Annotated in this window: 55 protein-coding genes and 3 pseudogenes (1 of these 58 cut by a window edge); 34 read left to right on the forward strand and 24 right to left on the reverse strand. The window is 65.7% G+C overall.

Annotation, left to right across the window (positions count from 1 at the left end):
• On the reverse strand, positions 1–448 hold a 448-nt coding region (locus ASG62_RS04595), incomplete at its 3' end, for a transposase (protein WP_244488593.1).
• Positions 449–869: 421 nt separating this feature from the next.
• On the opposite strand from ASG62_RS04595, the pseudogene ASG62_RS04600 reads away from it, so the two are divergent.
• From ASG62_RS04600 to ASG62_RS04655, 12 genes and pseudogenes are all read left to right on the forward strand, one after another.
• Positions 870–1,696, forward strand: a pseudogene (locus tag ASG62_RS04600) (IS5 family transposase).
• 378 nt (positions 1,697–2,074) lie between these two features.
• Entirely contained in the window at positions 2,075–3,031 is a 957-nt protein-coding gene (trbB, locus tag ASG62_RS04605; RefSeq protein WP_056699525.1) for a P-type conjugative transfer ATPase TrbB, read from the forward strand.
• Positions 3,028–3,360 carry a TrbC/VirB2 family protein gene (locus ASG62_RS04610; RefSeq protein WP_056699530.1) on the forward strand — a complete coding sequence of 111 codons (333 nt, stop codon included), beginning with the start codon at positions 3,028–3,030 and terminating at the stop codon, positions 3,358–3,360. The genes trbB and ASG62_RS04610 overlap by 4 nt, the downstream gene beginning before the upstream one ends.
• A complete protein-coding gene (locus tag ASG62_RS04615) occupies positions 3,360–3,641 on the forward strand; it encodes a VirB3 family type IV secretion system protein (protein WP_056699532.1) in 282 nt (93 codons plus the stop codon). Before ASG62_RS04610 ends, ASG62_RS04615 begins: the two co-directional genes overlap by 1 nt.
• A gap of 12 nt (positions 3,642–3,653) precedes the next feature.
• On the forward strand, positions 3,654–6,161 hold the full coding sequence (gene trbE, locus ASG62_RS04620) for a conjugal transfer protein TrbE (RefSeq protein WP_056699535.1): 2,508 nt from the start codon (positions 3,654–3,656) through the stop codon (positions 6,159–6,161).
• On the forward strand, positions 6,158–6,913 hold the full coding sequence (trbJ, locus tag ASG62_RS04625; protein WP_056699537.1) for a P-type conjugative transfer protein TrbJ: 756 nt from the start codon (positions 6,158–6,160) through the stop codon (positions 6,911–6,913). The genes trbE and trbJ overlap by 4 nt, the downstream gene beginning before the upstream one ends.
• 6 nt (positions 6,914–6,919) lie before the next feature.
• Positions 6,920–7,300: a putative entry exclusion protein TrbK-alt gene (trbK-alt, locus tag ASG62_RS04630; RefSeq protein ID WP_056699540.1), complete on the forward strand. Its 381-nt coding sequence runs from the start codon at positions 6,920–6,922 to the stop codon at positions 7,298–7,300.
• Positions 7,297–8,655 (forward strand): P-type conjugative transfer protein TrbL, encoded by a 1,359-nt coding sequence (gene trbL, locus ASG62_RS04635; RefSeq protein ID WP_056699542.1) that lies wholly within the window; start codon positions 7,297–7,299, stop codon positions 8,653–8,655. Before trbK-alt ends, trbL begins: the two co-directional genes overlap by 4 nt.
• Positions 8,655–9,344: a conjugal transfer protein TrbF gene (gene trbF / locus ASG62_RS04640; RefSeq protein ID WP_056699545.1), complete on the forward strand. Its 690-nt coding sequence runs from the start codon at positions 8,655–8,657 to the stop codon at positions 9,342–9,344. The genes trbL and trbF overlap by 1 nt, the downstream gene beginning before the upstream one ends.
• The gene (trbG, locus tag ASG62_RS04645) at positions 9,341–10,435 is read left to right on the forward strand and encodes a P-type conjugative transfer protein TrbG (RefSeq protein WP_082537501.1); all 1,095 of its coding nucleotides are present in this window, start codon (positions 9,341–9,343) and stop codon (positions 10,433–10,435) included. The genes trbF and trbG overlap by 4 nt, the downstream gene beginning before the upstream one ends.
• A 35-nt stretch (positions 10,436–10,470) precedes the next feature.
• Positions 10,471–11,712 carry a TrbI/VirB10 family protein gene (locus ASG62_RS04650; RefSeq protein ID WP_056699546.1) on the forward strand — a complete coding sequence of 414 codons (1,242 nt, stop codon included), beginning with the start codon at positions 10,471–10,473 and terminating at the stop codon, positions 11,710–11,712.
• A gap of 5 nt (positions 11,713–11,717) precedes the next feature.
• A complete protein-coding gene (locus tag ASG62_RS04655; RefSeq protein WP_056699787.1) occupies positions 11,718–11,945 on the forward strand; it encodes a DUF2274 domain-containing protein in 228 nt (75 codons plus the stop codon).
• On the opposite strand, the gene ASG62_RS04660 is transcribed toward ASG62_RS04655, so the two are convergent.
• From ASG62_RS04660 to ASG62_RS04675, 4 genes are all read right to left on the reverse strand, one after another.
• Positions 11,938–12,867: a LysR family transcriptional regulator gene (locus ASG62_RS04660; RefSeq protein WP_056699549.1), complete on the reverse strand. Its 930-nt coding sequence runs from the start codon at positions 12,865–12,867 to the stop codon at positions 11,938–11,940. The two genes, ASG62_RS04655 and ASG62_RS04660, sit on opposite strands and share 8 nt — an antisense overlap.
• 98 nt (positions 12,868–12,965) lie before the next feature.
• Positions 12,966–14,156: an MFS transporter gene (locus tag ASG62_RS04665; protein ID WP_056699552.1), complete on the reverse strand. Its 1,191-nt coding sequence runs from the start codon at positions 14,154–14,156 to the stop codon at positions 12,966–12,968.
• Positions 14,157–14,191: 35 nt separating this feature from the next.
• Positions 14,192–14,578, reverse strand: a complete 387-nt coding sequence (locus ASG62_RS04670) for a carboxymuconolactone decarboxylase family protein (RefSeq protein WP_056699555.1) — start codon at positions 14,576–14,578, stop codon at positions 14,192–14,194.
• Positions 14,575–15,558: an aldo/keto reductase gene (locus tag ASG62_RS04675; RefSeq protein WP_056699789.1), complete on the reverse strand. Its 984-nt coding sequence runs from the start codon at positions 15,556–15,558 to the stop codon at positions 14,575–14,577. Before ASG62_RS04675 ends, ASG62_RS04670 begins: the two co-directional genes overlap by 4 nt.
• 50 nt (positions 15,559–15,608) lie before the next feature.
• On the opposite strand from ASG62_RS04675, the gene ASG62_RS04680 reads away from it, so the two are divergent.
• From ASG62_RS04680 to ASG62_RS27495, 8 genes and pseudogenes are all read left to right on the forward strand, one after another.
• A complete protein-coding gene (locus tag ASG62_RS04680) occupies positions 15,609–16,556 on the forward strand; it encodes a LysR family transcriptional regulator (RefSeq protein WP_082537502.1) in 948 nt (315 codons plus the stop codon).
• A 139-nt stretch (positions 16,557–16,695) separates the two neighbouring features.
• A complete protein-coding gene (locus ASG62_RS04685) occupies positions 16,696–17,307 on the forward strand; it encodes a hypothetical protein (protein ID WP_056699557.1) in 612 nt (203 codons plus the stop codon).
• Between the two features lie 29 nt (positions 17,308–17,336).
• A complete protein-coding gene (locus ASG62_RS04690) occupies positions 17,337–18,101 on the forward strand; it encodes an AfsA-related hotdog domain-containing protein (protein ID WP_056699560.1) in 765 nt (254 codons plus the stop codon).
• 62 nt (positions 18,102–18,163) lie between these two features.
• Positions 18,164–19,003 (forward strand): hypothetical protein, encoded by an 840-nt coding sequence (locus ASG62_RS25275; protein WP_082537503.1) that lies wholly within the window; start codon positions 18,164–18,166, stop codon positions 19,001–19,003.
• A 9-nt stretch (positions 19,004–19,012) separates the two neighbouring features.
• Positions 19,013–19,246: a tautomerase family protein gene (locus tag ASG62_RS25280; protein ID WP_082537504.1), complete on the forward strand. Its 234-nt coding sequence runs from the start codon at positions 19,013–19,015 to the stop codon at positions 19,244–19,246.
• Positions 19,246–19,914 carry an HAD family hydrolase gene (locus tag ASG62_RS25285; protein WP_082537505.1) on the forward strand — a complete coding sequence of 223 codons (669 nt, stop codon included), beginning with the start codon at positions 19,246–19,248 and terminating at the stop codon, positions 19,912–19,914. Before ASG62_RS25280 ends, ASG62_RS25285 begins: the two co-directional genes overlap by 1 nt.
• 211 nt (positions 19,915–20,125) lie before the next feature.
• The gene (locus tag ASG62_RS27795; RefSeq protein ID WP_274532604.1) at positions 20,126–20,278 is read left to right on the forward strand and encodes a transposase; all 153 of its coding nucleotides are present in this window, start codon (positions 20,126–20,128) and stop codon (positions 20,276–20,278) included.
• A gap of 88 nt (positions 20,279–20,366) precedes the next feature.
• Positions 20,367–20,850, forward strand: a pseudogene (locus tag ASG62_RS27495) (transposase).
• A 171-nt stretch (positions 20,851–21,021) separates the two neighbouring features.
• On the opposite strand, the gene ASG62_RS04700 reads toward ASG62_RS27495, so the two are convergent.
• The 5 genes from ASG62_RS04700 to ASG62_RS04720 form a co-directional block, all read right to left on the reverse strand.
• Complete coding sequence (locus ASG62_RS04700; protein ID WP_200944778.1) at positions 21,022–22,332, reverse strand: tyrosine-type recombinase/integrase; 1,311 nt, start codon at positions 22,330–22,332, stop codon at positions 21,022–21,024.
• 462 nt (positions 22,333–22,794) lie between these two features.
• Positions 22,795–23,739 carry a carbohydrate kinase family protein gene (locus tag ASG62_RS04705; RefSeq protein ID WP_056699567.1) on the reverse strand — a complete coding sequence of 315 codons (945 nt, stop codon included), beginning with the start codon at positions 23,737–23,739 and terminating at the stop codon, positions 22,795–22,797.
• Positions 23,736–24,548, reverse strand: coding sequence for an ATP-binding cassette domain-containing protein (locus tag ASG62_RS04710; RefSeq protein ID WP_056699570.1), 813 nt, complete (start codon positions 24,546–24,548; stop codon positions 23,736–23,738). The genes ASG62_RS04705 and ASG62_RS04710 overlap by 4 nt, the downstream gene beginning before the upstream one ends.
• Complete coding sequence (locus tag ASG62_RS04715; RefSeq protein WP_056699572.1) at positions 24,548–25,543, reverse strand: ABC transporter permease; 996 nt, start codon at positions 25,541–25,543, stop codon at positions 24,548–24,550. Before ASG62_RS04715 ends, ASG62_RS04710 begins: the two co-directional genes overlap by 1 nt.
• A gap of 110 nt (positions 25,544–25,653) precedes the next feature.
• Positions 25,654–26,649, reverse strand: coding sequence for a substrate-binding domain-containing protein (locus ASG62_RS04720; protein WP_056699573.1), 996 nt, complete (start codon positions 26,647–26,649; stop codon positions 25,654–25,656).
• Between the two features lie 257 nt (positions 26,650–26,906).
• Here ASG62_RS04720 and ASG62_RS04725 point away from each other — a divergent pair, with 257 nt between their 5' ends.
• From ASG62_RS04725 to xylB, 5 genes are read left to right on the forward strand one after another with little or no spacing between them, the layout of a single operon-like run.
• Entirely contained in the window at positions 26,907–29,372 is a 2,466-nt protein-coding gene (locus ASG62_RS04725) for a thiamine pyrophosphate-dependent enzyme (RefSeq protein ID WP_056699574.1), read from the forward strand.
• Positions 29,373–29,395: 23 nt separating this feature from the next.
• The gene (locus ASG62_RS04730) at positions 29,396–29,632 is read left to right on the forward strand and encodes a biotin/lipoyl-containing protein (RefSeq protein WP_056699575.1); all 237 of its coding nucleotides are present in this window, start codon (positions 29,396–29,398) and stop codon (positions 29,630–29,632) included.
• On the forward strand, positions 29,629–30,411 hold the full coding sequence (locus ASG62_RS04735; RefSeq protein ID WP_056699579.1) for an alpha/beta fold hydrolase: 783 nt from the start codon (positions 29,629–29,631) through the stop codon (positions 30,409–30,411). The genes ASG62_RS04730 and ASG62_RS04735 overlap by 4 nt, the downstream gene beginning before the upstream one ends.
• Before the next feature lie 25 nt (positions 30,412–30,436).
• Positions 30,437–31,402 carry a sugar-binding transcriptional regulator gene (locus ASG62_RS04740; RefSeq protein ID WP_056699581.1) on the forward strand — a complete coding sequence of 322 codons (966 nt, stop codon included), beginning with the start codon at positions 30,437–30,439 and terminating at the stop codon, positions 31,400–31,402.
• Between the two features lie 11 nt (positions 31,403–31,413).
• Complete coding sequence (gene xylB, locus ASG62_RS04745; protein ID WP_056699583.1) at positions 31,414–32,883, forward strand: xylulokinase; 1,470 nt, start codon at positions 31,414–31,416, stop codon at positions 32,881–32,883.
• Between the two features lie 11 nt (positions 32,884–32,894).
• Here xylB and ASG62_RS04750 read toward each other — a convergent pair whose 3' ends face one another.
• The 8 genes and pseudogenes from ASG62_RS04750 to ASG62_RS04780 all read right to left on the reverse strand — a co-directional run bounded on the left by ASG62_RS04750 (position 32,895) and on the right by ASG62_RS04780 (position 40,149).
• Positions 32,895–34,133 carry a hypothetical protein gene (locus ASG62_RS04750; protein ID WP_200944783.1) on the reverse strand — a complete coding sequence of 413 codons (1,239 nt, stop codon included), beginning with the start codon at positions 34,131–34,133 and terminating at the stop codon, positions 32,895–32,897.
• A gap of 78 nt (positions 34,134–34,211) precedes the next feature.
• Positions 34,212–34,370 (reverse strand): annotated as a pseudogene (locus tag ASG62_RS27980) (TadE/TadG family type IV pilus assembly protein); the annotation flags it as partial.
• Between the two features lie 53 nt (positions 34,371–34,423).
• The gene (locus ASG62_RS04755; protein ID WP_056699588.1) at positions 34,424–34,975 is read right to left on the reverse strand and encodes a TadE/TadG family type IV pilus assembly protein; all 552 of its coding nucleotides are present in this window, start codon (positions 34,973–34,975) and stop codon (positions 34,424–34,426) included.
• Positions 34,976–35,503 (reverse strand): TadE/TadG family type IV pilus assembly protein, encoded by a 528-nt coding sequence (locus tag ASG62_RS04760; protein WP_162247004.1) that lies wholly within the window; start codon positions 35,501–35,503, stop codon positions 34,976–34,978.
• Positions 35,504–36,224: 721 nt separating this feature from the next.
• Positions 36,225–37,085: a shikimate dehydrogenase gene (locus ASG62_RS04765; protein ID WP_056699597.1), complete on the reverse strand. Its 861-nt coding sequence runs from the start codon at positions 37,083–37,085 to the stop codon at positions 36,225–36,227.
• Positions 37,086–37,154: 69 nt separating this feature from the next.
• Positions 37,155–38,165 (reverse strand): TRAP transporter substrate-binding protein, encoded by a 1,011-nt coding sequence (locus tag ASG62_RS04770; protein WP_056699791.1) that lies wholly within the window; start codon positions 38,163–38,165, stop codon positions 37,155–37,157.
• Positions 38,166–38,284: 119 nt separating this feature from the next.
• Entirely contained in the window at positions 38,285–39,568 is a 1,284-nt protein-coding gene (locus tag ASG62_RS04775) for a TRAP transporter large permease (RefSeq protein ID WP_056699601.1), read from the reverse strand.
• Positions 39,569–39,582: 14 nt separating this feature from the next.
• Positions 39,583–40,149, reverse strand: coding sequence for a TRAP transporter small permease (locus ASG62_RS04780; protein WP_056699794.1), 567 nt, complete (start codon positions 40,147–40,149; stop codon positions 39,583–39,585).
• A gap of 364 nt (positions 40,150–40,513) precedes the next feature.
• On the opposite strand from ASG62_RS04780, the gene ASG62_RS04785 reads away from it, so the two are divergent.
• Positions 40,514–41,161: a TetR family transcriptional regulator gene (locus ASG62_RS04785; protein WP_056699604.1), complete on the forward strand. Its 648-nt coding sequence runs from the start codon at positions 40,514–40,516 to the stop codon at positions 41,159–41,161.
• Between the two features lie 47 nt (positions 41,162–41,208).
• Here ASG62_RS04785 and ASG62_RS04790 read toward each other — a convergent pair whose 3' ends face one another.
• The 3 genes from ASG62_RS04790 to pcaQ form a co-directional block, all read right to left on the reverse strand.
• On the reverse strand, positions 41,209–43,101 hold the full coding sequence (locus ASG62_RS04790) for a bifunctional sugar phosphate isomerase/epimerase/4-hydroxyphenylpyruvate dioxygenase family protein (protein WP_056699606.1): 1,893 nt from the start codon (positions 43,099–43,101) through the stop codon (positions 41,209–41,211).
• Positions 43,102–43,228: 127 nt separating this feature from the next.
• Positions 43,229–44,077 carry a cyclase family protein gene (locus ASG62_RS04795; RefSeq protein WP_056699609.1) on the reverse strand — a complete coding sequence of 283 codons (849 nt, stop codon included), beginning with the start codon at positions 44,075–44,077 and terminating at the stop codon, positions 43,229–43,231.
• A gap of 94 nt (positions 44,078–44,171) precedes the next feature.
• Positions 44,172–45,092, reverse strand: coding sequence for a pca operon transcription factor PcaQ (pcaQ, locus tag ASG62_RS04800; RefSeq protein WP_056699612.1), 921 nt, complete (start codon positions 45,090–45,092; stop codon positions 44,172–44,174).
• 105 nt (positions 45,093–45,197) lie between these two features.
• Here pcaQ and pcaD point away from each other — a divergent pair, with 105 nt between their 5' ends.
• From pcaD to ASG62_RS04835, 7 genes are all read left to right on the forward strand, one after another.
• Complete coding sequence (gene pcaD, locus ASG62_RS04805) at positions 45,198–46,403, forward strand: 3-oxoadipate enol-lactonase (protein ID WP_056699613.1); 1,206 nt, start codon at positions 45,198–45,200, stop codon at positions 46,401–46,403.
• Positions 46,400–47,122, forward strand: coding sequence for a protocatechuate 3,4-dioxygenase subunit beta (pcaH, locus tag ASG62_RS04810; protein ID WP_056699617.1), 723 nt, complete (start codon positions 46,400–46,402; stop codon positions 47,120–47,122). Before pcaD ends, pcaH begins: the two co-directional genes overlap by 4 nt.
• Entirely contained in the window at positions 47,122–47,748 is a 627-nt protein-coding gene (pcaG, locus tag ASG62_RS04815) for a protocatechuate 3,4-dioxygenase subunit alpha (protein WP_056699620.1), read from the forward strand. The genes pcaH and pcaG overlap by 1 nt, the downstream gene beginning before the upstream one ends.
• A 62-nt stretch (positions 47,749–47,810) precedes the next feature.
• Positions 47,811–48,545 (forward strand): 3-oxoacid CoA-transferase subunit A, encoded by a 735-nt coding sequence (locus ASG62_RS04820; RefSeq protein WP_056699623.1) that lies wholly within the window; start codon positions 47,811–47,813, stop codon positions 48,543–48,545.
• The gene (locus tag ASG62_RS04825) at positions 48,542–49,213 is read left to right on the forward strand and encodes a 3-oxoacid CoA-transferase subunit B (protein ID WP_056699626.1); all 672 of its coding nucleotides are present in this window, start codon (positions 48,542–48,544) and stop codon (positions 49,211–49,213) included. Before ASG62_RS04820 ends, ASG62_RS04825 begins: the two co-directional genes overlap by 4 nt.
• Position 49,214: 1 nt before the next feature.
• The gene (pcaF, locus tag ASG62_RS04830) at positions 49,215–50,417 is read left to right on the forward strand and encodes a 3-oxoadipyl-CoA thiolase (protein WP_056699629.1); all 1,203 of its coding nucleotides are present in this window, start codon (positions 49,215–49,217) and stop codon (positions 50,415–50,417) included.
• 2 nt (positions 50,418–50,419) lie between these two features.
• Positions 50,420–51,478, forward strand: a complete 1,059-nt coding sequence (locus ASG62_RS04835) for a 3-carboxy-cis,cis-muconate cycloisomerase (RefSeq protein ID WP_056699633.1) — start codon at positions 50,420–50,422, stop codon at positions 51,476–51,478.
• Between the two features lie 23 nt (positions 51,479–51,501).
• Here the strand turns inward: ASG62_RS04835 and ASG62_RS04840 are convergent, their stop codons facing one another.
• Positions 51,502–51,798 carry a DUF982 domain-containing protein gene (locus ASG62_RS04840; RefSeq protein ID WP_056699636.1) on the reverse strand — a complete coding sequence of 99 codons (297 nt, stop codon included), beginning with the start codon at positions 51,796–51,798 and terminating at the stop codon, positions 51,502–51,504.
• 560 nt (positions 51,799–52,358) lie between these two features.
• On the opposite strand from ASG62_RS04840, the gene ASG62_RS26200 reads away from it, so the two are divergent.
• Positions 52,359–52,541: a hypothetical protein gene (locus ASG62_RS26200; protein WP_156381969.1), complete on the forward strand. Its 183-nt coding sequence runs from the start codon at positions 52,359–52,361 to the stop codon at positions 52,539–52,541.
• A gap of 110 nt (positions 52,542–52,651) precedes the next feature.
• Here the strand turns inward: ASG62_RS26200 and ASG62_RS04845 are convergent, their stop codons facing one another.
• Both ASG62_RS04845 and ASG62_RS04855 read right to left on the reverse strand, forming a co-directional pair.
• Positions 52,652–53,965, reverse strand: a complete 1,314-nt coding sequence (locus ASG62_RS04845; RefSeq protein ID WP_082537509.1) for an SAM-dependent methyltransferase — start codon at positions 53,963–53,965, stop codon at positions 52,652–52,654.
• Positions 53,966–54,396: 431 nt separating this feature from the next.
• A protein-coding gene (locus ASG62_RS04855; protein WP_200944779.1) for an AMP-binding protein crosses the window boundary here: on the reverse strand, positions 54,397–55,861 show its 3' portion. It continues 203 nt past the right edge of the window; 1,465 of the gene's 1,668 nt are visible here — the last part of the coding sequence; its start codon lies beyond the right edge, outside the window — the gene reads right to left on this strand; it ends in the stop codon at positions 54,397–54,399.

Below are 55,861 nucleotides of genomic sequence, written 5' to 3' on the forward strand. Positions count from 1 at the left end.
TGGCCGGGGACGATTGCAGCCCCGAGACCGGATACGTTGGCGCAGACTGAACAGCCGTCAAAAAGTCGCTTGCAGGCGGGGCGAGCCATACGTTTTTTGGGCGGGCAACGTCGAGCGCCTCTTTGAGGATCTCGTTCTCCATTGTCTTGCGGCCGAGCAGTCGCTCGAGGTCGCGAACCCGCTTCTCCAGATCGCGGACCCTCGACGTGCCGACAACGTCCTCGTCGGCCTGGACGGCGGCATGTCCGCCTTCCAGCATTCGGCGCTTCCAAGCGAAGAGCTGAGACGGCGAGACGCCTGCCTGCCGCGCCACGAAGGACACGCTCATTCCCGGCCGCATCGCCTCCTCGACGAGGCGGACCTTCTCGGCGGTCGACCATCGCCGCCGGCGCTGCACGGAAGTGATCACTTCAACCCGAGAAAACGGGCCATCAGGAGCTTTCGACATAGTCGTACTCATAGGCGGATGCCTATGCCTTATCGGCTATGCCGCCTGTCCGGTCAAAACGGGGTGCGCTCCAGGAAGGGACCTGAGCGTCCGCAACTGGGTCGTGGCAGGCGCGGTGAACAGTAGGCCACGGGCTCTTCGACGCAAGCGTCTATGCGGGCCACGCCTTTGGTTGCCGACATGAACAAACGTCCTACGTTGAATAACGGAATGCCTCCCGCGAATGACCGGATGTGGGTCGAACGTATCAAGCTTAGGTAGACGCGTGACTTGGCCGCGTCTGCCATCCGTTGTTGTCGCCGTTCGATAGCGAGGCTGTGACATACCGAAGCTCCTTGAGTTTCTGAGTGTCGGTCCAAAAAGAAGTTGAGTGATATTAATCATTTGTGATTCCATGCAGTTGAATTGATTCGACGAGGGCATGGCAGCGATGTGGACGAAGGCGAACCGAGGGAAATACAACCGGGATGGTCTGCGCTATCCGAGCGATTTGACGGATGGGGAATGGGCGCTTGTCGCGCCTTTGATTCCGCCTGCCAAGCGTGGCGGTCGCAGGCGCGAGGTCGATGTGCGCGAGGTCGTCAACGGCCTGCTTTATGTTCTCGGCACGGGCTGCCAATGGCGGGCGGTGCCGAAGGACCTGCCGCCGAAGAGCACACTGTTCAGCTATTTCGACCTGTGGAACTGGGACGGCACGCTCGGCCGCATTCATCAAGAACTTTATGTGAAATGCCGCGAGGCGATGGGGCGGGAGGCCAGCCCGACGGCGGCGATCATCGACAGCCAGAGCGTCAAAGGCGCGGAAAAAGGGGGCGTTGCATCGACCCGTGCGGGTATGATGCGGGGAAAAAGGTTAAAGGCAAGAAGCGCCATATCCTTGTCGACACGGTAGGTCTGCTGCTGCACGCACTGGTTCATCCGGCCGACATCCAGGACCGCGACGGCGGCGTCCTGGTCCTGAAGACGCTGTTCGGGCGCTATCCGTTCCTGAAGAAACTGTTCGCCGACGGCGGCTATCAGGGACCCGTCTTCGCCAAGGGTCAGAAGAAAGCCATGCCCGCGCTGGCGACCGAAATCGTCAAGCGATCCGACACCGCCAAGGGCTTTGAGGTTCTGCCGAGACGCTGGGTGGTCGAGCGGACGTTCGCATGGCTGGGGCGATGCCGCAGGCTGGCCAAGGACTTCGAGAACCTGTCTCGCAATGCGCTCGCCTTCCTCAAACTGGCATCAATCCGTCTCATGCTGTGAAGAGTCTGTTCAAATTAAATAAGTTTCCGGACGGACTCTGAGACGCAAAGCGAGCCTTTCTCTACATCGGCTCGCTAAGACGGAGCCCACCATCAGTCGGCGCCAGAGCCACGCAAAGCTTCACACTCGGTGACTTGATTGTGATTCGAGGCGAAAGCATGTGTCATCGCTGCGGTCAGCCAGATGAATAGGTCCAAGCCGCCGTTCCTTTCTTTCTACACGCTATAGTTCTACTACGAAAGAATATTGTTGAACTCCATCAAATCCAAGCATTCCTAATCAACCCCGTTCCGGACGCGCACCCTGCGGCTCCGGCGATGACGGGGCGGCAGCGTGGTTCAGCACGGACGATCGGAAGGGCGGGCACGCGGCGCGCGGATGCTGCGCACGGCGCTCGGCCCCGCCATCGCTCGCTTTCTCGACGATCCAGCCACCGTCGAGGTGATGCTGAACCCGGACGGGCGCATCTGGATCGACCGGCTGTCGGAAGGGCTGGCCGATACTGGTGAGCGCCTTTCGCCGGCTGACGGCGAGCGCATCGTCCGCCTCGTCGCTCATCATGTCGGCGCCGAGGTCCACTCCGGGGCGCCACGCGTGTCGGCAGAACTGCCCGAGACGGGGGAGCGGTTCGAAGGGCTGCTGCCGCCGGTCGTGTCGGCACCGGCCTTCGCCATCCGCAAGCCCGCTGTCGCGGTGTTCACGCTCGACGACTACGTCGCCGCCGGAATCATGTCCGGGGCACAGGCCGACGTACTGCGCGAGGGTGTCGCGTTCCGCGCCAATATCCTCGTCGCGGGCGGCACCTCGACCGGCAAGACCACGCTGACCAACGCGTTGCTCGCCGAGGTCGCAAAGTCGTCGGATCGCGTCGTCATCATCGAGGACACGCGCGAGCTGCAATGCGCCGCGCCCAACCTCGTCGCCATGCGGACCAAGGACGGGGTCGCCTCGCTGTCCGATCTCGTCCGCTCGTCGCTCCGCCTGCGCCCCGACCGCATCCCGATCGGCGAGGTGCGCGGGCCGGAAGCACTCGACCTCCTCAAAGCGTGGGGCACCGGCCATCCCGGCGGCATCGGCACCATCCACGCGGGCAGCGCGATCGGCGCGCTGCGGCGCATGGAGCAGCTGATTCAGGAAGCCGTCGTCACCGTGCCGCGCGCGCTGATCGCCGAGACGATCGATCTCGTCGCGGTCCTTGCCGGACGCGGATCGCTTCGCCGCCTCGCCGAACTCGCCCGTGTCGAGGGGCTCGGCCCTGACGGCGACTACCGCGTCGTACCCGCTGACGTTCCAGCGACCTCGCTCACCCCCACCAGCCCAGGAGACCATCCATGACCTCGCGCCTTCGCGTCTTGCGCCACCGCCTCGCCCTGACGGCCTCCGTCGTCGCGGTCAGCGTCCTGACCGCACCCGCCGCCCACGCCTCCGGCTCGTCCATGCCGTGGGAGGCGCCGCTTCAGTCGGTGCTCCAGTCGATCGAGGGGCCGGTCGCCAAGATCGTCGCCGTGATGATCATCATCGGCACCGGCCTGACGCTCGCCTTCGGCGACACGTCGGGCGGCTTCCGCCGTCTGATCCAGATCGTCTTCGGCCTCTCGATCGCGTTTGCGGCATCGAGCTTCTTCCTGTCGTTCTTCTCGTTCGGTGGCGGGGCGCTGGTCTGATGGCCGGCAAGTTTCTTGTCCCTGACGAGGTGCCGGGCTTCACCGTGCCGGTCCACCGCTCGCTGACCGAGCCGATCCTGCTCGGCGGGGCGCCGCGCGCGGTGGCGATCATGAACGGGACGCTGGCCGGTGCTGTCGGCCTCGGCCTGCGCCTCTGGTTGGTCGGCCTTGCCATTTGGCTGGTCGGCCACCTCGTCGCCGTCTGGGCCGCCAAGCGCGATCCACTCTTCGTCGACGTTGTGCGCCGGCATCTGCGCATTCCCGGCCACCTGTCGGTCTGAGGAAACAAGCCGATGATGAACCTCGCCGAATACCGCAACCGCAGCACCCGTCTCGCCGATTTCCTGCCGTGGGCGGCGCTGGTTGCAGAGGGTGTCGTCCTCAACAAGGACGGCTCGTTCCAGCGCACCGCGCGATTTCGCGGACCCGATCTCGACTCCTCCGTTCCCGCCGAACTGGTCGCGGTCGCGGGGCGGCTCAACAACGCCTTCCGGCGCTTGGGCTCCGGCTGGTCGATCTTCGTCGAGGCGCAGCGCCACGAGGCCGCGGACTATCCGGCGAGCAGCTTTCCGGACGCCGCCTCGGCGCTGGTCGACGCCGAACGGAAGGCCGGCTTTGAAGAGGCGGAGCGACACTACGAGTCCAGCTACTTCCTCACCGTCCTCTTTCTGCCGCCCGCCGAGGACGCCTCGCGCACCGAAGGCTGGCTCTACGAGAACCGCCCTGGCCGCGAGAACCGGCCGCGCGAGATCGTCGCCGCCTTTCTCGATCGCACCGATCGTCTGCTTCAGCTGATCGAAGGCTTCATGCCCTCCTGCCGCTGGCTGAACAGTGCCGAGATGCTGACGTACCTTCACGCCTGCGTGTCGACCAAGCGCCACCGCGTCCGCGTGCCGGAAACGCCGATGTATCTCGACGCGCTCCTCGCTGACCAGCCGCTGACCGGCGGGCTGGAGCCGATGCTGGGCGACCGGCATCTTCGCGTCCTGACCCTGACCGGCTTTCCGACCGTGACGACGCCGGGGCTCCTCGACGAGCTGAACCGGCTGGCCTTCCCGTATCGCTGGTCCACCCGCGCCATCCTCCTCGACAAGGTCGAGGCGGTGAAGCTGCTGACGAAGATCCGCCGCCAGTGGTTTGCCAAGCGCAAGTCGATCGCCGCGATCCTCAAGGAGGTGATGACCAACGAGCCATCCGCGTTGGTCGACAGCGACGCCGACAACAAGGCAGTCGACGCGGACCTCGCCTTGCAGGAACTCGGCGCCGACCATGCCGGCATGGCCTATGTCACCGCGAGCGTGACGGTCTGGGACGCCGATCCTCGCGTCGCCGACGAGAAGCTGCGCCTCGTCGAGAAGGTGGTGCAGGGCCGCGACTTCACCGCCATGCCGGAGACGATCAACGCAGTGGATGCCTGGCTCGGCTCGCTGCCGGGCCATGTCTACGCGAACGTCCGTCAGCCGCCGCTCTCGACGCTGAACCTCGCCCACATGATCCCGCTGTCGGCGGTCTGGGCCGGGCCCGAACGCGACGAGCACTTCAACGCGCCGCCGCTGCTGTTCGGGCAGACCGAAGGCTCGACGCCGTTCCGCCTGTCGCTCCATGTCGGAGATGTCGGCCACACGCTCGTCGTCGGACCGACTGGCGCGGGCAAGTCGGTGCTGCTGGCGCTGATGGCGCTCCAGTTCCGCCGCTACCGTCATTCGCAGGTCTTCGCCTTCGACTTCGGCGGCTCGATCCGCGCCGCGGCGCTCGCCATGGGCGGCGACTGGCATGACCTTGGTGGGAGCGGCGCGGCTTCCGAGGCGATTGACGCATCGCGGATGTGGGATGCGATCGATCGCGCGGAGGCGCCGTCCTCCGCCGCCGATGTCGGCGTCGCGCTTCAGCCGCTGGCAAATGTCGACGATGCCACCGAGCGCAGATGGGCCGCCGACTGGATCGCCTCGATCCTCGCGCGCGAGGGCGTCGCGATCACGCCTGACGTGAAGGAGCACATCTGGACGACGCTGTCGTCCTTGGCCTCGGCACCGGCCGAGGAGCGCACCATCACCGGCCTCGCAGTCCTGCTACAGTCCAACGACCTCAAGCAGGCGCTGCGCCCGTATTGCGTCGGCGGCGCGCATGGCCGTCTGCTCGATGCCGAGGCCGAATATCTCGGCTCCGCCACCGTTCAGGCCTTCGAGACCGAGGGGCTGATCGGCACCGACGTGGCACCCGCCGTGCTCGCCTATCTCTTCCACCGCATCGAGGACCGGCTCGACGGTTCGCCGACGCTCATCATCATCGACGAGGGCTGGCTGGCACTCGACGACGAGGGCTTCGCCGGCCAGCTCCGCGAGTGGCTGAAGACGCTGCGGAAGAAGAACGCCAGCGTCGTCTTCGCCACCCAGTCGCTCAGCGACATCGACGGCTCCGCCATCGCGCCCGCAATCATCGAGAGCTGCCAGACCCGGCTGCTCCTGCCGAACGAGCGCGCGATCGAACCGCAGATCACCGCGATCTACCGGCGGTTCGGCCTCAACGACCGCCAGATCGAGATCCTCGCGCGGGCGACACCCAAGCGCGATTATTACTGCCAGTCGCGGCGCGGCAACCGCCTGTTCGAGCTGGGCCTGTCCGACGTGGCGTTGGCGCTCTGCGCCGCCTCGTCGAAGAGCGACCAGGCCGCCATCGCCGCGACAATCGCCGAGCACGGTCGCTCCGGCTTCCTGTCCGCCTGGCTGCGCAACCGCGGCGTCGGCTGGGCCGCCGATCTCATCCCCGACCTCGCCAACCTCGAACCGGAGAACCGCCCGTGACCCATCCTGTCCATACCCGCGCCCGTCGTCTGGCACTGGCGTTGCTTGCCGCGCCGATCGTCATCGCACCGATGCTGGCGACGCCCGCCGCGGCGCAGTGGACGGTGTTCGACCCGTCCAACTATGCTCAGAACGTCCTCCAGGCGGCGCGCTCGCTCCAGCAAATCACCAACCAGATCACCTCGCTCCAGAATCAGGCGCAGTCCCTGGTCAACCAGGCCCGGAACCTCGCCAGCCTGCCGCACTCCTCGCTCGGCGAACTGCAAGCCTCCGTGCGGCGCACGCAGCAGCTTCTCTCCCAGGCACGCAACGTCGCCTACGAGGTCGGCGAGATCGATCGCGTCTTCGAGCAGCAGTACGGCAACGCCCCCATGACAGCGTCCGACCGGCAACTCGTGACGCAGGCCCGCAATCGCTGGCAGAACACGGTCGGGGGCTTGCAGGATGCCATGCGCGTCCAGGCCGGCGTCGTCGGCAACATCGACACGAACCGCGCCACCATGGGCACGCTGGTCGGCGCCAGTCAGGGTGCCACCGGTGCCCTGCAGGCGACGCAGGCCGGCAATCAGCTTCTGGCGCTCCAGGCCCAGCAGCTCGCCGACCTGACGGCGACCGTCGCGGCCAACGGGCGGGCCGAGGCGCTCGCCAAAGCCGAGGAAGCCGCAACCGTCGAGCAGGGCCGCGAGCACTATCGCCGCTTCTCTACGCGCTCGGGCTACCGGCCCGGCAACGTCACCATGTTCGGCAACTGATCCACCATGCTCCAGTCCCGCCTGCAACGCACCGCCCTGGCCGCGAGTGGCGCGATCCTCGCCATCGCTGCCGCCCTGACGCTCGGACGCACGCCCGAGCGCACCGCCCCGGTGGAAGCGCCGTTGCAGGCAACCGACTTCGACGATCTCTCGCGGAGCCTCCGTCGCTGCGCGGCGCTCGAGGGAAACCGGATCGAGGAAGCCGGCTGCATGGCGGTCTGGGAGGAGAACCGTCGCCGCTTCTTCGGCGGACAGGCGCGGCCGCAAGCCCCCGTGGCCGCGCCTGTCCTCTCGCCCGCGCCGAGCCATCCGGCAGCACCTTCCGAGGCCGCCGCGGGCGCGTCGACGCGGCCACCTGTCGCCCGTACCGAGGAGTCCGCGCGATGAACGACGTCGGCGTCATCGACACCTTCCTCAACACCTTCACCACCTACATCGATTCCGGCTTCGGCCTGATTCGCGGTGAAGTGACCAGCCTCGCCTCGATCCTGATCGCGATCGACGTGACGCTCGCCAGCCTCTTCTGGGCCTGGGGTGCCGACGAGGACGTCATGCGGCGGCTCGTAAAGAAGACGCTGTTCATCGGTTTCTTCGCCTGGATCATCGGCAACTTCAACGCGCTCTCGCGGATCGTCTTCGACAGTTTCGCCGGTCTCGGCCTGAAGGCGGGCGGCGGCTCCGTCGCTCTTGCCGACTTCCTGCGCCCCGGCCGGCTCGCTCAGGTCGGGCTCGATGCCGCCCAGCCGCTGCTCGATGCCGCGAGCCAGCTCGTCGGTCCGGTGGCGATCTTCGTCAACGCCATCCAGATCGCCGTCCTCCTGATCTCCTGGCTCCTGATCCTCATCGCCTTCTTCGTGCTCGCCGTGCAGCTCTTCGTCACGTTGATCGAGTTCAAGCTGACGGTGCTCGCCGGCTTCGTGCTTCTGCCCTTCGCCTTCCTCAGTAAGACCGCCTTCCTCGCCGAGAAAGTGCTCGGCAACGTCGTGGCCTCCGGCGTCAAGGTCATGGTGCTTGCCGTCATCGTCGGGATCGGCACCGGCCTCTTCGCGCAGTTCACGACCGGCTATGGCGATGTCCAGCCGACGATCGGCCAGGCGCTCTCGGTCGTTCTCGCGGCGCTCGCGCTGCTCGGTCTCGGCATCTTCGGGCCCGGCGTCGCCGCCGGCCTGATCTCCGGCGCGCCGCAGCTCGGCGCCGGCGCGGCGGTCGGCACCGGTCTCGCGGTCGGCGGCGCGGCCATGGCCGGTGCCGGCGCGGCGGGGCTTGCCGTGAAGGGCGGAGCGGCTGCCATGTCCGGCACCGCCGCGGCTGCCCGGGGCGGTGCGACCCTCGCGGGCGGTGCCTCGACGGCCTACCAGCTCGGCTCTGCCGGGGAGACGGGTGCCGCCGGCGTCGCCGCAGGCGTCGGGGGTGTCGCGAAGGCCGGCGCATCGGCCGCCGTCTCGCCGCTGAAACGCGCGGCGAGCCAAGCCGCCGATGGGATTCGCCAAAGCTTCCAATCCGGCGCCCGCACGGCCGTCGAGGCGACCGGCGGTGCGATCGGCGAGGCGAAGGGCGGTGACGGCACAGGATCATCGCCGTCTACCCCCTCCGCCGACAAGCAGGGCGAGCCCGCCTGGGCGAAGGGCATGAAGCGCTCGCAGCGCCTCAGTCACGGCGTCACCGCCGCCGCCCATGCCGTCCGTTCCGGCGACGCCCATGGCGGCGGCGCTTCCGTATCCCTCGATCAAGGCGACCGCTGATGAACACGTTCCGACGACCGTCAACGCACTATGGCAAGGCTCCGGTGCCCGATACGCCCTACCAGCGCGCCGCCCAGGTCTGGGACGATCGCATCGGCTCTGCCCGCGTCCAGGCACGCAACTGGCGGCTGATGTCCTTCGGCTCGCTGGCTCTGTCGGCCGGGCTTGCGGCCGCGCTCGTCTGGCAATCCTCCAATGGATCGATCGTGCCGTGGGTCGTGCAGGTCGACAAGATGGGGGAGGTGCAGGCCCTCAGCCCCGCCACGGCCGACTACCAGCCGACCGATCCCCAGATCGCATGGCACCTGTCGCGCTTCATCGAAGAGGTGCGGGGCATCCCGGCCGATCCGATCGTGCTGCGGCAGAACTGGCTGCGCGCCTACGACTTCACCTCCGAGAGCGGCGCGCGGGCGCTCAACGAATATGCCCGCGCCAACGACCCCTTCGCACAGGTCGGCCGCGTTCAGGTCTCGATCGAGATCTCCAGCGTCATCCGCGCCTCGCCGGGCTCCTTCCGCGTCGCCTGGATCCAGCGGCGCTATCAGGACGGCAGCCTCGCCGACACCTCGCGCTGGAGCGCGATCGTCACGGTCACGGTGCGCACGCCTCGCGACACCGACGCGCTTCGCAAGAACCCGCTCGGCATCTTCGTCACCGCCATCGACTGGTCCAGGGAGCTCGGCCAATGATCCAGCCTTCAATCCGGAGGCCGGTGTCCCGCGTCTCCACCGTCACCATGCTGTTCTGCGCGAGCGCGCTCGCCGGCTGCGCCACAGCCCAGCGTCCGCCGGAGATCGCCTACGACAACGCGCCACCCGCGGTCCTTCGACCGGAGCCGCCAGCACCGGTTACGGTGGTGGAGACACCGACGCCACTTCCGCTGCCCGGCCAGTTGAAGCCGATGGAGCGCGTGCGGCCGCAGCCCGAGGCTGCCGATCCCGCCGCGCGCGTGGCGCTCGCCAACGCGGCCGCCCGCATGCAGCCGGTGCGGGACGGCTTCATCAACGCCGTTCAAGTTTATCCCTTCACGGCCGGTGCGCTCTATCAGGTCTACACCGCGCCGGGGCAGATCACCGACATCGCGCTCCAGCCGGGCGAGACGCTGGTCGGCGCCGGCCCGGTGGCGGCCGGCGATACGGTGCGCTGGATCATCGGCGATACCGAGAGCGGCACGGGCGCGACCCGGCAGATCCACATCCTCGTCAAGCCGACGCGGCCCGGCCTCCTGACCAATCTCGTCATCAACACCGACCGGCGCACCTACCATGTCGAACTGCGCGCGCTCGAGCGCACCTACATGGCCTCGGTGTCCTGGCAATATTCGCAGGACCAACTCATCGCGCTGCGTCGTCAGAACCAGGCGGCCGAGGCGGCCCAGCCGGTGGCGACCGGCGTCGATCTCGCCAGCGTCAACTTCCGCTATGCGATCGAGGGTGATCGCGCGCCCTGGCGCCCGCTTCGCGCTTTCGACGACGGGCGCCAGGTGTTCATCGAGTTCCCGACCGGGATCGCGCAAGGCGAGATGCCGCCGCTCTTCGTCGTCGGGCCCGAAGGCGAGGCCTCGGAACTCGTGAACTATCGCGTGCGTGGCCGGCATATGATCGTCGATCGCTTGTTCGCGGCGGCCGAACTCAGGCTCGGCACCGGCCGCGATCAGCGCCGCGTGCGGATCGTTCGCACCGACGGGGTGCGACGGGGGATGTTTTCGCGCGCCGTCGGGGCCGAAACCGAAGCTTCGACGCGACAGGCGGCGGGCTCGACGGGAGGGCGGACGTCGTGAGTGAGGAGGTCCGTGGGGAAAAAGATGACGCGCGGGTGGTGCAGGACCTGCCCCGGAACGAGGACGCGGCGGCCCCGGACGACGACGCCCTGCCGCTGACCGGTGCGGCGGCGGAGCCGATGCGCCTGCGCGCCGAACCGCCGCGCGTGACGCGGCTGTCGCGAAAGGTTCTGACCGGGATCGGCGTCGCCGCCGGCCTCGGTCTCGGCGGCGCCCTCATGTACGGCCTCCAGAGCCGCGATGCCGGCAGGGGACCGGAGGAACTCGTAGCACCCGGCAACCGCAACCCGCCGCCCGGCATGGATGCGCTGCCGGCCGACTATGGTGGCGTGCCGAAGCTCGGCCCGCCGCTGCCGGGCGATCTCGGTCGCCCGATCATCGACGCGCAGAACCGCGGCCAGCCGATGTCCGTGCCGCCCACCCCGCCCGGCGCGCCCGTGCCGGCGCAGACCGGACCCAGTCCCGAGGAACAACGCCGGCGGCAGGAGATCGAGACGGCCCGCACAAGCCAGCTCTTCGCCAGCGCGGAAACGCGAAGCGCCACGTCGGCCGCACCTGCGGGAGGCCCATCGTCGGTTCCGCCACCCGATCTTGCGAGCCTCGGCCTTGCCCCGCCGCCCGCCACGCCATCGGCCGAAGCACGCAAGCAGGCGTTCCTGAACGCCGAGACCGACCGGCGCACCGTCGCCCCCGATCGCGTCGCCGCGCCGCCCTCGCCGAACGTCCTCCAGGCCGGCGCGGTCATCCCGGCCGCGCTGATCACCGGCATCCGCTCCGACTTGCCCGGCCAGATCACGGCCCAGGTGACCGAGAACGTCTACGACAGCCCGACCGGCCGCATCCTGCTCGTCCCGCAGGGAACGCGTGTCGTCGGCCAGTACGACAACGACGTCGGCTTCGGGCAGCGCCGTGTCCTGCTGGTCTGGACACGGCTGATCTTCCCGAACGGTCGGTCGATCGTGCTGGAGCGACAGCCGGGTGCCGATGCGGAAGGCTATGCCGGCGTCGAGGACGGCGTCGACTACCACTGGGGGCAGCTTGCCCGCGCCGCGGCGCTCTCGACGCTGCTGTCGATCGGCACGCAGGCCGGCTCGTCCAGCCAGGAGTCCGACCTCGCGCGTGCGATCCGGCAGGGCGCCTCCGACAGCATCAGCCAGACCGGCCGCCAGATCGTCGGCCGCCAGCTCGACATCGCGCCGACGCTCACCATCCGGCCCGGTGTCCCCGTCCGTGTGTTGGTGACACGCGATCTTGTGCTCGAACCCTATGGAAGTTGACCATCGTGGCGAAACTGAAGCTTGGACCGATCGCCGACGACAAACCCGTGAAGGTGACGTTGGAACTGCCAGCCAGCCTGCATCGCGATCTCGTGGCCTATGCCGGGATACTGGCGCGGGAAAGCGGACAGGCAGTAGCCGATCCCGTGCGCCTGATTGCGCCTATGCTGGAGCGGTTTATGGTAACGGATCGAGGGTTTGCGAAGGCGCGTCGCAACACAGCACCTATGTGATTCTCGAAGTGGTCGCGCGGGCCGTTGCTTCCGTCGAAAGCGTCCGTGCCATGGCAAGAAACCGCCGGAATGCAGGGTTTCCGTTGGCGCGTGACCAAATCCCTAAGAAGGTTACATCGTCGTCTACGATCGGACGGAATACGACACCGGGATAGTGCGTTGCGGTGGTTGCTTCAGTGGTGAATTTTAGTTTGTCGCCGTTGGCAACCAATTGCATCACAGTATCGCGGTGGACGGCTTGCCACTCGATAGCCGAGCGCTCGCCGAATCGGGCGAGCCGCGTATTCAGGATGTGAGCATACTCCGGCCCAGGTGCTTCCCTGCTTACGATAAAGCAGTATTTTCGAAGCTCGTCCCATGCAATCTCGCAGCGGTCTGCCAAGACATGCGCCGAAGACATCGCAATGAAGGGGCGTTCCTTCCAAAGCGGCATGACCTCACAGTCCATCGCCTCGGGAGCGGCAATCGCGAACGAAATATCGACGTAGTGCCGCCGGATGACAGGTAGCAGATCCACTGCGCTGCCATGGATGAACTCCACCCTAACCTGAGGATGCCGCAGTTGGTAAGCCCGAAGCAGATCGGCGAGAAAACCACCGGACAGCGACGAGTACATGGCGATCCGCAGGACGCCTATTTCGCCGCGCCCCGCCGGCATGGCTGCGCGGGCGGCGAGGTCGATTTGCGCTATAGCTTCTCGCGCATGTCGAACAAATTGTTCGCCCGCATCAGTTGGCCTAACCCCAGTATTTTGACGTAGGAAAAGGCTAGATCCGATCATATCTTCAAGGTCGCGTATGGTGCGACTTATCGCGGATTCTCTGATGCCAAGTGCTGAGGCCGCTCTACGAAAACTGCCGTGCTCAATGGCAGCAGCCAGATAGCGAAGATGGCGAAGTTCAATCGAAGTGGACTTCGCCATTCTCCATTCCCACGTCAATTTACGTTTGCGGACGTAAAGCTTATTTGCAGCACCTGGTCTCAAGCGATTTTGTTCCCAGCGGATTGACCCGCTGAAGTTTATTCAGCTGGCGCAGGCAGAGATTGCGGTTCCTGCACGACGGCAATGCCGAGGAGGCTAATAGCCGTCATGACACTTGCGACAATAAATGGGGCAACAATGCCAGACATCGCCAAGATCACCGAACCAAGAACGGCGCCAAGGCCGATCGCTGCATTGAACAAGGCTACATAGATTGCCGAGGCGGGGAGAGCGTCAGAGCCGGCTTCCTTGATGACCCAAGTTTGGAGGCCAACAAGCACGACGGCAATTCCTGCCCCCCATGCGAAAAGGAATACTCCGGCGACCGAGGCAGAGGTGGCGGTGAACGGAAGGGCTAGGCCAGCGAGCGCGAGAGCCGCGACCAATAAGGCTCCGACCACCAGGGTCTTCATATGGGCGTCGATAAGGGCACCGCTGAAGACGTTCGCCAGCAAGCCAGCTACGCCAAAAACGAAGAGCAGAATGGCGATCATTGTCGGCGAGACGTTGAGGACGCCTCGAAGGTATGGCTCGATGAAGGTGAACGCCATGAAGTGGGCGGTGATCGAGACGATCGTCACTGCGAAGATCCGCTGGAACCGTCTATTGGCCATAATGCGTCGCATCGTGCCGGTATCGACGCCAGCTTGGCCAAGCAGTGAAGGAACGCTCACGCGAATAGCGACTGCAATACCTAGCGAAAGCACTGCGATGGCGAAAAACGACATTCTCCACCCCGCAACCGAGCCAAGATAACTCGCGAGCGGAACACCTGCTACGCTGGCTGCGGAAACGCCGCCGAAAATGATCGATGTAGCCAAGCCCAAATGTTTAGCCGGAACGATTTGTGCGCCCAAAGTGCCAATCATCGCCCAGAAGGCACCATGCGCTAGCGCGCCGACAACACGAGCTGCCATCAAGGCACCAAAGCTTGATGCGATACCAGATCCTACGGCAGATGCGGCAAGAACGAGCATCAGCCCAAGGAGAAGCGGCCGTCGAGGCAAGGCACTTAACGTCGTCGCCGAGACGAGCGCCGCTACCGCGCCTATCCAGGCGTAGAGCGTCACGGCAAGGCCGACCGTGGACTCCGGTTGGTTCAAATCCACGCCGATCGGCGTGAGAAGGCCAACGGGAGCTAGTTCAGTGGTGACAATGGCAAAACTGCCGACGCCTAGCGCCGACACAGCAAGCCACTGCCGCCACGTCGAAGCGACGTGTTGGTTCATGTCGATGATCCTTGTTGATGTAGAGTGATGCGGCCTCAGCCGCTTTGAGCGGCGTGGAACGCCGCCTTCGCCGCCGTAATGGCGTTCATGCAAGCCGGCACGCCAGCGTACACCGAGATCTGGAGCACGATCTCGACGATTTCTTCCCGGCTGACGCCTACGTTCATCGCCGCGCGCATGTGAAATTCCAACTGGCCCTGCGCTGTACCCATGGCACCGAGCATGGCAACGGTGAGCATTTCGCGCGTCTTGAGATCGATCCCATCCCTGCCGACAATGTCGGCGAAGGCATATCCGAGAACCAGTCCGGCCGCGTCTGGTGAGAATGCGTCGAGATTGGCAACCACGCGTTCCGGCGCACCCGGTTCCAAACGCTCGAGTATTTCAAGGGCCCGAGGCAAGCGGTCAGGCTGACGGCTCATGCGGCCACCCCCTTCATCCCCTCTTCGGTGTAGCGCTCACCCGCGACCGGGAACGCTTCCATCGCACGTTCCAAATCGAGGACGTCGCTGATCGTCAGTTGGACGTCGGTGGCTCCAGCATTGTCGCGAACGTACTTGATACGTTTGGTGCCAGGAATCGGGACAATATCTTCGCCCTTGGCAAGTAGCCATGCGATCGATAGTTGAGCAGGCGTACAGCCCTTCTCCTGTGCTAGCCGCGCAACGGCGTCAGCGATTCGACGGTTAGCGTCCAAGGCAGCCCCTTGGAACCGCGGCAGGCTCGCACGAAAATCACCATCGGCGAATAGTGTGTCCTGTTGGAATGTCCCGGTCAAAAAGCCCCTACCCAACGGGGAATAAGGAACGAAACCGATCCCCAACTCGCGGCAGGTCGGGAGGATCTGCGCCTCGACATCACGCGTCCAAAGCGAATATTCGGTCTGCACTGCCGTTACCGGATGAATGGCATGAGCGCGCCGCAAGGTAGCGGCGCTCACTTCGCAAAGTCCCACGCGATCGATCTTGCCTTCGACGACGAGGTCGGCCAAGCCAGCCATCGTTTCCTCGATCTCACGTCCGTTTTCGACGCGATGAACGTAGTAGAGATCGATGCGCTCGACGCCAAGCCGCTTGAGGGAGCTCTCGCAGGCCTTGCGGGCGTAGGCCGGACTGTTGTCGATGCTGCGCTTGTATTCGCCTGCCGCTCTGACGATCCCGAATTTAGTTGCGACCTTCACTTGCGCGCCGGTCATCGCGAGAAACCTGCCTAGAAGTTCTTCATTGTGGTGTGGTCCATACGTGTCGGACGTGTCAAAGAAGTCGATGCCGAGATCGACAGCTTCGGCCAACACTCGCAGAGAGATTTCGTCATCCCGAGGACCGTAGAATTCGCTCATCCCCATGCAACCCAACCCTATGGCGGACACGTCGAAATCGGGATTGAGGGTGCGTCGTTTCATCAGCTTTTCCTTGTCAGCGGCTACGCGAATGTGCAGCATCAAGGTGGCATGTGGGGCGGACGACGAAACCCACGAAGTTCGGCAAGGGCTTTTTCAAAATCGGAAACCACCCTGACAAGCGGCTCGTTTGGGATGACACCAAGGCGTTCCTAGCCGTCATGCGGGCTGGGACGCTAAGCGCTGCCGCCGAACAATTAGGCGTAGGATTGGCGACGCTGTCGAGGCGGATCGAGCGTTTGGAAGACGCCCTTGGCTTACCATTGTTCATTCGCCAACAGTCAGGCTATCAACTGACCGAGGATGGAGCCAACTTGGTTCCGCAGGCGGAGGCGATGGAAACCGCAGCTTTCTCCCTCCGCAGTGGCGCGCGCGAACGGTTGGAAATCGCGGGTATCGTCAGGTTGGCAACAGCCGAAAACCTTGCAACTAGCTTGATATTGCCCGAAATCGGAACATTGCGAGAAAGATTTCCGGCTTTAACGCTGGAGGTTATTACCGACATCGCGACCGTTAATCTTCATCGACGCGATGCCGACCTCGCGCTGCGTATGGTCAAGCCTGAACGAGGCAATGTCACGCTACAGCGTGTGGGAACGATGGGTTACGGCCTTTACGGAGCGGCTTCCTACCTCGCTCGCCGGCAGTCCGCTCCTGATTTCGCAACATTTGAAACGGATGCCTTCATAGGGTGGTGCGAGACATACGCCCATCTACCGGCCGCGCAATGGGTCGAGCGTATACTTCAAGGGCGTCCACCCGCCATCGCGACGACCTCTCTAACCACGCAAGTCGCGGCAACAAAGGCGGGAATGGGCCTGGCTGTGTTGCCCCATTTTCTAGCCCGCGATGCGTCCCTCGAATGCCTCAATTCAAATCTTGGGATCGATCAAGCGATCTACCTAGTCACGCAATCGGATCTTGCGCACGCCCCGCGGATTAAAGTCGTTGCCGATTTCCTCCGCGACGTCGTTCGTGCTCATCGCAGCCGCTTGAATTAGCAGCATAAAGCACCGCTTTCCGATAACGGAAAACGCATCCTCGGTTTCGATCATTTACCCACCAAGAGCCTGCGCCAACAATAATGGCGCACGGCAACGCTGCCTCGCATCAAATCATGATAGCAAAAGGAGCTTCATCTTGGCCGCAAAATTCATATTGTCTTCTCGGTATTTTACCAAGCCAACCATGGCAGCGGCTCTGGCTACCGTTCTGAAGGCCGACGACACAGCACGCGTCTTCGTTTCCATGGACTCCGACGAAGTTCTGGAGTTGCGTGCACTCGAAGAAGGTACTGACCTCGATGCGCTCAATGCGGTGCTGATGCCGCAGGCAGTCAAGCATTCCGAATATCTCGCCGCAGACGTACGGCGCGAACTGCTAAGCTTCGTCGAAGCGCCGAAGGATTGCGAAGGAGTTCTGCCCGCCACTCCGTTCGTTCAGCTACGTCATGTCGAGGTGAAGCCGGACAGAACGGCTGACTATCGCAAATGGCGTGAGGAGACGATTTTCGATGTCGTTCGCGCTCACGAACCGGCGGAAGTTTTCCTCGCCTATCATTCTGTGATCAGCGGCCAGCCGGGCGTCATGTTCATCGCTGGGTTCTCTTCATCTCCTGAGGAGTACACGGCGGCATTCACGTCCGATCGATATGCCGAGATCGTGCGACAGGCGGGAGATACGTACATCACCGGCGGCACCGAGGGTCTCTATACGAAGATTTATCAGCAATCTCTCGCGCAAGCGGCTTGATCTGACTAAAAGTTTGGAAGGGTAGCATAATGGAAGCCGATACCTTCATTGTTGTTGCGGATAAATTCGCCGAGTTTTCCGTAAACGACCGAACGGTTACGTCCAGCCAGCTGAAATCGTTGCTGTCGCTGCCACATCACCTCTTGCCAACGAGGGCACGCTTGCTGCTGGGGCAAGGCATCTCGGATATCGAGTGTAAGGCAATCGTCGCCTTGGTCGAGGCGTCGGATAACCATCGTCAGAGATGGGACATCGAAGATCTGCGCGCACGCACCGAACGGGCTGACGCTGGTCTCTCACACAAGAGAAACGCCTGCAATACGCTGATCGGCTCGCCCGTCATGGTGGACGAAAACACGTTCCATTTGAACCTGTGCATTGATCAGGATTGCGAGCTGATGGGCGACCATCAAACCGGCCAACATGTTCAGGGCATGGTGCTCGTTGAGGCAGCCCGTCAGGCATTCCTAGCGGTGACCGAAAAGCACTTCCTGAAAGGGGCAAATCACAAGTCCTATTTCGTCATCAACGACATGAGCACCACCTTCTTAGGTTTTGTCTTTCCTCTTCCAGCACACATGGAATACCGGATCGTCTCCAAGGACATCAACGATCGGCGGCAGCGGTTCACCGTTGAAGTCGATCTGGTTCAAGTCGGCGAGGTACGTGCGCGGACGAACTTCTCCTTCACCGCATATCCGGAAGATCTGATCGCTCAGAAAGAAGCCGGACTGGCCATGGAAGCTGTGACAGCAGTGCGCGCCAGGACACAGCCGATCGCCATCGCCGCTTAATAAAACGCCGCCCGGTCCGCCCCTGATCGGCGAGAACGGGCGGCTACAGGCTGGAGCCTTCCATGCGGATTACCCTTGACCTGGACCTGACAACGCAAGGTCCGCTCTACCCTCCAAGCGAGGTCATGGACGAAGAAGGCAACTTCATCGTCATTGGCACCATCAACCGCGCCGGTGGCGCTGGTGTTGTGACAACGGAATGGGGACACGCGCTCGTGCGGGCGGATAGCGTCGTCCCAGCTTTCGGCGAGCGAGCACCGTACACGATCCTCGAAGAATTTGGGCCGAGTCCTCCGCCGCATATTGGGAACAAGATACTTCATACGCTGCCCCTTCCGCTGCCATGCTCGAACTATCCGATGCTTTTCGCGCCTGAACAGTATCCAGCCGCCAATCAGGAACATCACCCGAGCTACGCGTTCCACGAGACGCCCATCCCGGACGCCTCGCCCGAGCACGGTCGAGCCTTGAGCAGTCCGGTCCGGCTGAGAGACTGGATGGCGGCAACCGGCCAGTTGAGAGTCCATGTTGCCAGCGACTCTAGATCGGCCGCGTTCGAGGCGGAATTCGCGGGCCTCATCCCCAATTCGCTTTACACGGTGATGACGCTTCGGGAGCGTGATCTAAACCCGAGCGCGCCTACCCGGCCGGGGCCGCTCGGCATTCCGAATGTCTTCGTGACTGACCGCAATGGCGCTGGAAGCTTCTACGCGTGCCTGCCAAACCCTTTCCCCCGGCCGGATTCACCTGGCGCGAACCGCGTGGTGAACGTGGTTGTTCTATGGATGAGCTACCAGCTTAGCCATGGGGGCGCCATTGGCAGATATGGCCTCGGAGGAGATATCCATGCGCAGTTAAAACTGCGCGCTCCAGCCTTTCACGAATTGCAGACTCAAGCTTAAGGAAAAGCCATGCCCGTCGTACAGATTGCTACTTTTGAAATGAAAAGCCAAGAAAAGGCAGAGGAACTTCTTCTGGAGGTAACAGCAACCGTGCATCGCGTCACCGGTATCCCTCTAGACAAAATCAGTGTCTACTTAACAGAGATCGTCCCCGCTCGCTGGGCGGATGCTGGCATTGTAGGTAGCTCCCCTGACTTTGCGCTAAAAAGTCGTCGCAAGAGCTATGAAGAAGGGCAGCAGTGATGCAAACCCCTGCGTATGCCTTCTTCGATGTCGACGATACCATCCTAAAAACGAAGAGTATGTTTTCCTTCTTCGAATATTGGTGCAAGTCCTGTAAAAATGATATTGATACTCTTGCTAGCTTCAATAAACACTTCGATGAGGCGAGATCCAATGGTGCGTCACGCGAGTTAATGAATCGAGATTATTATCGCTTCTATGCCGGGACGGCACCTAAAGAAGTAGAAAAAGCAGGAAAATTATGGGCGAATTCAGTCATTGAAAATGATCTTATTTTTATTGAAACAACCAGCCTTATGAAGGAATTGTCTGATCGGGGTATATGTCCAGTCTTCGTATCAGGCTCATTTAGCGCGGTTTTACAGCCAATTGCTAACCATTTGGGTGTCACCTACATCTTATCAACCCAAATGAAAATTAGGTCTGACGGTCGTTACAGCGGAGACATCTCAGATCCTCAGACGATCGGTGTTGGCAAAGCAGTCGCCATTAAGCAGTTTCTGACTCGGTATGGCAGTGCGGCTGCAGCATGTTGGGCCTTGGGTGACGACGTGTCCGATGTCCCTATGCTCGAATGTGTCGGCCATCCGGTAGCAGTAGGATCAAACCCAAAATTGTTGGAACTTGCTCGCGAGCGTTGTTGGGACATACTTTCTTTGAGGGAATAGCGGTATGTCTGGGTTGCCGAACACAGAGACGACATAGCAGGGAACAGTCGAGAATTCTATGCGGGAGGCCATGACGATGGAAAGGAAAGGACCATCGCATGGCTATCCACAAAGAGCTTCTGGACCAACTTATGGCAAGGAGAAACCCGCAAGAGATCTTCGGCCATGACGGGCTTCTCGACGATCTGAAGAGGGCCTGTCGAAGCGCATTCTGAACGCCGAGCTCGACGAGCATCTTGAATGGGCACGGGCTGACGCTAAGCCGAACCGGCGCAACGGCTCGTCGAAGACGACGATGCTGACCGACGCCTCGAAGATCGACCTAACCATTCCCCGGGACCGAACCGAGACCTTCGATCCGTAGCTCATCGCTCGTTAGCAGCGCCGGTTCCCGGACTTCAACGCCAAGTTCGTCTCAATGTAAGTGCGGGGCGTGACGGTCCGTGAGATCCGTGGCCATCTGGAGGGATCTCTACGGCATCGACGTCTCGCCCGACCTCATCTCAACGGTCGCCGACGCGGTGCTGGGCAAGGTGGCCGAATGGCAGAACCGCCGGCGCGATGTCTGCTGTCAGCTCATCTTCTTCAACGCCATTCGCGTAAAGTTTGCGACGAGGGGTTCGTGCGCAGCAAGGCCGTCTACATCGCGCTCGGCATCCTGCCGGACGGGACCAAACGGAAGGCGCCAAGTTCTGGCTGCACGTCATGAACGAGTTGAAGAACCGCAGTGTCGCAGGCATCCCAATTGCCGTGATCGATGGGCTAAAAAGCTTTCTTGAGGCGATCAACGCCACATTCCCCGAGACGGTCGTCCAGACCTGCGTCGTCCATCTCATCCGCCATTTGCTCGAGTTCGTCTCCTGGGAGGACCGCACGGCCGTCGTGCCGGCGCTTCGGGCGATCTACCGGGTTCGGGACGCGGGGAAGCGGGCGTGAAGACGCTGGAAGCGTTCGAAGCGAGCGACTAGGGCCAGCGCTACTTTGCGATCGCGCTGAGTGGAGGCGGCACTGGACCCAGGTCGTGTCGTTCTTAGCCTACCTCAAAGGCGTTCGTCGGATCATCTACACCATGAATGCCATCGAGGCGCTGAGCGCCAGATCTTTGAATCATGCCACCACAAAAGGCGGCGTGAATGTATTTGCCTTCGGGCTCGACGAAGTAGCGTCGAACCTGATCGACGTCAGCTTTGCCGCCCCCTCTGCCAGTAATTTCTCGATCTCGCCCGATGTTCTGTCGCACGCCAGCTTCAATGCCTCGTCGATGTGGATGTAGTCCTGAGTGACCGATTGCGATGCATGACCGAGCATCGCGCGAATGGTCAGCTCCGAGAAGCCAAGCTCGCCGGCCATGCTACCGAACGTATGGCGAAGAGTATGCGGAGTGACTTCGGTGATCCCGGCCAGTTTGCAGACACGCGCCAGACAAACCCTCACGGCGGTGTAGGGACCGTCACCCACCTCTGATGGAAACACGTGGGGATTCCCCTCGACAATCGGCTGTTCGCTGATGACTTGGGACGCGGCTCGCCCGACGACCCGTAGTTGCGCACCGCCCTTGGTATCCGGAAACGCTACGTATCCACCGCTCGCATTCAGCCAACTGCGCCGCATTCCTTGCGCTTCTTCACGCCGATATCCCGTCAGCAGAAGTAAGCGAATGACACCCAGCGCGGTTTGGTTTTCACCATGGCGTTCCGCATGAGCCAGCGCTGTGCCCAACGCTTTGATCTCCACGACGCTGAGGCGGCGGGTCCGCTTCTGAGTTGCCAGCTTCTTGGCACCCTTTGTGGGATGATCTTCGACAAGCCCCTTATGTTTGGCGTGTCCGATGATCGCCTGAAGCGTACCGAGGCACCGTCCCGCCACGCCAGCGCCACCCGATGCTTTGCCGCCGCGTCCACCACTGCGAGGCTTGGCGGTCTTGCCGTTACGGACGTCCGTCTGCATCTGTTCGACGTCGGAGATCGTCAGGTGGCGGACCTGACGCTTCCCCAGCAAGGGCTTGATGTGCGTTTTGATACGGCTCTCATCCATGTCGAGCGAAGACGCCTTGATGGGGCGGTTCTTTCGGCCGAGAATGTTTCCGGCGCGAGCTTCCATCAGATACCAGTCGCACATATCGGCGACGGTGATACCGGACCGAGCTTCCTGGCTTTCTTTCCCGGGATCCTTTCCCGTTGCGACTTGGCCGAGCTTACTTGTTGCCAGCGTGCGGGCCTGTTCAAGTGTCAGGACACCGTACCGGCCAAGATTGATCCGCCGCTTAATGCCTTCAACGTTGCGGTACTGAACGACGAACGTCTTCAAGCCGGAGGGGAGCATCCGAACGCCAAATCCCCGGATCTCGCTATCCCAATATACAACCTGCTTCTCCGCAGGGGGTTGGAAAGCGTCGATCGCTCTCTTGGTCAGCTTCATGGTTGGCATAGCGGCCTCCTCGCTTGGAGACAAAGCGCGCCATCCGCCGATTGTCTCCAGAATGTCTCCACGAGGAAGGATCTCGTGGGTTAGGAGGGGATATTCCTTCGCACGCCGATGGTCAATAACATGCTGTTTCGTAGTGCATTTTCGTGCCCTAGCGAGGCCTAGCGCATCGTGAATGCGAAGTTGCCAAGGTTGGGGTCGAGGGTTCGAATCCCTTCGCCCGCTCCAATTTTCCCTTACAATTTGCGATGTAGCGGACAAGCAATTGTCCGGCTTGGTCCGAAGATGAACTCTTCCGGCGACGCCTTTGCGTCCATCGTATCTCCAGGACAACCGTTGTCTCGGCGTTTGCCGGACACGCTTGGCGATCCTCGGATCTCCGTAAAAAACTCCCTGAATCATAACGTCGCGAACGACGTCGATCTCGACCAGGCTTGGATAGTCCGACCGACCCTCTCACGACATTTCGGAAACCCTGGCTGCGAGCTCTCGTCGATAGGGCGGGTTCGCGCCGGTTTTCGTGCAGGCGAGGCTCGCGGCCCGGGCGGCGAAGCGAAGGGCGATCTCGATATCCGCCGGCGACAGATACTCGACGGCAGCCCGATCGAGCGACCCCAGGTCGGAAAGGGCCGTCAGGAAGGCCGCGAAGAAGCTGTCGCCGGCGCCGATCGTGTCTTCGACCGCGACCGCGACCGCCGGCACATGGGCGGAGGCGGACCGGGTGGCGGCAGCCGCGCCCGCAGCGCCCCGCGTCAGGACGACGAGGCGGGCGCCCTTGTCGAGGATGAGGCTGGCGACGGCGTCGAGCGGCGTGTCGGGATAGAGATAGGCGGCGTCCTCGTCGGAAAGGCGGACGATGTCGCTGAGTTGCGCCATGCGGTCGATCCGTGCCCGATAGGCCGCGGGATCGCGGACGAGGGTCGGCCGGCAGTTCGGATCGAGCGTCACGAGGCAATGGCGCCGGGCCTTTGCCGCATAGGCCTCGCAGCGCGCGCCTGCGGGATCGCCGATCAGCGTCACGGAGCCGAAGTGAACCGCGGAGACGTCAGCGAAATCCAGCGCTTGCTCCGAAGGCGCCCAGTGCCGGCTCGCGCTGGCCTGATCGTAGAAGACGTAGCGCGCCGAGCCGCTTTCGAGCGAAACGAGGCCGAGCGTCGATTCCTCGTCGAGAAAGGTCGCGCGGGAGAGATCCACGCCCTCCGCCGTCAGCGTGTCGCGCAGGATGTCGCCGAGGAAATCGGTCGAGATGCCGCCGACGAAGCCCGCCGGCGTGCCGAGCCGGGCGAGCGCGACGGCGATGTTGAGGCAGGAGCCGCCCGCCATCGGGCGATAGCTCGGCGGCTCGCCCGGCCGGCGCACCGGCACCATGTCGATCAGCGCATCGCCGCAGGTGAGGATCATCGGGCAAGGTCCGCCGGGGCCGGATTCGGCGCGCCCGCGCCCGGCGGCGGCGCGGCGCCGGTCATGATCGCGACGGCGTCCGACATGGAACAGTCCCCCGGCGAGATAAGCGCGATGCGCCGCCCGAGGCGCTGGATGTGGATGCGGTCGGCGATCTCGAAGACATGCGGCATGTTGTGCGAGATCAGAACCACGGGCAGGCCGCGGTCGCGGATGGTGCGGATGAGGTCGAGAACCTGCCCCGACTCGCGCACGCCGAGCGCGGCGGTCGGCTCGTCCATGATCACGAGCTTCTGCCCGAAGGCGCCGGCGCGGGCGACGGCGACGCCCTGGCGCTGCCCGCCCGAAAGCACCTCGACGGGACTGGCGATGGAGGGGATGTTGAAGCGCAGCGTCTCCATATGGCGGATCGCCTCGGCGCGCATGGCCGGCTTGTCCAGCATGCCGAGCCAGCGGCCGGCGAAGCCCTTGCGGCGAATCTCGCGCCCGAGAAAGAGGTTCGCGGTGATGTCGAGCACGGGCGCGACGGCGAGCTCCTGATAGACGGTCTCGATCCCGTGCCGGCGCGCCTCCGACGGCCCCTTGAAGGCGATCGGCCTGCCGTCGAGGAGAAGCTCGCCCTCGTCCGGCCGGATCGCTCCGGAAAGGACCTTGATCAGCGAGGATTTTCCCGCGCCGTTGTCGCCGATGACCGCCATGACTTCCCCGGCCCGCAGCTCGAAATCGGTCCCGTCCAGCGCCGTGACATGGCCGTAGCGCTTGGTGAGGCCGCGACCCTCGAAGACGATGTCGTTCCGGTTCGCCGTCATCACCGCCCCCGCCGATAGAGCTGGTCCACCGCCACCGCGAGGATGACGAGAACGCCGGTCACGAGATCCTGCCAGAGCGGATCGATGCCCTGGAGGGTGAGGCCGTTGCGAAGGACGGCGATGATCAGCGTGCCGATCAGCGTTCCGATCACGCTGCCGCGCCCGCCGAAGAGGCTGGTGCCGCCGATGACGACCGCCGTGATCGAGTCGAGATTAGCGGTCTGGAGCGCGTTCGGATCGGCGCTTGGAATGCGCCCGAGCGCGAGCCAGGCGCCGAAGGCGTAGATCACGCCGGCGACGACATAGACGCTGAGGAGCGTGCGCCCGGTCTCGATGCCGACGAGCCGCGCGCCGGAGGGATTGCTGCCGACGGCATAGACGTGCCGCCCCCACCAGGTCTCGTTCAGCGCGAAGGCGACGGCGGCGTAGAGCGCGAGGACTGCGATCATGCCGTAGGTGACGCGCGCGCCGCCGATGGTGAAGCCGTTGCCGAAGAAGGCGGCGACGTCGCTCTCGATCGGGAAGGAAGAGCCCATGGACAGAAGCCGCGTCGCCGCCGTGACGATGCCGAGAAGGCCGAGCGTCACGATGAAGGGCGGCAGCTTCAGCCGGCTGACGAGCCCGCCGGAGACCGCGCCGATGAAGGTCGCGACAGCAAAGGCGAGAGCCAGAGCCAGAAAGGGATCGAACCCTTCGGCGAGCGAACGGCCGATGATGATCATGCACAGAACCGCGATGCCGCCGGCGGCCAGATCGATGCCGGCCGTCAGGATGACGAGCGTCTGCCCGATCGCGAGCGCGCCGAGGATGACGCTCTGCTGCAGGATGAGCGAGGCGTTGCGCGGCGAGAGAAACGGTCCGGTCGTCAGCGCGAAGATCGCGCAGAAGACGAGGAGCACGACGAGCGGACCGACGCTCGGAAGCATCAGCGCGCTCTTCCAGAGCGGCTGGCGCTCGGCCCGGACGCCCGGCGCGAGCTTGGAGGCGGAGGACATGGCGGCGATCCCTGTCGCGAAAGGAGGGAGGGGCCGCCGATGCGCGGGAGGGCGCACCGGCGGCCGCGCGGGGGCGGGTCGCGGGCGGCGAAGCGCCGCCCGCACAGGCTTCAGCCCCAGCAGGCCTTCGCGCCGAAGGCGGTGTCCTTGGAGGGAAGTTCGGCGAAGGGCTTGTCGGTGATGACCTCCGAGCCGGTGTCGATGAAGCCGGAGGGCTTCGCCCCGCCCTTCGCCGCATCGACGATCGCCTTCACGCCGAGGGCGGCCATCTTGCGGGGAAACTGCATGACGGTCGCCGCCGTCTTGCCGTCCGCGACGTTCTTGACGCCTGCGCAGCCGCCGTCGATGGCGGTGAGCACGATGTCGTTTTCCAGACCCGCCGCCTTGATCGCGGCATAGGCGCCGGCGGCCGCGGTCTCGTTGATCGAATAGACCGCGTTGATGTCGGGATGGGCGGCGAGGAGGTTCTCCATCGCGGCCTGCGCCTTGTCGGTGGCGCCGTTGGTGAACTGCGCGCCGACGATGGCGGGATCGCCTTCCGCGAGGCCCATGCCCTTCAGGTAGCCGTCGTGGCGCAGTTCGGAGACGCTGGAGCCCGACGTGCCGTCGAGCATGACGATCTTCGGCGCCTTTCCGCCGAGCGCGAGCCGGGCATAGGTGCCCTGGTACTCGCCGGCCTTGAAATTGTCCGTCGCCATCGTCGCGTCCACGGCCTCCGGCGGCTCGGTCGGCGTGTCCAGCGCGATGACGATGATGCCCTTGTCGCGGGCCTCCTTCACCGCCGAGAGAATCGCGGTCGAGTTCGAGGGCGTGATCATGATGCCCTTGGCGCCGAGGCTGATCAGGTTCTCGATCGCGGCGACCTGGCTTTCCGTGTCGCCGTCGAACTTGCCGGTCGAGGCGACGAGCTTCACGCCGAGCTTGCCCGCCTCCTCCGTCGCGGCCTCGCGCATCTTCACGAAGAACGGGATCGTGTCGGTCTTGGTGATGAGGCCGACGACCATCTCCTCGGCGCGTGCGGACGAGGCTGCGCCGGAGACGGCGGCACTGAGGATCAGAGCGCCTGCGACGCCCTGCGCCAGACGGGAAAACTCTCTGCAATTCATGGTTCACCTCCCAGTGGTTGACCGCTCCGCACGAGGCTCCCTCCCGAGGATTGCCATGGACCGGTGCCGAATTGATGGGCTGGAACGCGCCTTGCTGTCAACGACATTTGCGTTTACCGTTTGCCAAATGTTGCTGCGATGCGGAACTGATAAATCGACAGCCACAGCGTTGACATTTGCGTTTTACGAAAACCATATGTGAAAAAGAGCGGGCCGGTCAGGCCTGCCGCCCTCTGCCTGTCCTTGGGAGTGACGTCGTGCCGAAAGAAATCCTGGTCGATCCGAGCCTGTTCCGGAAAGCCGGCTCCCTCGCCTTCCCCACGATCCCCGTCCATGCCTATGCCGGCGACATCGCGTCCGAACGGGCGGTGCGGGGCGATGCCCGGCTGAAGGACGTGCTGCGGCACATGATGATCGTGCGCGAGTTCGAGACGATGCTCGGCACGTTCAAGGCGACCGGCGCCTATTCCGGCATCGAATACGCCTACAAGGGGCCTGCCCACCTTTCGATCGGCCATGAGGGCGCGGCGGTCGGCGCGGCGCTGGCGCTGACGCCGGACGACCACATCTTCGGAAGCCACCGTAGCCACGGCGAGTTCATCGCCAAGGGCCTCGCCGCCATCGCCGACCTCGATCCGGCGGCGCTTCGGGCCATCATGGAGCATCATGCCGGCGGCTCGCTCCTGGCGACGGTCGAGACCCATCTGGGCGGCGCCGACGCGAAGGCGGTGGCGGAAAACTTCCTGCTCTTCGGCCTGCTCGCCGAGATCTTCATGCGCGGCAACGGCTTCAACGGCGGCATGGGCGGCTCGATGCACGCCTTCTTCCTGCCCTTCGGCGCCTATCCGAACAACGCCATCGTCGGCGCCTCCTCCGGCATCGCGACGGGTGCGGCGCTCCGGCGCAAGCTCTCGGGCTCCAAGGGCATCACCGTCGCCAATTCCGGCGACGGCTCGACGGGCTGCGGCCTCGTCTGGGAAAGCATGAACTTCGCCGCCATGGCCCAGTTCGAGACGCTCTGGACCGACGCGCAGAAGGGCGGCCTGCCCGTCCTCTTCTTCTTCAACAACAACTTCTACGCCATGGGCGGCCAGACGATCGGCGAGACCATGGGCTGGGACCGCCTGTCGCGCATCGGCGCATCGGTCAATCCCGCGGCGCTCCATGCCGAGACCGTGGACGGCACGAACCCGCTCGCCGTCGCCGATGCCGTCGCCCGCAAGCGAGCCTTGCTGCTCGAAGGCCGTGGCCCCGCGCTTCTCGACGTCGAGTGCTACCGCATCAGCGGCCATTCCACGACGGACGCCAACGTCTACCGCTCGCGCGAGGAAATGGCCGCCTGGGAGGCGCACGACCCGATCACCTCCTTCTCGACCACGCTGGTCGAAGCCGGCGTGATGAGTCTGGAAGACGTCCAGGCGATGAAGGAGACGGTGGCCGGGACCATCCGCGCGGTGACGGCCGCCGCCGTCGATCCGAAGGCCGGGACGATCATCGACATCCACTCCAACCCGACGCTCATCGGGCGGCTGATGTTCTCCAACGAGGAGATCGAGCTGCCCGCCGAGCCCGCGCCGGACGTGAAGGCGCCGGACACGACCGCGCGCGTGCGCCAGAACGCCAAGAAGAGCCGCTTCGGCCTCTCGCCGGAGGGTGACAAGCTCTCGCCCATGCGCGCGATCACCCTGCGCGACGGACTGTTCGAGGCGATCCTCCATCACATGGTTCATGACGAGCGGCTGATCGCCTATGGCGAGGAGTGCCGCGAATGGGGCGGCGCCTTCGGCGTCTATCGCGGCCTGTCCGACCTCCTGCCGCACCAGCGCCTGTTCAACTCGCCGATCTCGGAAGCCGCCATCGTCTCGACCGCCGTCGGCTACGCGATGGAGGGCGGCCGGGCGCTGATCGAGCTGATGTATGGCGACTTCATCGGCCGGGCCGGCGACGAGATCTTCAACCAGATGGCCAAGTGGCAGTCCATGTCGGCCGGCCATCTGAAGCTGCCGGTCGTCCTGCGCTGCTCCATCGGCTCCAAATATGGCGCCCAGCACAGCCAGGACTGGACCGCCCTCGTCGCCCATATTCCGGGCCTGAAAGTGATCTATCCCGCCACGCCCTACGACGCGAAGGGCCTCATGGCCTCCGCCCTCGCCAGCCAGGATCCCGTCGTCGTCTTCGAGAGCCAGCGCCTCTACGATATCGGCGAGCAGTTCCACGAGGGCGGCGTGCCGGAAGACTACTACCGCATCCCCTTCGGCCAGCCCGACGTGAAGCGCGAGGGAGAGGACGTCACGATCCTCACCATCGGCCCCTCGCTCTACGCCGCGCTCGCCGCCGCCGACCAGCTGCAGGAGACGCACGGGCTCTCCGCCGAGGTGATCGACGCCCGCACGCTCGTGCCCTTCGACTATGCGGCGGTTCTGGCCTCGGTGAAGAAGACCGGCCGCCTCCTCCTCGTCTCGGAGGCCAGCGAGCGCGGCTCCTTCCTGATGACGCTCTCCTCCAACATCACGCGCTTCGCCTTCGGGGACCTCAAGGCCCCGCCGCGCGTTCTCGGCTCGCCCAACTGGATCGTGCCGGGCGCGGAAATGGAATCGACCTACTTCCCGCAGGTCGGCGATATCATCGACATCGTCACCGGCGAGTTCTACCCGGAAAAGAAGAGCAACCGCCGGGGCGTGCGCACCTGGGACGATCTCGAACTCGCCCGCCACTCGCTCTGAAAACCATCCGAGAAAGCCAGACCATGGACCACAAAATCCTCATGCCGCAGCTCGGAAACGAGATCGAGGAAGCGCAGATCGACGGCTGGTTGAAGGCCGTCGGCGACTTCGTCGAGAAGGGCGAGCAGATCGTCACGGTGACGACGCCGAAGGTCACGATCGAGATCGAGGCGCCGGTCTCCGGCACGTTGACGGAGATCCTCGTCGAGGCCGACGACCTCGCCGCCGTCGGCGACACGCTGGGCGTCATCTCGGCATGAGCGAGGCCCCCTCTCGCCGGCTTCGCCTCGTCGATACCGGCGGAGAGGGTCCGCCGGTCGTCCTCGTCCACGGCTTCGGCTCCGACCGCTTTTCCTGGCTCGCCAATCAGGCAGCGCTCCAGGCGTCGCACCGCGTCTACGCGCTGGACCTGCCCGGCCACGGCGCGGAGGCGCTCGCCGAGACCACGATGGAGGAGATCGCCGATCTCGTCGCCCGCTCGATCGAGGCCGAAGACCTCGGCACCGTCGACCTCGTCGGCCATTCGCTGGGCGCGGCGATCTGCATTCTCGTCGCCGCCTCCAAGCCTGATCTGGTGCGCCGCCTCGTCCTCATCGCGCCCGCCGGTCTCGGCCAGGGCGTCGATGCCGAATTCCTCGACCTCTACCCCAAGCTGACCGAGGCCGCGGATGCCGAGGCGCTTCTGCATCGCCTCGTGTCGCGCCCGCGCCTCATCAACAAACAGATGATCGCGCATGTTCTTTCCCAGCTCGGCCAGCCCGGGCGCCGCGCGGCGCTGCAGACGGTCGCCGCCATGATCACGGCGGACGCCGCTTCCCTGGCTGCGGCGAGGGAGACGATCGCCGCCGGCCCGATGCCGCGCCTGACGATCTGGGGCTCCGCCGACCGCATCAACCCCGCCGACGAGACCGCGCTCGCCCGCTTCGGCGGCGAGACGCGCATCGTGGCCGGCGCGGGTCATCTGCCCCATGTGGAGAACGCGACCGAGGTGAATGGCTGGCTCGCGGCCTTCCTCGGCGATAGCGTCCTGCCGGCTTGACGGCTCCGGTGGCGAAGGAACGGCGATGACGAAGCTGCGACGCGCGCAAGGCGTGCTCTCCGACGATGGCTCGCTCCGCCTGCGCGCAGCCTGGCTCTATTACAACCACAACCTCACGCAGAAGGACATTGCCGACCAGCTCGGCCTGTCCCGCACGACCGTCATCAAGCTCCTCGACGAGGCGCTGAAGCGCGGCGAGGTGCAGATCTGGATCAACGAGGGCGACCGGAGCTGCATCGAGCTCGCGCTGAAGCTGGAAAAGGCGCTGGGGCTGGACGAGGTCGTCGTCGTGCCGGGTTCGCCGGACGTGGCAGGCTCGGCACGCTCGGTGGGCCTTGCGCTCGGCAAGTTCCTGTCCGAGGCGATCGGCGACGGGACGATGGTCGGCGTCGGCTGGGGCCGCACGCTCAGCGCCTCGCTCGCCAGCTTCCGCTCGCCCCGGCGCGAGGGCGTCAAGGTCGTCTCGCTCCTCGGCGGGCTCATCGAGACGCGCAGCGAAAATCCGATCGACTATTCCTGGCGGCTCGCGAGCCAGCTCGGCGCCGACTGCTACCTCTTTCCCGCCCCGCTTCTCGTGGATTCGCCGGAAACCAAGGAGATTCTTCGCACGCGCTGCGGCCTCGACAAGATCGAGGTTCTGTCGCAATCGCTGGACATCGCGGTCTTCAGCGTCGGCGACGTCGGCCCGGACGCCAGCTCTCTGTCGCGCGCCTTCGTCACGGAAGCGGAGTATCGCGAGATCGTCGCCAGCGGCGCGATCTGCGACCTCATGTGCAACTACCTCGACCGCGACGGACGCAGCGTCGATCATCCGATCAACGGGCGCGTCATGTCGGTGGACCTCGAACACCTCGCGACCGCCCAGCATATCGTCATCGCCTGCGGCGGCGCTGAACGGGCGGATGCGATCCTCGCCGCGATCCGCCGCGTCGGCTGCCACACGCTCTTCACCGACGAGGGCGCGGCGACCGCGCTCCTCCAGCGCATCTAACGGTCCGTCCCATGTATCTCGGCATCGATGTCGGCACGACGGCCACCAAGGCGGTGCTTCTCGGCGGAGACCTCCGGCGCATCGCCACGGCCAGCGCGGTCTACGCGGCCGGCGAAAGCCGGCCCGGCATCAGCGAGATCGATCCAGACCTCTGGCTCGCCGCCGTCCGCGACGTGCTCGGCTGCCTCCGGGCCGAGGCCCCCGCCGCCTTCGCCGCGACGCGCGCCATCGGCCTGTCCGGCCAGATGCACTCGATCGTCGTCCTGGACGAGAACGAGCGCCCCTTGCGCCCCGCCATTCTCTGGAACGACGGGCGCGGCGCGGGCCAGGCCCAGCGTCTCGCCGCCGATCTGCCGGGTCTTGCAGAGGCGACCGGCGTCCGTCCCATGGCGAGCTTCTCCGCGGCCAAGCTCCTCTGGCTCGCCGAAGAGGCGCCGGCCGATGTCGCGGCCCTTCGCCACATCCTTTGGGCGAAGGACTATGTTCGCCTCTGGCTGACCGGCGAGCACGCGACCGACGTCTCGGATGCCGCCGGCGCTCAGCTTCTCGACGGCGCATCCCGAACCTGGTTCGAGCCCGTGCTGGACCGGCTCGCGCTCCCGTCCTCCGTCCTGCCGCGCCTTCTCGAAGGCTCCGACGTTTCCGGCCGCCTGAAGCGCGGGATCGCCGCCGAACTCGGCCTTTCCGCGGGCATTCCGGTCGCGGCGGGCGGCGGGGATGCCGCGACGGGCGCGCTCGGGCTCGGCTGCGTAAGGGAAGGCCAGTCCTTCATCTCGCTCGGCACGGGCGCCGTGCTCGTCACCGCCGAGACCACCTTCCGGCCCGCGCCGGCCTCGCTGCTCCACGCCTTCGCCCATTGCCTGCCCGGCCGCTGGTATCAGATGGCCGCCATGCTGAACGGCGCGAGCTGCCTCGCTTTCGCCGCCGCGCTCTGCAACGAGCCGGATATCGAGGCGCTTCTGGCCCGCGCCGAAGCGCTCGGCCCCCTCCCCGGCCGCGTCCTCTTCCAGCCGTATCTGCGCGGCGAGCGCACGCCCCACAACGACATGGCCGCGCGGGGCGCCTTCGTCGGGCTCGATGCGGACTGCCGGTCCCCGGACCTCGCCAAGGCGGTGCTGGAGGGCGTCGCCTTCTCGCTGCGCCAGGGCCTCGATCTCATGCGCGCGGCCGGCTCGGAGCCCGAAGGCGCGATCGGCCTCGTCGGCGGCGGCGCGCGGAGCCCCCTCTGGTGCCGCATCATCGCGACCGTGCTCGAACGCCCGCTGCATCTCGTCGGCGACGCCGATTTCGCGTCCGCCATCGGCGCTGCCCGGCTCGGCGCCCTCGCCGATGGTCAGCCGCACGATCTCTGCACGGCGCCGGCTCCCGTCGACCGCATCGTCGAGCCCGATCCGAAAGGTGTCGCCGCCTATCGCTCGCGCTTTGCCGATTATCTCGAACTCTACCCCGCCCTGTCCGGCCTGCCCGCCGCTATCAGTTAGGTCTTCGCCTATTACTGGGCGAGGCGAACCTGGTTGATGGACCGAGCGATGCCGGAGAAGGCCGCCGTCAGCTTTGCCGCATCGTTTGCGTCGTAATAATGGGCCGTGTCGCTGGCGCAGCCCTTCAGGAGATCCTTTGCCTCCTGCTTCGTGACGGCGAAGGCGATCGAGTAGATTTCGATCCCGTTCTTCTTGGCATTCGTGCAGATATCGAGCGTGTCCTTGTTCACACTCTTGAACTGAGCGTCGGCCGTTTTCGAATCGAATTTGACATGCTTGCCCCGGCTGTCGTGAATCAGCGTGTTGTCGCCGTCGGTCATCAGGATCATGACCTTGCGCGGCATGAGGTTCTCCTCGTCGTACGGCTCGGCCTCTTCGAAAGGAGGCAGCGGCGAGAGCACGTTCAGTCCCCAGACAACTCCCGAGGGGATATGCGTGTACGCCGCATAATCCTTCGACGTTTCATGCGTCATCGCGGCGACGCCCGCGAGAAGGGCGGGTCGGTCCTTCGTCAGCGAAATGATCGGACGGGCGCAGGTCTGCGATCGTTCGACGTAACCTGGATACTTGGACGCCGGCGATGCATCGCTCAACCGGAGCGACATCGACGTCCGCGTTCCGACGCAGCCCCAGAACTTGTAGGTCTTCGTCCAGGCGGACGTGCCCGTGCATTTCTGATCGTATTCATCTTCCTCGACCTCGAGAAGGCATTGATCGTCACAACTATAGGTTTCCGGGATGCCGTCTTTCACTGTGGTGCAAGTCTTCTGTGAGTACTTTTTGCAAACTTTTTTGGTCTTGCCTGTCTTGTAGCGAGGCTCGCAGACGCGGTCGCCCCCGCCGGTCTCCGTTCGCTCGGCAGCGTCGAGCGCCAGCCAGGAGGCCGACTTGTTGCCGACGCCGACATTGACGTGATCCGCATAGGGAACCAGTGCGATCGAAACGGTGCCCTCGTTGGACACAGGCACCAACGCCTCGACCAGGCTCTTGCCGGCCTTGCGCAAGGTCGCGATGCGCGTTTCGCCGGTGGACGGGTCGGGCACACCCATCGAGTAGGTGTTGTCCAGAACGAGCGCGACCTCAATCATCCGCTCCGGGGAGCGTTTGGCGACCGTCATCGTCTCGAAGTCCATCTGCTCGAATTTCGCGAGCTTCATGAAGGTCGTCGGAAGGGAACCGGCGACACGGATGCTAACCTCATCGGACGTCGCGTCGAAACTCGCGAGGGCGACGGATTCGATCGTGCGCATGTCGAGATTGTCGCGGATGAAGATCTCGGCCTGCTCGCGGAGCTTGCCCGTATCCTGCTCGATCGAGGCGGCGACGGCGAGCGCGGCCATATCGACGGCCTGCTGGAGGTGCGAGCGGGCCTTGTAGTAGCGCGCGCCGTCGATGCCCACTCCGACCGACAGAATGAGGGGAAGCGTCGCGATCGCGGCGACGAGAGCGAAGTTACCGCGCCGATCGTTCAAAAACGTTCGCAGCACTGGGATGCTCCTGAGAAGGGGCTGGCGAGCAGGATGAGAGTGTGGGGGCGTCGCTACTTCGTGCAGTCCGCGCAGGCGACGGCCTTGCGCCCCCGAAATCGGCCTTGGGACTGCGCCGACAGGGGTATCTTCGAACGGATGACCATTTCCGAGAGCGGGCTGAAGTCGAGCAGGGAGTCGGTGACGACGAGCGTGTAGTCGCGAAGGTTTCGAAGGTTGGCGGGCAGCGTATAGGGCTTGCCGGACGTGTAGCGCTCCAATCCGCGCGACACCGACCACGCGACCTTGGCGCTACCTGCCGCGTTGATCTCGACCGCGGTCACCCGAAGCTGAAGGGCGCTGCCATTGGGTGTCGCAAGGATCGCATCGGCGGCCTTGAACGTCTTGAGCACATTGTCCTTCGTCAGTTCCGATGCTTGCGTCACGAGATCGTTGACGGACACGGTGGCGTTCTGGACCTTCTGGCTGACGACGATCGCCCGCGTCGTGTCCACCGCGCCGATGTAGAGGAACAGAAGAAAGGGTGCGACGAGCGCGAATTCGACGGCGCCGGCTCCCGACCGGTCCCCAGCCCATCGCCTCGAACGGCGGAAGACGGGGGCCATTCAAAAAGGCTCCGCCTGGAAGACGGCGCTGGCGGACAAAAGATACTTGCCACCCGAGAGGTTCGACATGGACCCTTGGATCACGTTCGTGATCAGGGGCCATTCGTAGAAGGCCCGGAGAGCCATGATCTGGCCCGCATTGCCGGGCTCGAACCGGAAACCCGTGACGTCGAGGGCGCCTTCCTTGATCGGGGCGGCTCGGGGGATCGAGTCGAAGTCCGAATAGGAGCGAAGATCGAACACGACCTTGTCGCAACTGAGAAGAACCCGAATTTCCCTGCACAAAGACTTCTTGAAGTCTCCGCTGCCGATATTGGTCTTCGTCACCGTTCCGACCCGGACCGATCGTCCCGCGCGTTCGACCGCCTGTTCGAGCGTCATGTCTCCTACGAAGATCAGCGCCGTTTCCAAGATGGCGAACAGGATCATGAAGAAAGGAACACCCAGCAAAGCGAACTCGATCGCCGCAACGCCCTTCCTGTTGCGCAAAAATGCTATTTTAGGACGCAGCTTCACCTTTGCCGCCATCATAGATGCGACATTCCAGCCAGTTCTCACGACGGAACTCTTCTAACGATATTTAGATGGGGAGATAGATTATCTGGTATAGAAAGTAGGGGGCAGAGCTTAAGCCCGCCTTAAAGAAGCTGCCGTTGCGCAATAATTTTAGTAGCCGTCTCGTGTGATCACAACCTGACGGCGCGAGCTCGACCTCGGCAGGCGGCCACCGACCGGCTTCACGGCCGCGCCTTACGACGGATCTCAAGCAGTTTCGGCTCGATCGACGTCATCGCCGGCAGCGATCAGGCCGCGGGCGCAACAACGGAACGGTCTTCCTCTACGGCAATCTCGCAAGCGCCGCGGGCTGGTTTCGCCGCCAGACGAAGTGCGATTCACTGCCGCTGTCGGGATGCAGCTCTCTTGCGAACGAATCTGGATCGAGCGACGCGCGTTCGCCACGATGAATTCCATCCATCGCACGCCCTCCCCGACGTCCGCGACCGGCCTGCCGAAACGCCAAGTCCAGACGCGTCGCTCGGCCTCCTCCCGAGACAATCGCGTGGCGATCGGGAGGCGATCAACGTCGGATCACGCGCCTTCTCGATCGACTGCGTTCCTCGCCCATGACGAATTCAGAGTTTCGCCGAGCCAGCCGTTGAGGTTCGCGGCCTAGAATTCGGCAGCCGCGCGTTTCCAATGCCAACGCCGATCGCCCCGAAGGCCCTCGCAAGCCGCGTGAAACCCGCCTTCAGGCGCCCATCGTGGCGAAATGCGCCAGCATGCGCGAGGGGTCGGGTTCGAGGCCGGTGAAGTGCCGGAAGGCGCCGGCCGCCTGGAAGACGGCCATGCCGCCGCCGTCCACGGTCCGGCAGCCCTTGGCGCGGGCGACCTTGAGGAGTTCGGTCTCGAGGGGGAAGTAGACGATCTCGGCCACGAAATGGCGGGCTTCGATGAGGGCCGGATCGAGCGGCAGGCCGGGATGGGCGGCCATGCCGGTCGGCGTGGCGTGGACGAGGCCGGTCGCCTCGCGCATCGAGCCCGGAAGGTCGCGGCCGGGCTCGACCAGCGCCCGGGGAAACTGGCGCGCCAGCTTCTCCGCCATCTGCTCGGCCCGCTCCTCGTCCCGGTCGAAGAGCGTGAGCCGCCGCGTTCCGAGCTGCAGCATGGCGCGCGCGACGGCGGCACCCGCGCCGCCCGCGCCGAGCTGCACGGCATGGGCGAGGTCGGCCCCCGGCAGGTTTCGGCGAAACCCTTCCGCAAAGCCCGAGCAGTCGGTGTTGTGGCCGGTGCGGCGCCCCTCCTCGAGGACGACCGTGTTCACCGCGCCGAGCGCCTCGGCCTCCGGCGACAGCGCGTCGAGCTCCTGAATCACGGCCTGCTTGGCGGGATGGGTGATGTTGACGCCGGCAAAGCCGCGCGCCTCGACCTCCCGGAGGAGCGAGGGCAATGCGGAGAGCCCGACGCCCCGCCGATCGAGATCGATCAGCTCGTAGGACAAGGCAAGGCCGTTCGCGCTCGCCTCCGCCTCGTGGAGCGCCGGCGAGCGGGACAGCTGAATCCCGCTGCCGATCAGGCCGACCTGGATCGTGGTCTTGGAACTATCGAGCATGGCGCATGCCTTCGATGACAGGAAAAGCGTCTCGGCGGCCGGTCGCGGCCGGCCGCCGTCGCGGATGGTTTACTGGGCCCCGCGCAGGGTCTTCAGCTGGGCGTTCAGAGCATCCACGGTCTCGGCGCCGATCGTGTCGCGGAACTCGGCGACGACGGGCTCGACCGCCTTGCGGAAGGCGTCCAGCTTTTCAGGGCTGAGTTCCACGACCTCCATGCCGCTCGCCGTGATCTCCGTGAGGAACCCGGCATTGGCCTCGCGCGAGACCTTGCGCTGGTAGTCCCGCGCCTCCGTCGCCGCGGCCTGGAGAAGCGCCTGCTCCTCGGGGTCGAGCTTGTCCCAGAAGACCTTCGAGACGAGGACGATCTGCGGATTGTACTGGTGGCCGGTGAGGGTCAGGTACTTCTGGACCTCGGTGAACTTGGCGTTGACGATGTTGGAGAGCGGGTTCTCCTGGCCGTCCACCGTGCCGGTCTCCAGCGCGCTGTAGAGTTCGGGATAGGGCAGCGGCACCGCATTGGCGCCGAGCGCGTTGAAGGTGGCGATCGGAACGGCCGACTGGACCGTGCGGATCTTGAGGCCGTTCACGTCCTCGACGCCGTTCACGGCATGGCGGTCGTTGGTGAGATGGCGGAAGCCGAGCTCCCAGAAGCCGAGGCCGACGAGGCGCTGCTCGGGCAGGCGGTTCATGAGGCCGGTGCCGACCTCGCCGTCCATGACGGCATCGGCCTCTTCGGGGGTGCCGAACAGGAAGGGTAGATCGACGACGCCGAACTCCTTCACGGTGCCCGACAGGATGCCGGCGTTCATCACGCTCATCTCGACCGTGCCGCCCTGGATCGAGGCGAGCGTCTGCACGTCGCCGCCGAGCACGCCGCCGGGAAAGAGCTTCACGGTGATCTTGCCGCCGCTCTTCTCCTTCACGATCTCGGCGAAGCGCTCCATGCCGGTCACCTGCGGATGGCCCTTGGAGTTCTGGGCGGCGAACTTGATGGTACGCTCGCTGATCTCGGCATGGCTCATGCCGGCCGAGGCGAGGATGGTGGCGAGGCCGAGTGCGGCCGCGAAGCCCTTGATCATGCGCATGATGGTTCCTCCCGAAGGGGACGGTCCTGCCGTCCTGGTGTGTGGCCCGAAGGCCTTGACGTCGCCCGCGCCTCCCGAGCGCGGACGGTGACGATGGAGATGTCCGGGCGCGGTCAGCGTCCGGAGAAGAAGGCGGCCGGCACGGTGACGAGCGCCGGGAAGAGGACGAGCAGCATGAGGACGACGAGCTGGGCCAGCATGAAGGGCCAGACGCCGCGGATCAGCTTCTCCATCGAGATGCCGCCGACGCCGCAGACGACGTTCAGCACCGTGCCGACCGGCGGGGTGATGAGGCCGATCGAGTTGTTGATGATGAAGAGGACGCCGAAATAGACCGGATCGATGCCGGCCTGCTTGATCACCGGGATCAGCACCGGCGTCAGGATCAGGATGGTCGGCGTCATGTCCATCGCGGTGCCGACGGCGACGATGAGGACCATGATCGCGACGAGAAGCAGCGTCTGGTTGTCCATGACGGGTTCGAGGAGGGCGACCATGGCCCCCGGCAGATCCGCGATGGTGATCAGCCAGGCCGAGACCGAGGCCGCGGCCACCAGGAACATCACGATCGCCGTCGTCTTGGCCGCCGCGGCGAAGACGCCGAAGAGCATGGCGGGCGTCAGCTCCCGGTAGACGACCATCGCGACGAAGAGCGAGTAGACGGCGGCCACGACGCCGGCCTCCGTCGGCGTGAACACGCCGAACTTCAGGCCGAAGATGATGATGACCGGCAGCATCAGCGCCCAGAGGCTGGAGACGAAGGCGTGCCGCCGCTCCGCGCCGCTCGCCCGCATCGGCAGGGCGAACTTTTCCTTCCGGTTGACGATGACCCAGGCGACGCAGAGCGCAGCGCCGATCATGAGGCCCGGCGCGATGCCGGCGAGGAAGAGCTTGGTGATCGAGACGCCGCCGACGACGCCGTAGAGGATGAAGCCGATCGAGGGCGGGATGATCGGCCCGATGACCGCCGAGGAGGCGATGAGACCGCCCGACAGAGCCGGGTCGTGCCCGGACTTCACCATCATCGGCATGAGAAGGGCCGCCAGCGCCGCCGCATCCGCCACCGCCGAGCCGGAGAGGCTGGACAGGACGCAGGCCGCCAGGATGCAGACGAAGCCGAGCCCGCCCCGGCGATGGCCGACCAGCGAGACCGCGAGATCGACGATCCGCTTGGACAGGCCACCCTGGTTCATGATCTCGCCCGCGAGCATGAAGAAGGGGACCGCGATCAGCGTGAAGCTGTCGGCGCCCTGCAGGATCGTCTGCGCGACGATCTGCCCGTCGAAGAGATCCATGTGGATCATCAGCGCGACGCCGGAGAGGATGAGCGCGAAGGCGATCGGCATGCCGAGGGCCATCGTGCCGAGAAGCGAGCCGAGAAAGACGCCGACGACCATGGATCGGGCTCCCTTCAGCGGCCGAGGCCGGCGGCGACCGGCGGCAGGGCCGGCCGGGTCGCGTCGGGTGGCAGAAGGTCTTCCGATTCCTGGACGAGCGTCGCCTCGGCGATGTCGATCCGGCCGGTGAGGATGGCAAAGGCCTCGACGCCGAGAAGGAGAAGCGCGGTGACGGAGAAGACGACGACCGGAATCATGAACCAGCTCATCGAGATGCCGGCCGCAGGCGTCACGGCGCTCCAGGTGAGCATCGACTGTTCCAGGCTGCCCTGGATCAGGAGGGCGCAGGCGACGAGCATCAGGAGGTAGCCGGCGAGAACGCAGGCCTTCGCCGCCTTCGGCGGAAGCGCGCGGATCAGCGTGTCGATGCCGATATGGGCGTGGTCGCGAAGCGCGAGCGCGGCGCCGAGGAAGATCAGCCAGACGAAAGCAAGGCGCGACAGCTCCTCGGACATGGTGATGCCGCTGTTCAGTGCGTAGCGCATCACGACATTGCCGAAAATGAGGATGACCATCGCCGCCAGAAGGAGCGCGATGGCAGCCTTCAGCATCCAGAAATAGAAGTCGACAATTCGCTGCATGATGAACATCCTCCCGATGTCGATCGGCGCGTTCGCGCTCGCATAGTGCCGTGCCCGGTCCTCTCTGCCCGGCGCGTTCCCGATCGGAAAGGCGGAGGGCGAATTCGTGGGTCGGTCCGGCATCTGAGTCGTCCAGCCGCTCCATCCCAGCTGCCGGCCTTGAGTAAAAGATGTACTAACTGGTTCGTTCAGTCAATATTAGCATGATGCGGTTCGATGACGTATCGTCGGGAATGGTGCGGGATCATGCTCTCGGCAATACTCGCGCGCGACCGGAGCCAGCAAGAACGTCAGGGTGGAAATGAACACGAGCATATCCGAGGCGATGCAGAAGGAGGTAGCTGCACCGAACGGACGGGAGGGCTTGTCGTCGGCTGGCCAACGCCGAATCGCGCAGCGCGACCGCACGCAGAAGACGCGCGACGACATCCTCCTCGTCGCCCGCGACGAGTTTGCCGCGAACGGCCTGTCCGGCGCGCGGGTCGATGCCATCGCCGAGCGGACCGCCACGTCCAAGCGGATGATCTACTATCATTTCGGGTCGAAGGAAGGGCTCTATCTCGCCGTTCTCGAAGACGCCTATGCCGCGATCCGCAAGGTGGAGAACGAGTTGAAGCTCGGCGAGCTCGAGCCCATGGAGGCCATGCGGCGCCTCATCGACTTCACCTTCGACTATGACGAGGCCCATCCCGACTTCATCCGGCTGGTGACGATCGAGAACATCCACCGGGCCGAGCACATGCGCCAGTCGACCGTGCTCAGCCAGCTGAACGTCTCGGTCGTCTCGACCATCGAATCGATCCTCAGGCGCGGGCAGGAGAGCGGCGTCTTCCGGCGCGAGGTCGATCCGACGGACCTCCACATGCTGATCTCTTCCTTCTGCTTCTTCCGCGTCTCCAACCGGCACACGTTCGGCACGATCTTCGGCCGCGATCTGGCCGAGCCGAAGACGCGCGTCCGGCACAAGGCGCTCCTGCAGGACTCGGTCCTGGCGCTCCTCGGAACGGCCTGACCGGACGACGCCGTCGGCGCCGCTCGGGCTCGAACCCGTCCGATGCTCTAGCGGGCAGGCAGTCCCTCCGGCGCGAATCGCGACTGGGTGGCGAGGCGGATCGAGGCATTGGCGGCGCCAAGGCCCGCATAGCCGCGCCGCTCCACGATCTCGATGAAGAAACCGCCCTCCAGCGCCTGGAGATAGATCTGGAAATACTCGCCGGCCTCGTCGCGGTCGTAGAGGATGCCGAGACGGCGCATGGCCGCGAGCGTGTCGGCATCGACGTCGAACTTGGCTTCGACGTCGTCGTAATAGTTCTGCGGAATCGGCAGGACGCGCACGCCGTTCGCCGCGAGGATCTCGGCCGTTCTCAGAATGTCGGCGGTGCGAAAGGCGACGTGCTGCACGCCGGGGCCGACGAACTGCGAGACGAAGCGCGCCGAGAGCGTGCGCGACGACTGCGAGCCGTTGAGAACGATGCGCAGGCTGCCGTCGTCGTTTTCCAGCACCTGGCTGCGCACGAGGCCGCCGGGATCGGGCACCTCGACGGCCGGCAGCATCGTCAGATCGAAGATCGAGCGGTAGAACAGCGTCCAGGACAGCATGTCCTCGAAGCGCACGGTCTGCGCAATGTGATCGACCGCCAGAAGGCCGGCGCCCGCATGCGCGTCCCAGCCGGGCTCCAGGGAAAAATCGGTCTCCCATTGCCGGCCGAGCGCATCGTCCTCGGGAACGAGATGGAGAAGGCTGCCGCCGACGCCGCGGATCGCGGGCAGTTCCAGCTCGCCCGATCCGACGCTCTGCCGGAAGGGATGGGCGAGGAGGCCCTCCGCCCGGGCGAGCGCGGCCAGGGCATCGGCCATGCGCAGGCCGAGCGCGCAGACATTGGTGCCGTGCACGACGTAGGAGGAATGGGCGAAGCCCTCCGTCTCCGTGTTCACGACGACGCGGAGGTCCCCTTGCGTGAACAGGTCCACGTCCTTGGAGCGGTGGCGCCCGGCTGGCCGGAAGCCGATCGCGACGAGCATGGCCGAAAGCGCGGTGGCCGAGGCGCCGTCGGTGGCAAATTCGATGAAGGACACGCCGGAGGTCCGAGCCCTGGGCGGCAGCGGCTCGGGCTCCGAAAAGCCGTTCACCGCCCGTCCCTCCGCCTTCAGCCGGTCCATCAGGAAGAAGAGCGAGCGCCGCCCGTCCACGGCCGTCTGGCGCGCCGAGCCCGCGCGAAACTGGTCGTTGAAGATTTCCAGCGAATAGTAGCCGTCATAGCCCGTCGCCTCGACGGCGGCCATGAACTCGGCGACCGGCAGGTCGCCCTGGCCCGGCATGTTGCGATAGTGCCGGCTCCAGGAGAGGAGGTCGAGGTCGAGCTTCGGGGCGTCCGCCATCTGGACGATGAAGATCTTGTCCTTCGGAATGGAGCGGATCGAGCCGGGATCGATGCCGCGCGAGAGCGTGTGGAAACTGTCGAGGATGAGCCCGACATGGGGGTGGTCCGCCCGGCGCACGATCTCCCAGGCGTCGCGATGGTCGTTGACGTATCGCCCCCAGGCGAGCGCCTCGTAGCCGACGCGAACGCGGGCCTCCTTCGCGATCTCGCCGAGCTCGCGCAGATCGTCGGCGGCGCGGTCGATCCCGCCCTGCGCCAGGGGAGAGACGCTGGAGCAGATGAGGATGAGGTCGGTCCCCAGCTCGTTCATCGTCTCGAACTTGCGCCGCGCGCGGTCGAAAGCCTTGGCGCGCTGGGGCTCGGGCAGACCCTCGAAATCGCGGAAGGGCTGGAAGAGCGAGATTTCGAGCCCGGCGTCGCGCACCATCTGCCCGACCTCGCGGGCGCCGAGATCGAAGGCGAGAAAATCGTTCTCGAAGATCTCCACCGCGTTGAAGCCGGCCGCCGCCGTGGCGCTCAGCTTGTCGGCGAGATCGCCGGACAGGGAAACGGTCGCGATCGAGGTCTTCATGGCGTGGCTCCGCGCTGGCTTTCGCTCCGACCAGGCCGTCCCGATGCTGCGGAAACGGCGGGTCGGTGGTGCTGTTTCGCTTGGCCCCGGCCGCGATGCCGCGACATCCGGCCGAGACGTCGGTGTCTCAGACCAGGGCCAGGATACGGCTCGGGCCGCCGGTCGCGCCCTTCACCTTCGGCCCGGCGACGACCAGCATGGCGCCCTTGGCGGGAAGGTCGTCGAGCCCGGCGATGGCCTCCACGCCCCATCGTCCGCTGCCAAGCCAGGCATAGTGAACCGGAAATTCGCCGGATGCGATGCCGCGATCGAGCGACAGCGTGTCCACCGCGATTCCCTTCACGCTGCGCTCTTCGATCAGGAATTGCGCGGCCTCGGCATGGAAGCCCGGCGTGTGGTTCCGGCCTTCGGCATCCCGGCCCGTGAACTTCGGTTGGTCGAGAAGCCTGTGCCAGCCGGAGTTCATCGCGACGCAGCAGCCTTCCGGCAGCGGGCCGTTCTTGGCCTCCCAAGCCTTGATGTCGTCGAGCGTCAGGCCCGCGTCGGGATCGGCCGCGGCGCGTTCGCGGATGTCGATCACCGCGAGGGGGACGACGAGATCGGCGATGTCGATCATGTCGACGCTCTTGCCATCCTTCGAGAAATGCAGCGGCGCATCCATATGGGTGCCGGTGTGCTCCATCAGCGTCCAGCGATGGAGGTTCACCTTGTCCTTCTCCCAGGTCACGGGCTTCTCGACGGTGAACCACTTTTCGCCGCTGAAGGTCGGGAACCCTTCGAAGAGCGTGTGCGTGAGGTCATGGACCTTGGAGAAACGAAGCTCGGGAGCCGGCGGGGCAGCCGCGTCCGCCGCCGCGGCCGGCGGGACCAAGCCAAGGCCGCCGACGGCAGCAAGGCCGAAGCCGAAGCCGGCCTTCAACAGGCCTCGGCGCGTGGCGTGGTCGCAGATCGATTGAAGACAACCTCTCGGGCACATGGCTCTTCCTCCCCTTGATAACGATCCCGCCTCCTCAAGCAGGACGTTAAAAGTGTACGAACTGGTTCGTGAATGCAAGGAGGCCGGCACTCGCCTATTCCGCCCGGATTTCCGCCGCCACCGATCTCAACTCGCCGAGAAGAACTTCGGCCGACAGGGACGGCGCGATGCCGGCGCGCGTGGAGACGCCGACCGGGCCTTGCGTGTCCTCGGTCGGAATGGCGATGCGGGTGAGGAGCCCGGCGCGCAGGTCTTCGAGCACCACGCCCTCGGAAATGATCCAGATCGCATCGGTCTCGCGGACATAGGCCCGCCCGAAGGCAAGCGAGACCGTTTCCACGATCGAGGCGGGACGCGGCAGGTTGGCGGCGAGGAAGAGGCGGTCGACGGTCGGGCGGATGACCGAGCCCGGCGGCGGCATCAGGCACTCGAAGCGGCCGATCTCGGGGCCCGGCGCGGGGGAGCCGGCCAGCGGATGGCCGCTTCTGGCGGCGAAGACGATCGGCTCGGAATAGAGATGCTCGAAGAGAAGGCCCGTCATCTCCTCCGCCTCGCCCATGCGGCCGATGACGATGTCGAGGTCGCCTTGCCGCAGCTGCGTCATGAGATAGCCGGTCGGGCCCGTCACGATGCGAGGCGTCGCGCCCAGCGCATGGGCGCGGTAGCGCTGGATCGCGAGCGGCAGGAGGCGCGCGGAGACGGTCGGCAAGGCTCCGACGCGCACGGGGCTGGCGCTGGCGGAGCCTGCATCCTCCACCTCCTCCAGACCCCGGCGCAGCGCGGCCAGGCTCGCCTCGGCATGGCGCAGGAACATCGCGCCCGCCGGCGTCAGGCCGCCGCCGCGGCGCGAGCGGTCGAGAAGCTCGGTGCCGACGATCAGCTCCAGTTCCTTGATGGATTTCGAGACCGCCGGCTGCGTGACCGAAAGCGCGTCGGCCGCGCGTACGACGCTGCCCTCCCGCGCGACCGCAACGAAGGTGCGCAGGTGCCGGAGGCGGAGGGCGGCTTGGAGCATGGTGATAACCTACCGGTTATGCGCCGCGCATCAATCCTCATTTTACATCACCACGATCGAGGATTACCTCACATTCCAACGGACGAACGTCGGGAGAGAACGGGCATGGCCTTCGCTGAGATCGACGGCATCGCGACCCACTACCGTCTCGGTGGCATGGCCGGCGGGCGGCGCGTGATGTTCCTGAACTCGCTGGGTTCGGACCTGCGCATCTGGGGCGAGGTCGAGACCCTGCTCGCGCCGACCTGCGAGATTCTCACCTACGACATGCGCGGCCATGGGCTGACCGAGGCGGCGCCCGCTCCCTACACGCTGGACCGGCTCGTGGCCGACGCGGCCGGCCTCCTCGACGCGGTCGGCTGGGAGACGGCGAGCCTCGTCGGCCTTTCCGTCGGCGGCCTCGTCGCGCAAGGTTTCGCGCTCCATCATCCCGAGCGTCTGGCTTCGCTCGTTCTCATGGACACGGCGGCGAAGATCGGCACGGCGGACGGCTGGAACGAGCGCATCGCGGCGGTGGAAGCCGGGGGCACCGCCTCGATCGCGGACGCCGTCGTCGCGCGATGGGTCTCCCCGGCCTTCGCCACGGAAAAACGCGCGGTCCTCGCCGGTTGGCGGTCCATGCTCGCGCAGACGAGCGCGGCGGGATATGCCGGCATCTGCGCCGCCCTGCGCGATGCCGATCTGACCGGCGACGTTCCCGCTATTGTCGCCCCGACCCTCGTCCTCGTCGGCGACGGCGATCTGGCGACGCCGCCCGATCTCGTGGAGGCGACGGCGCGGCTCATTCCGGGCGCCGAATTCCGGACGATCCCGGGCGCCGGCCACCTCCCCTGCCTGGAGCGGCCCGCCGAGGTCGCCGGCGCGATCGCGAACCATCTGCAGGCCCCCGCACGGGCCAGCGCCGAGAGGGGCTCGGCTTTCGACGCCGGAATGGCCGTACGCCGCGCGGTTCTCGGCGACGCCCATGTCGACCGCGCCACCGCCGCCGTGACCGCGTTCGACGCGCCCTTCCAGCGCTTCATCACGGAGGGCGCCTGGGGCACGGTCTGGTCGCGGCCGCACTTCACGCGGCGCGAGCGCTCGATCGTGACCATCGCGCTTCTGGCCGCGCTCGGCCACGACGAGGAGGTCGCCATGCATGTGCGCGCCACCCGCAACACGGGCGCTGCGCCCGAGGACATCGCGGAAGCGCTGATGCATGTCGCGGTCTATGCGGGCGTGCCGGCGGCCAACCATGCGATCAAGATCGCCAAGGCGACTCTTGCCGGGATGGGCAAGGCCGAGACGGACCGGACGGAGGCTGCACGATGAGCGGGTCCTACTTCCAACGCGACCGGGCCCAGCATCCGCCGGCCCTGACGCCCTCCTACAAGACCTCGATCCTGCGCTCGCCGCGTCACGCGCTGCTCTCCATGCCGACGACGCCTTCAGAGGAGACCGGCCCCGTCTTCGGACACGACATCCTCGGGCCCCTCGACAACGACCTCATCCGCAATTTCGGCAAGGACGGCGCGGAGGCGATCGGCCAGCGCATCGTGGTCTATGGCCGGGTCCTCGACGAGACCGGCCGTCCGGTCCCCGGCGCGCTTCTGGAGTTCTGGCAGGCCAATGCCGGCGGCCGCTACCGCCACAAGAAGGAGGGCTACCGCGCCGCGCTCGATCCGAACTTCGGCGGCTGCGGGCGCGCCGTCACCGACGATCTCGGCCGCTACGAGTTCCAGACGGTGAAGCCCGGCGCCTATCCCTGGCCGAACGGCGTCAACGACTGGCGCCCGGCGCATATCCACTTCTCGGTCTTCGGCCACGCCTTCGCGCAGCGCCTCGTCACGCAGATGTACTTCGAGGGCGATCCGATGATCTGGCAGTGTCCGATCGTGAAGACGATCCCCGATCGACAGGCCATCGAGAGCCTCGTCGCCGCGCTCGACCGAAACGCGACCATCCCGATGGACAGCCTCGCCTACAAGTTCGACATCGTCCTGCGCGGACGCCGCTCCACGATGTTCGAGAACCGGCTGGAGGGCAATTGATGGTCCAGTCCCTCGACTACCTGAAGGAATCGCCCTCGCAGACCGCGGGCCCCTACGTCCATATCGGCACCAATCCGAACTGGGTCGAGATCACGGGCGTCTGGAGCGCCGATCTCGGCCTCGTCCTCGTCGGCCCCGAGACGAAGGGCGAGCGCATCATCGTCGAGGGCCGCCTGACCGACGGCGCCGGCGCACCGGTGCGCGACGCGCTGATCGAGATCTGGCAGGCGGATGCGGCAGGTCTCCACAACTCGCCCGCCGAGACGCGCGGCGCCGCCGATCCCGCCTTCGCCGGCTGGGGACGCCAGCCGGTGTCGGATATCGACGGCACCTACCGCTTCGAGACGATCCGTCCGGGCGCCGTGCCGATGGGCGACGGCCGCCTCCAGGCGCCGCACATCACGGTCTGGATCGTCGCGCGCGGCATCAATCTCGGCCTGCACACGCGGCTCTACTTCGCCGACGAGGCGAAGGCCAATGCGCGCGATCCGCTGCTCCAGCGCATTCCCGAGCCGGATCGGCGCGAGACGCTGATCGCGGCCCGGACGGAGCGGGACGGGCTCCCCGTCTTCACCTTCGACATCCGCCTCCAGGGCGACCGCGAGACCGTCTTCCTCGACATCTAACCCTCATGCGGCGCAGCCTCGCGCGCACCATGCGGCGGGCCGGGCGCCCGCGAAGGAGCACCATGGACAAGACGCTTGCCAGCCTGTCCGACGCCGTCGCCGGCATCGGGGACGGCGCGACCGTAATGATCGGCGGCTTCGGCGGCTCCGGCGCGCCGATCGAGTTGATCCACGCGCTGATCGACCGGTTTCTCGCCACGGGTCATCCGACCGGCCTCACCGTCGTCAACAACAATGCCGGCAACGGCCATGTCGGCCTCGCCGCCCTCATCGAGCAGGGCATGGTGAGGAAGCTCATCTGCTCCTTCCCCCGCTCGGCCGATCCCCGCGTCTTCACCGAGCGGTATCTGGCCGGCGAGATCGAACTGGAGCTGGTGCCGCAGGGGACGCTCGCCGAGCGCATCCGGGCCGGGGGGGCGGGCATCCCCGCCTTCTACACGCCGACCGGCTACGGCACGGATCTCGCCGAGGGCAAGCCGGTCGAGGTCTTCGACGGGCGCCCCTACATCCGCGAGCTCTGGCTGAAGGCCGATGTCGCGCTGGTGAAGGCTCATCTCGGCGACAGGCTCGGCAACCTCACCTTCAACAAGGCGGCTCGCAACTTCAATCCGCTGATGTGCACGGCGGCTGCGGTCACCATCGCGCAGGTCTCCCGGATCGTCGAGCCCGGCGGGATCGATCCCGAAGCGGTCGTCACGCCCGGCATCTTCGTGCAAGGCTTGGTCGAAGTCGCCGAGCCCGCGCAGGAGGAAGTCCTGAACCGCGCCGATGCCGTCTATCCGGAGCCCGCCCGATGAGCGCCCGCCTCACCTCCACGCAGATCGCCTGGCGCGCCGCGCAGGACATTGCCGACGGCGCCTACGTCAATCTCGGCATCGGCTTTCCCGAAATGGTCGCGCGCTTTCAGCCGCCGGGCCGGCAGGCGATCTTCCACACGGAAAACGGCATTCTCGGCTTCGGCGAGGCGCCGGCGGCCGGCGAGGAGGACTGGGACCTCATCAATGCCGGCAAGAAGGCGGTGACGCTGAAGCCCGGCACGGCCTTCTTCCACCATGCCGACTCGTTCGCCATGGTGCGGGGCGGGCATCTCGACGTGGCGATTCTGGGCGCCTACGAAGTGGCCGAGACCGGCGATCTCGCCAACTGGTCGACCGGGCCGAAGGGCGTGCCGGCGGTCGGCGGGGCGATGGATCTCGTCCACGGTGCCAAGCGCGTCGCCGTCATCACCGACCATGTGACGAAGGACGGCCGCCCCAAGCTCGTGAAGAACTGCTCCCTGCCGCTGACCGGCGTCGCCTGCGTGACGCGGGTCTATACGAGCCTTGCGGTCATCGACATCGAGGGCGGGCACTTCGTCCTTCGCGAGAAGCTGCCGTCCCTGTCGATCGAAGACCTCCAGGCCGTGACGGGCGCCGACCTCCTCGTGCCCGGCCCCGTCGCCGACCTCGTCGTTCCGGAGCTTTGAAATGAGCGAAGTCTTCATCTGCGCCTATCTGCGCACGCCCATTGGCCGCTTCGGCGGCGCCTTGTCCTCCGTCCGGGCCGACGACCTCGGCGCCGTGCCCCTCAAGGCGCTGATGGAGCGCCATGCGTCCGTGGACTTCGGCGCCGTCGATGAAGTGATCTTCGGCTGCGCCAACCAGGCGGGCGAGGACAACCGCAACGTCGCGCGCATGTCGCTCCTGCTGGCAGGCCTGCCCGAGACCGTGCCGGGCACGACGATGAACCGCCTCTGCGGCTCCGGCATGGACGCCGTCATCACCGCGGCGCGCGCCATCAAGGCGGGCGAGGCGGAACTCGTCATCGCGGGCGGCGTCGAGTCCATGTCCCGCGCCCCCTTCGTTATGCCGAAGGCGGAAACGGCCTTCTCGCGTCATGCCGAGATCCACGACACGACCATCGGCTGGCGCTTCGTGAACCCTTTGATGAAGGCGCAATACGGCGTCGATTCCATGCCGGAGACCGGCGAGAACGTTGCGGAGGATTTTCACGTCTCTCGCGCGGACCAGGACGCCTTCGCCCTTCGCTCGCAGGCGAAGGCCGCAGCAGCCCAAGCCAACGGGCGGCTGGCCAAGGAGATCGTTCCGGTGACGATCCCGCAGCGCAAGGGCGATCCGGTCGTCGTTACCCAAGACGAGCACCCGCGCGCGACGACGATCGAGGCGCTCGCCAAGCTCGGCACGCCCTTTCGCAAGGGCGGCTCGGTGACGGCGGGCAACGCGTCAGGTGTCAACGACGGCGCGGCCGCGCTGATCGTGGCAAGCGAGGCGGCGGCGAGGCGCCACGGCCTGACGCCAATCGCTCGCATTCTCGGCGGCGCCACGGCGGGCGTCGCGCCGCGCATCATGGGCTTCGGGCCCGCGCCGGCATCGAGGAAGCTTCTGGCCCGCCTCGGCCTGTCGCCGGCCGATTTCGACGTGATCGAGCTGAACGAGGCCTTCGCCAGCCAGGGCCTCGCGACGCTGCGCGACCTCGGCATCGCGGACGACGACGCGCGCGTGAACCGCAATGGCGGCGCCATCGCGCTCGGCCACCCGCTCGGCATGTCGGGCGCGCGCATCAGCGGCACGGCGGCACTGGAACTCCCCGAGACCGGCGGGCGGCGGGCGCTCGCCACCATGTGCATCGGCGTCGGCCAGGGCATCGCCATCGCGCTGGAACGGGTCTGACCATGGCGGACGCCGGCCGGCCCCTCGTCGAGACTCTCACGAGCGATGCCGAGATCGCGTTGCACTTCTCGGCCGAGGCCGAGCTGTCCGCCATGCAGACCTTCGAGGTCGCCCTGGCGCAGTCCCAAGGCGCGCTCGGCACTCTTTCGTCGGCCGCCGTGCAGGCCGTCGACGACCGCGCCGGCCCGTCCTTTCGGCCGTCGTTGGACGAGATGGCGAGAGGCTTCGCGCGCGACGGCGTCGTCGTTCCCGCCCTCGTCGTCGCCCTTCGAAAAGCGGTCGGCGAGGAGCACGGCGCCAGCGTCCATCTCGGCGCGACCAGCCAGGACGCGATCGACACCGGCCTGATGCTGCGGCTGAAAGCCGTGTTCCAGATACTGGACCGCCGGCTGGGCACGCTGCTCGGCCAACTCGAGGCCCTAGCCGCGGAGCAAGGCGAGCTCTTCCTGATGGCGCAGACGCGCATGCAGGCGGCGCTGCCCTTCACCGTCGCCGACAAGATCGTGACCTGGACGCGGCCGCTACAGAGCCACCGCGCGCGCCTCGCCCGGCTTGCCGGCGACATGCCGCTGCAGCTCGGCGGACCCGTCGGCACCGGCGCGAGCTTCGGCCCCGCCTATGCCTCGCTGCGCGCCGATCTCGCGCAGCGCCTCGTTTTGCACGATGCGCCGCCCTGGCACTCCGATCGCACCGTCATCCTCGACATCGCGCAGGGACTGGCGCTCGTCGCCGGTACGCTCGGCAAGATCGGTCAGGACGTGGCGCTGATGGCCCAGACCGAGGTCGCGGCGATCCGGCTTTCGGGCGGCGGCGGCTCCTCGGCCATGGCGCACAAGCAGAACCCGGTCGGCGCGGAGGTCCTCGTCGCCCTCGGCCGCCTGTGCGCCGGTCTATCCGGCACGCTCGCCCAATCGATGATCCACGAGAACGAGCGCTCCGGGGCGGCCTGGACCCTCGAATGGGTCCTCCTCCCGCAGATCGCCGAAGCCGCCGGCGCCGGCCTCGCCATTGCCGACCGCCTCGTCTCGGGCGCCCGCTTCGCGGATGTCTCGAAAGCCTGAGGCTCTCTCCGTATCTTTCGCCGTCAGGCCCTGTCGCCCGGCCGGCCCTCGGCAAGGGCCGCGCCGGTCCGGAAGTGCTCGAGCGCCAGGATGCCGGTGTGCTCCGCGAAGAGGCGGAAGGCTTCGCGCGCGCCGGCCACGCTGGCTTCGCCCCGCAGAGCGCTCCCGCAGGCGTCGAGGGCCGCGTAGTAATCGGCGACATGGCGTCGGCTCGGCCAGTTCAGAAGCACGTCGATCGCCTGCAACACGGTGCCGATCTCGCGCGTGAAGCCGAGGCTCGTGTAGATCACCAACGGCTCTTCGAATTGATGCAGCGGCATGGCGTCCCTGACTCTCCGGCAGGAGTGAGCGTTTTGCTGCCGGAAGTTAGAAACATTCTCGGACCGGTTTGAAGTTAACGGAGCCGTCTGCTGAAAATTTCATCTCCGTTCACCTTAACGCGCTAGAGCATCGGACGGTCAATAGGACCCAGTTCTGCTGGCCCCCTATCGGCCAAGGTCAAGGTGGGCGGCAAGGTCGTAGCGGGGCTACGGCCGCAGACGCACGCCGCTGGAATTGGCCGATAGGGGGGCAGCCCTTCGGGTTTGCCGTGGCCGTCCGCCCACTTTGTCGGCTCGCTAGGCCGTGGCCCCGCCACGGTCAGACCAAAACGGATGTTTTGGTCGACGTCGCAACCCTTCGCGTGGACCGGGCGGCCACGGCAGACAGAACTGGGTCCTATTGACCGTCCGATGCTCTAGGATATCGCCCACGCGCCGAGGCGAAGAGCGCACCCGCTCCCGCGGCGCCCGTTCACCCTGCGGCGAGAGATCCGGCCTCGCCGCCTTGCTTTCGCCCGTTCGCATGACGATATGGGCCTTTCCTCCTGAAAGGATGTCTCATGGCGTTGGCCCGAATGACGGCCGAAGGTCGCGGTTTGCTGTCGTTGCTGGCACGATCGCCCCTCGAAAATCCCGATCCCGATCTCATCAAGAGCCTGGCGAGCCTCGAACTCGCCGAGCGCGTCGAAGGGCGCTGGCAACTCACGCGGTCCGGCAAGGCCTATCTCAAGGCCCATCGCTGAACGACGAAAATTTCGGCACCAGCGCGGAAAATCTCATCACAACAGTAGCTTGCGGCGGATCGACCGACGTGTTGATCTCTTATCGCAGGCGTTTTCTCCCGACGACTGTTTCAGAGAGCCTCGGCGCCGCCATCCCGCCGAGGCTCTCGTCGTCCCTCTCCGCCGTCAGGCAAGCCCAATCCCAGCGCCGGCTCCGGCCACTCCCGTTCGAGCCGCCGATAGGCCTCGGTCGTCGCTAAGATATAGTCGCGGCTGAGCGGCACGCCGTCGCGCTCGCGGCCGATCTGGATCTGAACCACATTGCCCGATCCGTACAGGAAGACGCATTCGCAGGCGGAGAGGTAGAACTCCCACATTCGCGCGAAGCGCTCGTCGTAGAGGTCCACGGCCTCGGCGCGATGCGCCTGGAAGCGCAGGCGCCATTCCTTCAGCGTCAGACCGTAATGCTTGCGCCAGATTTCGACGTCGAGAACCCAGAGGCCGGACTGCTCGACGGCCGCGCTGATCTCCGACAGAGACGGGCTGTAGCCGCCGGGGAAGATGTACTTGCGGATGAAGGGGCCGGTGACGCCCGGCGGGGATTTGCTGCTGATCGAGTGGATCAGCGCCACGCCGTTCGGCGCCAGCCGGTCCCGGACGGTGCGGAAATAGCCGGCGAGATGGTGCGCGCCGACATGCTCCAGCATGCCGACCGACACGATCCGATCGAACCGCTCGCCGATCTCGCGATAGTCGCGCACCTCGAAGCGGACCCGGTCCGACACGCCCATGGCCTTGGCCCGCGCCGTGGCGACGCGCGCCTGATCGTCGGACAGCGTGATGCCGAGCACCTCGACCTCGGCGACTCGTGCCATATAGAGCGCCAGCCCGCCCCAGCCGCAGCCGATGTCGAGCACGCTCTGGCCGTCCGCCAGATGCAGCTTCGCGGCGATGTGGCGCTTCTTCGCCGTCTGCGCCTCTTCCAGCGTCTCCTGCCCGGTCGGGAAGTAGGCGCAGGAATACTGCGCGTCCCGGTCGAGGAAGAGCCGGAAGAGATCGTCCCCGAGTTCGTAGTGGTGCTTCACGTTGGCGCGGGATCGGGACACCGGATTGTGCTGGTGCAGCCGCTTGGCCCGGCGCGCCACCGTGCGCCAGAAGGCCTGGCCTGCGCTGATGTCGAAGCTGCGCTTGTTGGCGAAGAAGACCTCGAGGACGGCATGGATGTCGCCGTCCTCGACGGTCAGAGCGCCGTCCATGTAGGCCTCGGCCGCCTTCAGCTCCGGGTTGAAGGCGATCTTCCAGTCGAAGGCAGGGTCGTGAATGCGGATCGTGGCCTCCGGCCCCGGCTCCATCCCGCCGAAGGTCTCGACCTCGCCGGCCGGGCCGATGACGGTCAGACGACCTTTGCGGACGGCCTTTCGCAGGAGAAGCGGGAGAAAGCGCATGAAGCTCGTCCGACGTTAGAGCATGATGAGGCTTGGTATGGTCATTCTGTTTGCTGCGGCTGATGCGATCCGCCAGGAGAAGGGCAAGTCGACCAAAACATCCGTTTTGGTCGGAGTACCGGGGGTACGGCCGCAGTCCTTCGACACGGCGGGCGCGCAGCCGAAGCAAACCCGAAGGGCCAGCCGTCCTCGCACCAAATCCTTCGGACCACGGCTCGAACGTAGCGCTGCTACGTCCATCGCCCTGTTCCTCGACCTTGGCACGAGGACGGCTGGCAGAATGACCATACCAAACCTCATCATGCTCTAAACCATCTCCGGCGACACGGAGCACGGCGCCGAAGCGCCGTCCACCGGACATTCGTCGGCCTGCCACGGGGAAGAGCCGCGCTCGCGCCCCTCCCCCGCAAACGCGTCACCCCTTCGATCCTCTACTCGCGCAGCGCGCGGCGCAGAACCTTGCCGACGCCGGTCTTGGGGAGAGAGTCGCGAAACTCGATGTGCTTGGGGCGCTTGTAGCCGGTGAGGTTCTCGCGGCAGAAGGCGCGCACCGCCGCGTCCGTGACGTTCGGATCGTCGGTCACGACGAAGAGCTTCACCGCCTCGCCCGAGCCCTCGTCGGGAACCGCGATCGCCGCCGCCTCGATGAGGCCGGGCATGCGCGTCACCACCTCCTCGATCTCGTTGGGATAGACGTTGAAGCCGGAGACGTTGATCATGTCCTTCTTGCGATCGACGATCCGGAAGCGCCCGTCCGGCTCCATGATGCCGATGTCGCCCGTCTTGAAGAACCCGTCCGGCGTCATCGCGCGCGCCGTCTCGTCGGGCCGGCGCCAGTAGCCCGCCATGACCTGCGGCCCGCGGATGACGATCTCGCCGGCCTCGCCCGGCGCCAGATCCTCGCCCTCCTCGCCGACGATCTTGAACTCGGTCGACGGCAGGGGCAGGCCGATCGTGCCCGTATAGACCTTGGAATCGGTGAAGTTGCAGCTGGCCGAGGGCGAGGTCTCCGAGAGGCCGTAGCCCTCGCAGATCGCGCTTCCCGTCTTCTCCAGCCAAAGCGCCGCCGTCGCCGCCTGAACCGCCATGCCGCCGCCGACCGACAGCTTCAGGTTCGACCAGTCGACCGTGCCGCACTCGGGATGCCGGGCGATGGCGCCGAAGAGCGTGTTGACGGCCGGGAAGAGATGGAAGCGCTGCCGCCGAAGCGTCGAGATGAGGGCGGGAATGTCGCGCGGATTGGGAATGAGGATGAGGCAGCCGCCCTGGCGGATGGAGAGCATCATGTTCACGGTGAAGCCGAAGATATGATAGATCGGCAGGGCGCAGACCGTGACGGGCTGCTCGTTCGCCGGGATCAGCGCGGTCGCCGGGCTGTTCCACAGCTCCGACTGCAGGACGTTGGCGATGATGTTCGAATGGGTGAGCGTCGCGCCCTTCGAGACGCCCGTCGTGCCGCCCGTATACTGCAGGACGGCGACGTCGCCGAGCCTGGTCGTCACCTCCCGGAACGGGGCGGCGCGGCCGATGGAGAGCGCCTTGTTCCACCGGACGGCGCCGGGCAGGCTGTAGGCCGGCACCATCTTCTTCACCCGCCGCAGCATGAAATTGACGACGAGCCCCTTCAGCTTGGGCAGCGTGTCGCCGATCGAGGCGAGGACGACATGGCGGACCGGCGTCTCGGCGCGGCACGCCTCGAACGTGTTCGCCATGTTTTCCAGGATTACGATCGCATTGGCGCCGGAATCGGCGAGCTGGTGCTGGAGTTCACGCGGCGTGTAGAGCGGATTGGTGTTCACGACGGTCAGGCCCGCCCGCAGGATGCCGGCGACGGCGATCGGATATTGCGGCACGTTCGGCATCATCAGCGCGACCCGGTCGCCCTTCTCAAGCCCG

This window comes from Aureimonas sp. Leaf427 (assembly GCF_001425485.1).
Taxonomy (GTDB): domain Bacteria; phylum Pseudomonadota; class Alphaproteobacteria; order Rhizobiales; family Rhizobiaceae; genus Plantimonas.

Excerpts from the sequence above, each read along its gene's own strand:
- ASG62_RS04675 (WP_056699789.1), bottom strand. The coding sequence starts at position 15,558 with ATGAAACGACGCACCCTCAATCCCGATTTCGACGTGTCCGCCATAGGG.
- ASG62_RS25280 (WP_082537504.1), top strand. The coding sequence starts at position 19,013 with ATGCCCGTCGTACAGATTGCTACTTTTGAAATGAAAAGCCAAGAAAAG.
- ASG62_RS04795 (WP_056699609.1), bottom strand. The coding sequence starts at position 44,077 with ATGTGCCCGAGAGGTTGTCTTCAATCGATCTGCGACCACGCCACGCGC.
- ASG62_RS25275 (WP_082537503.1), top strand. The coding sequence starts at position 18,164 with ATGCGGATTACCCTTGACCTGGACCTGACAACGCAAGGTCCGCTCTAC.
- ASG62_RS04845 (WP_082537509.1), bottom strand. The coding sequence starts at position 53,965 with ATGCGCTTTCTCCCGCTTCTCCTGCGAAAGGCCGTCCGCAAAGGTCGT.
- ASG62_RS04840 (WP_056699636.1), bottom strand. The coding sequence starts at position 51,798 with ATGCCGCTGCATCAATTCGAAGAGCCGTTGGTGATCTACACGAGCCTC.
- ASG62_RS04615 (WP_056699532.1), top strand. The coding sequence starts at position 3,360 with ATGGCCGGCAAGTTTCTTGTCCCTGACGAGGTGCCGGGCTTCACCGTG.
- xylB (WP_056699583.1), top strand. The coding sequence starts at position 31,414 with ATGTATCTCGGCATCGATGTCGGCACGACGGCCACCAAGGCGGTGCTT.
- ASG62_RS04760 (WP_162247004.1), bottom strand. The coding sequence starts at position 35,503 with ATGGCGGCAAAGGTGAAGCTGCGTCCTAAAATAGCATTTTTGCGCAAC.
- ASG62_RS04775 (WP_056699601.1), bottom strand. The coding sequence starts at position 39,568 with ATGGTCGTCGGCGTCTTTCTCGGCTCGCTTCTCGGCACGATGGCCCTC.
- ASG62_RS04610 (WP_056699530.1), top strand. The coding sequence starts at position 3,028 with ATGACCTCGCGCCTTCGCGTCTTGCGCCACCGCCTCGCCCTGACGGCC.
- pcaF (WP_056699629.1), top strand. The coding sequence starts at position 49,215 with ATGAGCGAAGTCTTCATCTGCGCCTATCTGCGCACGCCCATTGGCCGC.
- pcaQ (WP_056699612.1), bottom strand. The coding sequence starts at position 45,092 with ATGCTCCAAGCCGCCCTCCGCCTCCGGCACCTGCGCACCTTCGTTGCG.
- ASG62_RS04780 (WP_056699794.1), bottom strand. The coding sequence starts at position 40,149 with ATGCAGCGAATTGTCGACTTCTATTTCTGGATGCTGAAGGCTGCCATC.
- ASG62_RS04765 (WP_056699597.1), bottom strand. The coding sequence starts at position 37,085 with ATGCTCGATAGTTCCAAGACCACGATCCAGGTCGGCCTGATCGGCAGC.
- ASG62_RS04690 (WP_056699560.1), top strand. The coding sequence starts at position 17,337 with ATGGAAGCCGATACCTTCATTGTTGTTGCGGATAAATTCGCCGAGTTT.
- trbF (WP_056699545.1), top strand. The coding sequence starts at position 8,655 with ATGAACACGTTCCGACGACCGTCAACGCACTATGGCAAGGCTCCGGTG.
- ASG62_RS04835 (WP_056699633.1), top strand. The coding sequence starts at position 50,420 with ATGGCGGACGCCGGCCGGCCCCTCGTCGAGACTCTCACGAGCGATGCC.
- ASG62_RS25285 (WP_082537505.1), top strand. The coding sequence starts at position 19,246 with ATGCAAACCCCTGCGTATGCCTTCTTCGATGTCGACGATACCATCCTA.
- ASG62_RS04730 (WP_056699575.1), top strand. The coding sequence starts at position 29,396 with ATGGACCACAAAATCCTCATGCCGCAGCTCGGAAACGAGATCGAGGAA.
- ASG62_RS04660 (WP_056699549.1), bottom strand. The coding sequence starts at position 12,867 with ATGGCGAAGTCCACTTCGATTGAACTTCGCCATCTTCGCTATCTGGCT.
- ASG62_RS04720 (WP_056699573.1), bottom strand. The coding sequence starts at position 26,649 with ATGAATTGCAGAGAGTTTTCCCGTCTGGCGCAGGGCGTCGCAGGCGCT.
- ASG62_RS04825 (WP_056699626.1), top strand. The coding sequence starts at position 48,542 with ATGAGCGCCCGCCTCACCTCCACGCAGATCGCCTGGCGCGCCGCGCAG.
- ASG62_RS04740 (WP_056699581.1), top strand. The coding sequence starts at position 30,437 with ATGACGAAGCTGCGACGCGCGCAAGGCGTGCTCTCCGACGATGGCTCG.
- ASG62_RS04665 (WP_056699552.1), bottom strand. The coding sequence starts at position 14,156 with ATGAACCAACACGTCGCTTCGACGTGGCGGCAGTGGCTTGCTGTGTCG.
- pcaD (WP_056699613.1), top strand. The coding sequence starts at position 45,198 with ATGGCCTTCGCTGAGATCGACGGCATCGCGACCCACTACCGTCTCGGT.
- ASG62_RS04770 (WP_056699791.1), bottom strand. The coding sequence starts at position 38,165 with ATGATCAAGGGCTTCGCGGCCGCACTCGGCCTCGCCACCATCCTCGCC.
- ASG62_RS04790 (WP_056699606.1), bottom strand. The coding sequence starts at position 43,101 with ATGAAGACCTCGATCGCGACCGTTTCCCTGTCCGGCGATCTCGCCGAC.
- ASG62_RS26200 (WP_156381969.1), top strand. The coding sequence starts at position 52,359 with ATGGCGTTGGCCCGAATGACGGCCGAAGGTCGCGGTTTGCTGTCGTTG.
- ASG62_RS04820 (WP_056699623.1), top strand. The coding sequence starts at position 47,811 with ATGGACAAGACGCTTGCCAGCCTGTCCGACGCCGTCGCCGGCATCGGG.
- trbG (WP_082537501.1), top strand. The coding sequence starts at position 9,341 with ATGATCCAGCCTTCAATCCGGAGGCCGGTGTCCCGCGTCTCCACCGTC.
- trbE (WP_056699535.1), top strand. The coding sequence starts at position 3,654 with ATGATGAACCTCGCCGAATACCGCAACCGCAGCACCCGTCTCGCCGAT.
- pcaG (WP_056699620.1), top strand. The coding sequence starts at position 47,122 with ATGGTCCAGTCCCTCGACTACCTGAAGGAATCGCCCTCGCAGACCGCG.
- ASG62_RS04710 (WP_056699570.1), bottom strand. The coding sequence starts at position 24,548 with ATGACGGCGAACCGGAACGACATCGTCTTCGAGGGTCGCGGCCTCACC.
- ASG62_RS04705 (WP_056699567.1), bottom strand. The coding sequence starts at position 23,739 with ATGATCCTCACCTGCGGCGATGCGCTGATCGACATGGTGCCGGTGCGC.
- ASG62_RS04755 (WP_056699588.1), bottom strand. The coding sequence starts at position 34,975 with ATGGCCCCCGTCTTCCGCCGTTCGAGGCGATGGGCTGGGGACCGGTCG.
- ASG62_RS04715 (WP_056699572.1), bottom strand. The coding sequence starts at position 25,543 with ATGTCCTCCGCCTCCAAGCTCGCGCCGGGCGTCCGGGCCGAGCGCCAG.
- pcaH (WP_056699617.1), top strand. The coding sequence starts at position 46,400 with ATGAGCGGGTCCTACTTCCAACGCGACCGGGCCCAGCATCCGCCGGCC.
- ASG62_RS04670 (WP_056699555.1), bottom strand. The coding sequence starts at position 14,578 with ATGAGCCGTCAGCCTGACCGCTTGCCTCGGGCCCTTGAAATACTCGAG.
- ASG62_RS04700 (WP_200944778.1), bottom strand. The coding sequence starts at position 22,332 with ATGAAGCTGACCAAGAGAGCGATCGACGCTTTCCAACCCCCTGCGGAG.
- ASG62_RS04735 (WP_056699579.1), top strand. The coding sequence starts at position 29,629 with ATGAGCGAGGCCCCCTCTCGCCGGCTTCGCCTCGTCGATACCGGCGGA.
- trbK-alt (WP_056699540.1), top strand. The coding sequence starts at position 6,920 with ATGCTCCAGTCCCGCCTGCAACGCACCGCCCTGGCCGCGAGTGGCGCG.
- trbL (WP_056699542.1), top strand. The coding sequence starts at position 7,297 with ATGAACGACGTCGGCGTCATCGACACCTTCCTCAACACCTTCACCACC.
- ASG62_RS04750 (WP_200944783.1), bottom strand. The coding sequence starts at position 34,133 with ATGCGCACGATCGAATCCGTCGCCCTCGCGAGTTTCGACGCGACGTCC.
- trbB (WP_056699525.1), top strand. The coding sequence starts at position 2,075 with ATGCTGCGCACGGCGCTCGGCCCCGCCATCGCTCGCTTTCTCGACGAT.